Genomic DNA, 52747 nt, shown 5'->3' on the forward strand with positions numbered 1-52747 from the left:
GGGGGCGGGTACCCGCCCCCGCTCCGGCCAAACGCCCCACCCACCGGGAGGCGGAAAAGCCGGAGGGCAGCCGGCCGGTCGCGTCGGTAGCATCCGCGCATGGGACCCGTCACCACCCACCCCGGCGCCTGCCCGCTGGACTGCCCGGACACCTGCGTCTGGCAGCTCACCGTCGAGGACGGCCGGGCGGTCGCGTTGCGCGGCGACCGCGACCACCCGTTCACCCGGGGCGCGCTCTGCGGCAAGGTGAACCGCTACCTGGACGCGGTCAACGGACCGGACCGGCTCACCACGCCCTGGGTCCGCACCGGCCCGAAGGGCGCGGGCCGGGTCGCGTACCGGCCGGCGAGCTGGGACGAGGCCGTCGACCGGGTGGCCACCGGGCTGCGCGCGAGCATCGAACTCCACGGCCCGGAGTCGGTGCTGCCCTACTACTTCGCCGGCACCATGGGCCTGGTCCAGGGCTGGACCATGGGGCCCCGGCTCTTCGCCCACCTGGGCGCGTCCCGGCTGGACACCACCATCTGCACGGCGGCGGCGCGGGCCGCGCTGCGCTCGCTCTACGGCGCCTCGGTCGGCTTCGAGCCGGAGTCGATCGTCGAGGCGGGACTGATCGTGCTCTGGGGCGCCAACCCGCTCGTCACCAACCTGCACCTGTGGCCGTTCGTGCAGCAGGCCCGCGAGCGCGGCGCGTACGTGGTGACGATCGACCCGCTGCGTACCGACACGGCGGCCCGCAGCGACGAGCACGTCGCGCCGCTGCCGGGCACCGACGCGGCGCTCGCGCTCGGGCTGATGCGGCACGTCCGCGACGCCGGGGCGGCCGACGAGGCGTGGCTGGCCGCGCACACCACCGGCTGGCCGGGGCTGGCCGCCCGGCTCGACGACTGGCCGGTGGAGCGGGCCGCCGCCGAGTGCGGCCTGCCCGCGGAGACCATCCGCCGGCTCGGCGAGCGGATCGCCACCACCCGGCCCACCGCGATCCGGGTCGGGCTGGGCCTGCAACGGCACCACGGCGCCGGGCAGGCGATCCGGGCCATCTGCGCGCTGCCGCTGGTCACCGGCGACTTCCGGTACCCCGGCGGCGGGGCCCTGGTGACCACCAGCGGCCACCACCCGGTCGACAACGGCCCGGTGATCCGGCCGGCCGGCATGCCCGCCCCGGCGGCCCGGTCGCTGAACATGAGCCGCCTGGCCGCCGTGCTCGCCGGGGAGGCGGACCCGCCGGTCACCTCGCTCGTGGTGTTCGACGCCAACCCGGTGGCGACCGCCCCGGACCAGGCCCGGCTGCTGGCCGGGCTGCGCCGCGCCGACCTGTTCACCGTCGTGCTGGAGCAGCGCTGGACCGACACCTGCGACTACGCCGACGTGGTGCTCCCGGCGACCATGCAGCCCGAGCACCTGGACCTCCAGACGTCCTACGGGCACCACTACACGACGCTGAACCTGCCGGTGACCCGCGCGCCCGGCGAGGCGCTGCCGAACACCGAGATCTTCCGGCGGATCGCCGCCGCGCTCGGGATCGACCACCCGGCGTTCCGGGACAGCGACGAGGACCTGGCCCGGCAGTTGCTGGCCGGCGCCCCGATCACGTACGAGGAGCTGCGCGAGCGCACGTACGCCCGGCTCACCGGCGTGCCGGTGGGTTCCGCGCCGTACGCCGAGGGCGGCTTCCCCACGGCGGACGGGCGGGCCCGGCTGCACGACCCGGCGCTGGCCGCGCTCGGGGTGGACCCGCTGCCCGGGTACACGCCGCCGGCCGAGGCGGCCGATCCGGAGCTGGCCCGCCGGTTCCCGCTGACGCTGCTCACCCCGGCCAACCGCTACCTGATGAACTCCACGTTCGCCTCGCTGCCGTGGCACACCCGCCGCGCCGGCCCGCCCCGGGTGCACCTGCATCCGGCCGACGCGGCGGCGCGCGGGCTCGCCGACGGCGACGCGGTCCGCGTGCACAACGACCGGGGCGCGTTCCTCGCCGCGGTGGCCGTCGACGAGGCGACCCGCCCGGGCCTGGCGTTCACGTACAAGGCGTACTGGGCGCGGCGCAGTCCCGGCCGGTCCACCGTCAACGCGGTCACCGCAGTCCGCGACACCGACCTGGGCGAGGCGCCGACGTTCCACGACTGCCGGGTGGAGGTCGAGCCGGTGCCGGCCGCGCTGCTGACCGCCGAGCCGCCCGCCGACGAGGTCGCCGAGCCCGTCGCGGCCGGGTGATTCGGGACCTCCGGCCCCCTCACCTGGTCTTTGCGCCCCTGCTCCGGCCCTGCTCCGCCGCCTAGCGTCGGAGGCGGACAACAGGGAGGTTCGCCATGCGTACGTGGCAGGTGCAGGACGTGATGACCAGGGACGTGGCGTCGGTACGGGAGGGCACGGCGTACCGGGAGATCGTCGACGTGCTGACCGGACGGCACGTCACGGCGGCGCCGGTGGTGGACGAGACCCGCCGGGTGCTCGGCGTGGTCTCCGAGGCGGACCTGATGTACAAGGTGGAGTTCCTGGGCCGGCCCCAGGAGCGGCGGATCCTGCCGGACCGCCACCGCCGCGAGGCGCGGGCGAAGGCCGGCGCAACGCTCGCCGCCGACCTGATGACCGCTCCCCCGGTCACCGTCGCGCCGGATGCGACGATCGTCGAGGCGGCCCGGCTGATGGACGCGCGCGGCGTGAAGCGGCTGCCGGTGGTCGACGACCTCGGCCGGCTGGTCGGCATCGTCACCCGGGGTGACCTGCTCAAGGTGCACCTGCGCCCGGACGCCGGCATCCGGCGCGACGTGGTCGAGGAGGTGCTGTGGCGCAGCCTCGGCGTCCCCGGCGACGTGGTGGACGTGACTGTGGACCGGGGCGTGGTGACGCTCACCGGCCAGGTGGAACGCCGGTCCACCGCGCAGCTCGCGGTACGGCTGACCCGGCAGGTCAGCGGCGTGGTCGAGGTGGTCGACGCGCTCGGCTACGCGATCGACGACGCGCCGATGGCGGCGTTGCGCATCGGCGGCGGCACCCCGGCCGGCATCGCCTGAGCCCGGACGTACCGGTGGCGTCGGCCCGTGCCGGCGCCACCGGTGTCACTCCTGGGCGAGCGCGTCCAGCACCAGCGCGGCGGTCCAGCTGAACGCCGGTGAGCCGAGACCGGCGCCGGTGTCCGGGTGGAAGTACTCGTGGCAGCCGGCCCGGTCGACCAGGTCGAGCAGCGACTCGCGCAGCCCGGCGGCCAGGTCGGCGCGGCGGTGCGTCCGCAGGCCCTGCCAGAGCAGCCAGCCCGTGTTGATCCAGCTCGGGCCGCGCCAGTAGCGCAGCGGCTCGAAGTCCGGCGCGGTGCGGTCGTACGTGGGCAGTGGCCGGTCCATCCGGGCGGCCAGCCCGAAGCGCGGCGAGCACGCCTCGGCCAGCAGCGCGGCCACCTGGGCGGCGGGCAGCTCGGGCAGCGCGAGCGGCATCAACCCGAGCACGGTCCGGGCCGGCACGAGCCGGTCGGCGCGGACGTCGCGGGGGCGGAACGTGCCGGTGACCGGATCCCAGAGCCGGGTGACGAGCGCCTCGGTAATGCGGGCGCCCCGGTCGCGGTGCGGTCCCGGGTCGGCGCCGATGACTGTGGCGATGCGCGCGAGCGCGTACTCGGAGACGCCGAGCGCGGCGTTGACGAGGGGGCACTCCACCAGGAACGGGTGCCTCCCGAGCAGTCCCTCGTCCCGGTAGCGGCCGGCCCGGTAGCTCTCCACCAGCGCGACGTAGCGCGCGTAGTCCAGGTCGGTGGGGCGCTGCGAGGCGTCGGCGTGCGCGGTGTCGTGCCGGCGGTACGCGCGCATCACCGACTCGTCGGCGGGCACCCCGGCCAGTGGCGCGTCCCAGGCGGGGCTGTTGTCCAGCCCGGACTCCCACGGGTGCACGATCGACGCCAGCCCGCCCCCACCGGCGTCGCGCCGCCCGGTCAGGTAGCGCTGCTGCGCGACCAGCCTCGGGTAGAGCCGCCGCAGCGCGGCCACCGACGCCTCACCGGGCGCGCGGCGGTGCACCAGCCAGGCGGCCGGGGCGTGCACCGGCGGCTGGACGATCCCGGACGTGGGCCGGGCCGGCGCCCCGTCGGCGCGCGCCGAGTCCCAGAACTGCGGGCCGGGGAAGTACGGCCCGACGCGCGAGGCCGGGTTGAACACGATGTGCGGCACCCGCCCGTCGACCCACTGCGCGGCGAACAGCGTGCGCAGCTCCCGCCAGGCCCGGTCGGGACGGACGTGGGCCAGGCCGATCGCGATGAACGCCGAGTCCCAGCTCCACTGGTGCGGGTAGAGCGTGCGCGACGGCACGGTGTGGTCGTGTTCCCAGTTGGCGTCCAGGGTGGCCAGCGCGAGGCGGCGCAGCCGGGCGTGCCGGTCGGCGTCGGCGCGTACCCCGGTGGTCAGCGTCATGCGGCGGCCCGCCGGGGACGGGCCTGGGCCAGCGCGGTTGCGGCCTGGCGCAGCGCGGCGACCGGCTCGCCGCGCAGCCGGCACTCCAGCGCCAGCCAGCCGGTGTAGCCGATCGCGTCGAGCGTGGCCAGCAGCGCACCCCAGTCCAGGTGCCCGGCGCCGGGCTGGTGCCGGTTGGAGTCGCTGACCTGCACGTGCCCGAGGTACGGCGCGGCGGCGCGCAGCGCGGCGTGCGGGTCGTCCTCCTCGATGTTCATGTGGTACGTGTCGGCGGCCACCCGCAGCGCCGGTGACCCGACCGCGCGGCACAGCTCGACGGCCTGGTCGAGCCGGTTGACCATGTGGTCCTCGTACCGGTTGAGCGGCTCCAGGAACACGGTGACCCCCTCGGCGCGGGCGTGCCCGGCCAGCTCGCCCAGGGCGTCGACGAGCACCCGCCGGTCGCCGTCGGCCGAGCGTGGTGGTTCGAACGGGGGCAGCCGGCGGGAGAACATGCCCCAGGCGGCGGGCGTCATCGCGCCGACGCCGCCCAGCTCGGCGATCACCGAGAGCTGGGAGCGCAGGTTGTCCACCGCGTCTCGGGAGCGGCCCGGGTCGAAGTCGCCGACGAAGTGGTCCATCTCGACGCAGACGGTCGGCATGACCACGCCGGCGGCGCGGGCGCGGCGCAGCTCCGGCAGCCGCCGGGCCAGCGCGAGATCACCGCGTCCGCGCAGCTCGATGCCCTGGTAGCCGAGGGAGACGGCGAGGGCGTACTTCCGGGTCAGGTCGGTGCCGGGAAGCAGTTGCTCCTGGCAGGCAAGCGGAATGTCCATCAGAACCTCAGCACCACTTGGAGGACGTCACCGTCACCGCGGTCGAGCAACGCCAGGGCGTCGGCCACCGCGCCCGCGTCGACGACGTGGCTCACCAGCGGCAGCGGGTCGACGCTGCCCTCGGCCACCAGGTCCATGAAGGTGTGTGCGATCCGCGTCCCGGACCACCGGCCGGCCGTGCCGGGTGCCGGGTCCGGCCCGGAGACCTGGGCGGCCACGAGCTGGATCCGGTTGTGGTGGAACTCCTCGCCGAGTTCCAGCCCGTGGGCGTACCCCTGGTAGAAGCCGGCGGCGACGACGCGGCCGGCGTGCGCGGTGGCGCGGATCGCCTCGTGCAGCGCCGGGTACGACCCGGACAGCTCCAGGCAGACGTCGGCGCCCCGGCCGTCGGTGGCGGCCCGCAGCGCGGCGGCGGGCGACTCGGCGGCGACGTCGACCACCCGGCGGGCGCCGAGCCGAGTGGCGTACGCGAGCCGGCCCGGCATCCGGTCGACGGCGACCACGCGGGCGCCGGAGAGCGCGGCCAGGCGCGTGCCGAGCAGCCCGATCACGCCCTGCCCGAAGACGCCCACCCAGTCGCCCAGGTGCAGGTCACCGGCGAGCACGGCGGTCAGCGCGATGGCGCCGGGCCGGGCGAACACGGCGGCGAGCGGGTCGAGGCCCGGTGGCAGCGGATGCGCCGCCGTCGCGGGGAGCACCGCCTCGGCGCGGTGCCCCCAGATGCCCCAGACGAGCTGGCCGGGCCGCCGCCCGGCCACGTCTGGGGCGACCTCGACGATCTCGCCGACCTCCTCGTATCCGAAACCCACCACCGGGTACGCGGGCGTGGCCTGGCGGGGCACGAACATGCGGGCACCGGCGTCCCAGTCCTTGCGCAGGCGCGGGTTGCTGCCCCGGTAGAGCGTCAGTTCGGTGCCGGCGGAGATGCCCGAGTAGCGGGTGCGGACGCGGATCTGGCCCGGACCGAGCCGGTCCGTGGGGCAGGGCTCCAGGCGTACGTGCCGGGGCCCGGCCAGAGAGACAACCCAGTTGCTCATGGCGTCGCTCCGAGGGAAGTGCCGACCCCGATTCTAACCTAAAAAATGGGCATATGTGATTAGATCGATGAATCGATGGGTATTAGCGGCAGGCCGTGCTCTTTCGAGAGGAGTGCCACCGATGTCATCACCCTCCACGCGGCGGCTCGCAATCAGCCTGATCCTGGCACTGGCCGGGACCGGCATGGCCGCATGCAGCGACGACGGGCAGAAATCCGACAGTTCCCAGATCACCGTCTGGAGCCTGGAAGACGTGGCGGACCGCGTCGCCGCCACCAAGGCGATCATCGCCGACTACACCGCCAAGACCGGCGTCAAGGTCAACCTGGTCACCGTCAACGAGGACCAGTTCCCGTCCCTGATCGCCTCCAGCGCCGCCGCCGGCGACCTGCCCGACGTGGTCGGCTCGGTCTCCCTGGCCGGGGTGCGCACGCTGTCCAGCAACGAACTGGTCGACGCCGACGCCAACGCCGCCGTCGTCGACCGGCTCGGCCGGGACACGTTCACACCCCGCGCGCTGGAACTCACCGGCGACGGCGGCAAGCAGCTCGCCGTACCGAGCGACGGGTGGGGCCAGCTGCTCGTCTACCGCAAGGACCTGTTCGCCGCCGCCGGCCTGCCGGCGCCCGACACGTACGAGAAGATCGCCGCCGCGGCGGCCAAGCTGAACACCGGCGGCGTCGCCGGCATCACCGCGGCCACCTCCCCCGGCGACGTGTTCACCCAGCAGACGTTCGAGCACCTGGCGCTGGCGAACAACTGCCGGCTCACCGACGACTCCGGCAAGGTCACGCTCGACTCCCCCGAGTGCGTCGAGGCGTTCCGCTTCTACGGCGACCTGATGCGCAACAACTCGGTCAAGGGCGCCCAGGACGTCGACACCACCCGGGCCACCTACTTCGCCGGCAAGGCGGCCATGCTGATCTGGTCACCGTTCATCCTGGACGAGCTGGCCGGGCTGCGCGCCGACGCCCGGCCGACCTGCCCGCAGTGCCAGTCCGACCCGGCCTGGCTCGCGAAGAACAGCGGGTTCGTCACCGCGATCAAGGGCCCGAACGGCACCGAACCGGCCCAGTACGGCGAGGTCAGCTCCTGGGCCGTGCTCGACGGCGCGGCCGACCCGGCGAAGTCGTTCGTGGAGTACACGCTCTCCGACGGCTACCCGCGCTGGTTCGGCATGTCCCCCGAGGGGCGTTTCCCGGTGCGCACGGGCACGCCGGAGGACAAGCAGAAGTTCCGGACCGCCTGGAACACCAGCCCGGCCGGGGTGGACACCAAGAAGCCGCTGTCCGAGGTCTACGGCGAGGACGTGCTCGCCACCCTGCGGCGCAGCCCCGACACGTTCCAGCGCTGGGGCCTGACCGAGAACCAGGGCAAGCTCGTCGGCGCCATCCTCGGTGAGCTGCCCGTACCCAAGGCGCTCGCCGACGTCGTCGGCGGCAGGTCCGACGCCCGCGCCGCCGCCGAACGCGCCCGCAAGGACGTCGAGGCGATAGCCAAGGGCGTCAATTGACCACCACCGCGCCGGAGGCCGGCCGCTCCCCCGCACCGGAGCGACCCCGCCGACCCGGCCGACGCCCGCTGACGCTGCGCCGCCGCGAGTCCCGCGCCGGGCTCGCGCTGGTCACCCCGACCCTGCTCGTCGTGGTCGCGGTGATCGGCATACCCATCGTCTGGACGGTGGTGCTGGCCTTCCAGCGGGTACGCCTGGCGACACTGCGCAAGACCGGCCTGTTCGGCGAGCTGACCCTGGACAACATCGACCGGGTGCTGCACACGCCCGGGTTCGCCGACACGCTCTGGACCACTGTGCTCTACAGCGTCGGCGGCACCGCCGGCTCGATCGTGGTGGGCCTCGCGGCGGCGCTCGCGGTACGCGGGCCGTTCCGGGGCCGCACGCTGGTCCGCGCGTCGATGCTGCTGCCGTACGTGGCGCCGGTGGTCGCCATGACGTTCGTCTGGCAGGTCATGCTCGACCCGCAGCTCGGCATCGTCAACGACTGGGGGCGGCGCTTCCTCGGCTGGGATCAGCCGGTGCCGTTCCTGTCCCAGGAGTCCACCGCGCTGTGGACGGTGATCGCGTTCGAGGCGTGGCGCTACTTCCCGTTCGCGTTCCTGTTCCTGCTGGCCCGGCTCCAGGCGGTGCCCGGTGAGCTGGAGGAGGCCGCCCGGGTCGACGGGGCGACACCCACGCAGCGGTTCCGGCACATCCTGCTGCCGCAGCTCATGCCGGTGATCGCGCTGATCGGGGTACTGCGGTTCATCATGACGTTCAACAAGTTCGACGACGTCTACCTGCTCACCGGCGGCGCGGCCGGCACCGAGGTGGTGAGCGTGCGGGTCTACCAGTTCCTCACCGCCCGTACCGACATCGGCGCGGCCGCCGCCCAGGCGGTCGTCCTGGCCGTGGTGCTGCTCGTGTTCGTGGCGATCTACCTGCGCTTCTTCGGCGCGCGACGGGAGGCGTGATGGACCGGGACCGGATCGAGACGGTCAGCCTGCGCTGGCTGCGCCGGCTGGTGATCGCCGGGTTCCTGGTGGTCACGCTGCTGCCGTTCTGGTACATGCTGGTGCTGTCGGTACGCCCGATCGAACGCCTGCTGCTCGACCCCGGCTCGCTCTGGGTGCCGTTCGGCGAGCTGACCGTCGCCACGTACGCCGAGGTCCTCAAGTCCGTCTCGGACGGCGGCCAGGGCTTCCTCACGTTCATCCGCAACAGCGGCCTGGTGGCGCTGGCCGCCACCGCGCTCACCCTGGTGGTCGCCATTCCCGGCGCGTACGCGGTGTCCCGCCTGCGGTTCTTCGGCCGCCGGCAGGTCAGCGCGCTGTTCCTGGCGGTCTACCTGTTCCCGTCGATCGTCATCGCGATCCCGCTGTTCGTGGTCTTCACCCGGGCCGGGCTGCGCGGGTCGCTGACCGGCCTGGTGCTCGTCTACATCTCGCAGACGCTGCCGGTGTCGGTCTACATGCTGAAGAACTACTTCGAGACGATTCCGGTCAGTCTGGAGGAGTCGGCGGCGATCGACGGCGCGGGCCGCCTCGGCATCATCCGCCGGGTCAGCCTGCCACTGGCCGCGCCGTCGGTGATGGCCGTCGCGCTGTACGACTTCATGATCGCCTGGAACGAGTACCTGTTCGCGCTGCTGTTCCTGGTCGACCGGCCGGACCGGTGGACGGTGTCGCTGGGGCTGTCCCTGCTCGCCGACGGCGTCGAGGTGCCCAAGACCGTGCTGATGGCCGGCTCGGTCATCCTCACGCTGCCGATCGTGGTGCTGTTCTTCGCCGGGGAACGCCTGCTCACCGAGGGACTCACCAGCGGAGCCGAGAAGGGGTGAGCGTCCGTGCCAGGATGATCGGGTGCGAGCATCACGGGAGGACCGGGCCGGTGCGCGGGCGGCCCGGCTGCTCACCGAGGCGCTCGCCCCGACCGTCCTGGTCACGGCGCTGCCGCTGATCGCCGCCGCCCGGGTCAGCCACTCGATCGGCCAGTTCCTGCTCTGGGGCGGCATCGCGCTGACGTTCTGCGCCGTCATCCCGATCGGCGTGCTCGTGCACGGCGTACGCCGGGGACGGCTCACCGACCGGCACGTCGGCGACCGCACCCAGCGGGCCCGGCCGCTGTCGATCGGGCTGGCCTCGGTGGCGGCCGGGTTGCTGCTGCTGGCTGCGGTACGCGCACCCGCCGAACTGTTCGCCGTGATCGTGGTGGTCTTCGTGGTCGGCGCGGCCTGCGCGCTGGTGAACCACTGGTGGAAGCTGAGCATCCACGCCGCGGTGGCCGCCGCCACCGTCGCCGTGCTGGTCCCGCTGGCCGGCCCGGCCGCGAACGTCGGCTGGGCGCTCGTCGCGGCGGTCGGCTGGTCCCGGGTACGCCTGGGCGACCACACCTGGCCGCAGGTGCTGGCCGGTGTCGCGCTGGGCGGGCCGCTCGCCGCCGGCACGTTCCTGGCGCTCGCCTGACCCGCTGACGCAAGATCAGCTACGGTGGCCTCATGGGCAAGCCGACCCGCTGGGTGACCGACACGAAGCCCGGCCACTCGCAGTGGTACGTGGACCGCTTCCGTCAGCTCGCCGCCGAGGGCGCCGACCTGGCCGGTGAGGCGCGGCTGCTCGACGCGCTCGTACCGCCCGGCGCGCGCGTCCTGGACGCCGGCTGCGGCACCGGCCGGGTCGCCGCCGCGCTCGCCGCACGCGGGCACGACGTCGTGGGCGTGGACGCCGACCCGACGCTGGTCGAGGCGGCCCGCGCCGACCACCCCGGCCCCCGCTTCCTGGTCGCCGACCTGGCCGAGCTGGACCTGGCCGCCCAGGGTGAGGCGGAGCCGTTCGACGCCGCGGTGCTGGCCGGCAACGTGATGGTCTTCGTCGCGCCCGGCACCGAACGCGACGTGCTGGGCCGCGTCGCCGCGCACGTACGCCCGGACGGGCTGGTGGTGGTCGGCTTCGGCACCGACCGCGGCTACCCGGTGGCCGACCTGGACGCCGACGCGATCGCCGCCGGGCTGCGCCCCGAGCACCGCTTCGCCACCTGGGACCTGCGGCCCTGGCGGGACGACGCCGACTTCGCGGTGACGGTGCTGCGCCGCCCCGCCGGCTGACCGCCGTCCTTCTCGGCCCGGTGCGGCCCACGCCCGGTGCGTTCGAGCCCGGTGCGTTCGAGCCGGCCGCCCGGCGCTCAGGCGGGTGCGGCGACAGTGCGGGCGGCCTCCGGGTCGAGCGGGCTGCCGGCCGGCAGCAGGTCCACCAGGCCCGCCGGCAGACGCGCCGGGCGCACGTCCGCGTACCCGAGCATGCCCGGCACGTCGGCGCCGGTCAGCGCGTACCGCCGGCCCAGGTCGGTGACCACGCAGATCGCGCCGCCAGTCGCGCCCGGCGCGGGCACCGCCTCCACCAGCGCGCCGCGCCCCGGCTCGACCACCACCTCGTCGGCGAGCCCGGCCCGGCCGCCCGGTGTGCGTGCGGCGGCGGACTGGTCCGGCGCGGCGACGCCGAGGCGGAGCTCGCGGACACCGGTGTCGTCGCCGGCCCGCGCGCAGAGCGCTCCCTCCGCGGCGGCCAGCCGGGGCGGTACGGCGGGCGGCGCGGTCGGCCCGCCGGGCACCAGACCGGGCAGCTTCGGCAGCGCGGCGAACCGGCCGAGCGTGATCGGTTCCGGATCCCGCTGGCCGGTGCGGGCCAGCAGCAACGCGGCCTGCAACTCGGTGATCGCCGCCAGCCCGCCGCGCTGGGCCACCGCGTACTGCCGTCCGCCACCGGAGTTGCGCACCAGGTAGACGTCGCCCACGCTCGCGCCGGTGACCCGCTCGGACGGCTCGCCGAGGTCGGCCACCGGCGGCGGGGCCAGGTCGGCGCCGGCCGGGAGCGTGTTCAGCAGCGCAGCCGCCACCGGCACCGCCCGTTCCCGGGTGGCGGCGAGCGCGGCGAGCACCCGGTCGGTGTCGCGCAGCAGGTAGCGCCGGTCGTGCCAGAGCAGGTGCAGGCCGCCGTCCGGATGCCGGGCGAGCAGGCCCTGATCGCCGAGCGCCCGGCCGCCGGTGGCCTCCCGCCCGATCAGCAGCACCGAGCGGGCCTCGCCGCGCCCCGCCGCCGGCCGACCGGTCTCCGCGCGCCCGGCCTCGTCGCCCTCCACGGAACAGAGCGTCCAGGCGTCGCGGACGAGCCGGTTCGACGCGGGCAGCGAGTCCGGCGCGTCGGCGATGCCGAGCGGCAGGCCGCGCGGCACCCCGTCGATGGCGCGGCGGCCGACCAGCACCGTCTTCGGCCGTTCCGCCCCGATGATCAGCAGGGCGGAGGCGTAGTTGAGGACGGGGTGCAGCCTGTCGTCGCGGTAGACGAACCGCGCACCCGACTCCTTCTCCACGATCACCGCGCCGGTCTCGCGCCACGAGTCACCGCCGCCGGTGAACAGACCGTAGAGCGCGACGCCGCCGAGCGCGATCGCCGCGACCAGGACGCTCGCCAGACCCGCTCCGGCCAGCCGGCGGAACGGCGACTGCGGCGGGTCCGTCTCCCGCATGACGAGCGCGGCGACCGCCCGCTGGACGGTGAACTGGTACGAGTGCAGCTGGTCCTGCCGCGACGCCATCTGATCCCTTCCCGCCGGGATGGTCGGCGCACAGGATAAGCGCTCCGTCGATGCCCCGGCGACCCTGCGTGTCCCTCACCAACCCTTCGTCGTCGCCCCGCTCCGCCAGTACGCCGAGGTGGCCGCATCCCACCGCCCCGGACCCCACCACCTCCCCGATCTGAAGTCGATCAAGCACGGGGGTGAGCTCCCGCGCCGGGCCCAGTTCGCCTGAGGGGCCGATACAAGGCCCGCCCACGCCAGGCCCGGCGCAAGTACGCCGAAGTGGCTGCATCACACCGGCCCGGACCCGACCACATCCCCGAACTGGAGTCGATCACGCCACGAGGTGTACATCCGGCCCCACTTCGCCCGAACACCGACACGGCGCGCCCGCGCCACACCCCAGCGCAAGCACGCCGAGGTGGCTGCATCACACCCACCCGGACCCGGCCACCTCCCCGTAGTGCAGTCGATCTAGGTACGGCACAGGCAGCCCAGCCATCAGCCAAGGCCCGAGCCCTGCATAGCCCTTCACAGGCACCGCACCCAGTGGGACAGCGGCGTTCGCCACGCCGAAGCACTCACCCGCCACACCACCTCCCCGAAGTGGCCGCATCACACCGGCCCGGACCCGGCTACCTCCCCGAAGTGGAGTCGATCAAGACATGGGCTGGAAGCCCGCCCCGCTCGAAGCACCTGCCCGCCGACTCCCCGAGGTGGCTGCAGTACATCCCCCACCCGGACCACACCACCTCCCTGAACTGGAGTTGATCGAGGCGGCCGGACCCGTCAAGGGTGGAGTTGCATCGAGGCGCGCCGACCGGAGCACCCACGCGGAATGGATACCCCCGGGGGTGTGTTACACATGCCGGAACCCGAAACAACGGAGGTACTGATGGCCAGCGTGGCGTTGACCACCACCGACTTCGCAGAGACCGTCAACCGGGACGGCATCGTCCTGGTCGACTTCTGGGCCGGCTGGTGCGGCCCCTGCCGGGCGTTCGCGCCGGTCTACGAGAAGTCCAGCGAGCAGCACCCGGACATCGTCTTCGGCAAGGTCGACACCGAGGCCGAGCCGGCCCTGGCGGCCGCGGCCCAGATCCGGTCGATCCCGACACTGATGGCGTTCCGGGACGGCGTGCTGGTGTTCGCCCAGCCGGGCGCCCTGCCGACGGCCGGACTGGAGGAGCTGATCCGGGCCGTGCGTGACCTCGACATGGACGAGGTCCGGGCCAAGACCGCCTGACGGGTGGCGGCACGGGTACCCCCTGGGGTATCTTCGAGAGCAGGAGGTGGGACGTGAAGCTTCGACCTGAGATGACCGGCGACGCGCTGACCCGGCTCAAGCGGGCCCGGGGGCAGCTCAACGCCGTCATCGAGATGATGGAGAACGGCGAGGACTGCCGCGCCGCGCTGACCCAGCTCGCCGCGGTCTCCAAGGCCATCGACCGGGCCGGGTTCAAGATCATCGCCTCCGGCATGCGCTACTGCGACGCCGCCCGCCAGGCCGGCGAGGAGCCGGAGATGACCGAGGAGGAGCTGGAGAAGCTCTTCCTGTCACTGGCCTGACGGCGCCCGCCTGACCGGCTGAATCCCGCCCGGGTCGCGTGACCGCGACGCGGGTGGGTAAGCACCTGCCTGGAGATCCCAGGCCGCAGACTGTCCCGCACATACCCCCCGGGGTATATAGGCAACGAGAGGAACCGGCATGACCCTCGACGTGTCCGTCATCGCGACCTCCTCGCTCGGCGACCGCAGCTACCTCGCCTCCGACGGCCGGGTGGCGATCGTGGTCGACCCGCAGCGCGACATCGACCGCATCCTCTACCTGGCCGGCACCGAGGGCGTACGCATCACCCACGTGGTCGAGACGCACATCCACAACGACTACGTCTCCGGCGGCCTGGAACTGGCCCGGATCACCGGCGCGCAGTACCTGGTGGCCGCCGCCGACACGGTCGAGTTCGACCGGACCCCGGTGTCCGACGGCGACACCGTGCCGGTGTCGGACACGATGCGGCTGCGGGTGATCGGCACCCCGGGTCACACGTTCCACCACCTGTCGTACGCGCTCGACGAGGCCACCGACGGCGGCTGGACGCCGGCCGGTGTGTTCACCGGCGGCTCGCTGCTGTTCGGCACCACCGGCCGCACCGACCTGCTCGGCCAGCAGTACGCGCACGAGCTGGCGCACCACCAGCACGCCTCGGCGCGCAAGCTGGCCGACCTGCTGCCCGACGGCGCGCAGGTGTGGCCCACGCACGGCTTCGGCAGCTTCTGCTCGGCCAGCCAGGCCGACGCCCCCGAGTCGACGATCGGCCGGGAGAAGGAGGCCAACCCGGTGCTGCGGCTGGCCGCCGACCGGTTCGTCACCGAGACGCTGGCCGGGCTGGACGCCTACCCGGCGTACTACGCCCACATGGGCGTCGCCAACGCCGCCGGTCCCGCCCCGGTCGACCTCACGCCGGTGGCCCGCGCCGACGCCGACGAGCTGCGCCGCCGTATCGCCGCCGGCGAGTGGGTGGTCGACCTGCGCCACCGCAAGGCGTACGCGGCCTCGCACCTGGCCGGCACCGTCAGCCTCGGCCTGGACGGGCCGATGTCGACGTGGCTCGGCTGGCTGATCGACTGGGGTGTGCCGATCACGTTCCTGGCGCAGACCCCGGAGCAGGTCGCCGACGCCCAGCGGGAACTGGTCCGCATCGGCATCGACCGCCCGGCCGCCCAGGCCACCGGCGAGCCCGAGCAGTGGACCGCCGACCCGTCGCAGCTGCGTGAGCTGCCCGTGGCCGACTTCGACGCGCTCGCCGCCGCGCAGGCCGGGAACACCCCGGCCGGGCTGCCCGAGCCCCAGGTCGTCCTCGACGTGCGGATGACGAACGAGTGGAAGGCCGGGCACATCGACGGCGCGGTGCACGTGCCGCTGCCGGACGTGCCGAAGCGGTTCGCCGACATCCCCGCCGGAACGGTCTGGGTGCACTGCGGCTCCGGCTACCGGGCCACCGCCGCCGCGTCCCTGCTCGCCAACGCCGGCCGTGATGTGGTGCTGATCGACGACTCGTACGGCCGGGCCGAGACGGCCGGCGTACGCATGGCGCCCACCGCCTGACCTCTCCCCCAGCGCCCGGCCGGCGTGTCCCCACGCCGGCCGGCGCTGGACCCTGCCCGAAAACACCCGCTGAAGGAGACCGAAGCATGACCACGACCACCCCCACCACCATCGACGCGGCGACCCTGCGCGAGCTGATCGCCGCCGGCCGTACGCCCCGGATGCTCGACGTGCGCACCCCCGGCGAGTTCGAGGCGGCGCACATCCCCGGCGCGTACAACGTGCCGCTGGACCTGCTCCGGGAGCACCGCGCGGAGCTGCGCGGCCACCTGGACGAGGACGTGGTGCTGATCTGCCGCTCCGGCGTCCGGGCGAGCCAGGCCGGTCAGGCGCTCGGCACCGTCGGGCTGCCCAACGTGAAGGTGCTCGACGGCGGCATGCTGGCCTGGCAGGCCACGAACGCCCCGGTCAACCAGGGCCGGCCGCGCTGGGACCTGGAGCGCCAGGTACGCCTCGTCGCCGGGTCGATCGTGCTCGCCGCCGTCGTCGGTTCGGTGTTCGTCCCCGGCCTGAAGTGGGTCGCCGCGTTCATCGGCGCGGGCCTCACGTTCGCCGCGCTCACCAACACCTGCGCCATGGGCATGCTGCTGAGCAAGCTGCCGTACAACCGCGGCGCGAGCTGCGACCTGGACACGATCGTGGGGCAGTTGCGCGACGGGAGCCGCAGGTGACGACGCTGGCGCTGACGCTGGCCGGCGCGGTGCTGATCGGCGTGACGCTGGGCCTGCTCGGCGGCGGCGGGTCGATCCTCGCCGTGCCGCTGCTGGTCTACGTCGCCGACCTGCCCGCCAAGGAGGCGATCGCCACCTCGCTGCTCGTCGTCGGCGTGACCAGCGCCGTCGCCGTGCTGCCGCACGGCCGGGCGAACCGGGTCCGCTGGCGCACCGGGCTCGTCTTCGGCGTGGCCGGCATGACCGGCGCGTACGCGGGCGGGCGGCTGGCCGAGTTCGTCCCGGCGGACGTCCTGCTCACCGGGTTCGCCCTGATGATGCTCGCCACCGCGGTCGCGATGCTCCGGGGCCGCCGGTCCACCGAGGGCCGGCCGGCGCCGTGCGAGCTGCCGGTGCTGCGGGTGATCGTCGACGGTGTGGTGGTCGGCCTGGTCACCGGTCTGGTCGGCGCGGGCGGCGGCTTCCTGGTCGTACCCGCTCTGGCCCTGCTGGGCGGGTTGCCGATGCCGGTCGCGGTCGGCACCTCGCTGGTGGTCATCGCGATGAAGTCGTTCGCCGGTCTGGCCGGCTACCTGTCCAGCGTGCAGATCCACTGGGGGCTGGCCGCCGGGGTCACCGCCGCCGCCGTCGTCGGCAGCCTGCTCGGTGGCCGGCTCGCCGGGCGGATCCCGGCCGACCTGCTGCGCCGGGGGTTCGGCTGGTTCGTCGTGGTGATGGGCGTGTTCGTGCTCGCGCAGCAGTTGCCGCCGGTCTGGGGACTCGCCGTGGGAGCGCTTGCCGTGGCCGGTACGGTCACCTTGGCGGTGTGGGGCCGCCGAAGGAGGGAACACAGTGGACAGCAGCGCCTGGGACAGCCGGTACGCCGACACGCCCGGACTGGTGTGGAGCGCTGAGCCCAACCGTTTCGTGGTCGAGTCGGTCGCGGGGCTGACTCCCGGGTCAGCGTTGGACATCGCCGCCGGCGAGGGCCGCAACGCGGTCTGGCTGGCCGGTCAGGGCTGGCGGGTGAACGCGGTGGACTTCTCCGCGGTGGCCGTGGACCGAGGGCGGGAGATGGCGGCCGCGCGGGGCGTGACGGTCGACTGGCGGGTGGCGGACGTGACCGCGTACCGGCCGGTGCCGAACAGCTACGACCTGGTGCTGATCAGCTACCTGCACCTGACCGCGCCGGAGTTCGCCGGGGTGCTCGCCGCGGCGAAGTCCGCGTTGCGCCCCGGCGGCACGCTCGTGGTGGTGGGCCACGATCTGGCCAACCTCTCCGGCGGCATCGGCGGCCCGCAGGACCCGGACGTGCTGCTCACGCCGGAGTCGGTGGTCGACGGGCTGGCCGGGCTGCGTGTGCAGCGGGCCGAGACGGCCCGCCGGCCGGTGCCGGCCACCGACGGCGGCACCGTCGACGCGCTGGACACCGTCGTGGTGGCCACCCGCCCCGCCGACTGACCGCCGTCCGCCGCCGTTCCGCCGGGCCGGGCCGGGACCGGCCGGTAGCATCCGGGGACGGATCGGCGGAGAGGACACCGGGTGGGCGCGCGTTTCGAGGAACTGGCCTGGCGTGAGACGCCGATCGGCGAGATCAGCCTGCGGCGGCGCCGTGACCCGGCGCTGGACGCCGAGGTGTACGAGGTGAAGCTCGACGACGAGTACCTCATGTCCAGCGCCTTCCCGGTCGCGGAGATCGAACTGGCGCGGCTCGGGCTGGCCCCGCTGACCGGGGACGCGCTGGACGTGGTGGTCGGCGGGCTCGGCCTCGGCTACACCGCGCGTACCGCGCTGGAGGATCCGCGGGTGCGGTCGCTGGTGGTGGTCGAGGCGATCGAGGACGTGATCGATTGGCACCGCCGGGACCTGCTGCCGTTCGCCGCCGGTCTGGCCACCGATCCGCGTACCCGGTTCGTCCGGGCGGACTTCTTCGCCGCGGTCGCCGGCGGCGGCCTCGACCCCGACGAGCCCGGGCGCCGCTTCCACGCGGTGCTGCTGGACGTGGACCACTCCCCCCGCCAGGTGCTGCACCCCAGCCACGCCCCGTTCTACACGGTCGACGGGCTGCGCCGGCTGGCCGCGCTGCTGCACCCGGAGGGCGTCTTCGCGCTGTGGTCGAACGACCCGCCCGACACGGCGTTCCAGCGCACGCTGACCGAGGTGTTCCCGACCTCGGTGGCGCACGTCGTCCGGTTCCCGAACCCGTTGCAGGGCCGGGAGGCGGCGAACACCGTGTACGTGGCCCGGCACTGATCCACCCGGCGGCGCATGCCCGCACGAGCAGCGGGAAAGCGCACGGCCCACCGTACGACGGGAGGCTGGGACATGCGCGCGTTGCTCTGGGTGGTCGGCGTGGTCGCCGGTGTGCTCATCCTGCTCGGGCTGCTGCTGGAGGCGGTCCGCTGGCTCGTCATCATCGGCGTGATCGCGCTCGCCGCGGTGATCATCTTCGGAATCGTGAAGGGCCGGCGGGTGGTGCACCAGCATTCGACCCGCCGACGCTGACCTGCGGAGAGTGTGACCCACCCGGCAACCTACGTAAGCGTAGGTTACCGGGCGGTCAAGTTAGGCTGGGGGCGTCATCCGCGCGACGAGGAGTAACGGCGATGGACGCGACCGCCCAGCGACCCTGGACCCGCAGCTATGCACCCGGCGTGCCGGCCGAGATCGCCGAGCCGGACGGCTCACTCGTCGACCTGCTCACCGAGGCGGCCGGACGGTTCGGTCCCCGGGTCGCGCTCGACTTCTACGGCGCCACCACCACGTTCACCGAGCTGGCCGACCAGGTGGCCCGCGCCGCCGAGGCGCTGCGCCGGCTCGGCGTCGGCCCGGGTGACCGGGTGGCTCTGGTGCTGCCGAACTGCCCGCAGCACGTGGTCGCGTTCTACGCCGTGCTGCGCCTCGGCGCGGTGGTCGTCGAGCACAACCCGCTCTACACCGCCGACGAGCTGGACCGGCAGCTCACCGACCACGGTGCGACGGTCGCGATCGCGTGGGACAAGGTCGCGCCGCTGGTGGCGGGACGCGGCGCCGTGCGTACCGTGGTGGCGGTCGACCTGACCGCGGCGCTGCCGCGGCTCAAGCGGTGGGCGCTGCGGGTGCCGCTGCCGAAGGTCCGCGCCGCCCGGGCCGCGATGACCGCCCCCGCGCCCGGCGCCCTGGCCTGGTCGGACCTGGTCGCCGCCGCCGGGCCGCTGCCCGCCGGCCATCCCGCGCCGGAGGCCGGGGACGTGGCGCTGCTCCAGTACACCGGTGGCACCACCGGCGAGCCCAAGGGCGCCGTGCTGACGCACCGCAACCTGCGCGCCAACGCCGCGCAGGGCCGGGCCTGGGTCCCGGGCCTGCGCGACGGCGCGGAGACGGTGTACGCGGTGCTGCCGCTGTTCCACGCCTACGGGCTGACGCTCTGCCTCACCTTCGCCGTGAGCATCGGGGCCACGCTGGTGCTGTTCCCCCGCTTCGACGCCGACCAGGTGCTCGACGCGGTCCGCCGCCGCCCGCCGACGTTCCTGCCGGCGGTGCCGCCGGTCTACGCGAAGCTGGCCACCGTCGCCCGCGAACGCGGCGTCGACCTCACCTCCATCCGGTACGCGCTGTCCGGCGCGATGTCGCTGCCACCGGCCACTGTGGAGCTGTGGGAGCAGGTGACCGGCGGCCTGCTGGTCGAGGGGTACGGGATGACCGAGACGTCCCCGATCACAGTGGGCAACCCGGTCGCGCCGACCCGCCGCCCCGGCACCGTGGGCGTGCCGTTCCCCTCCACCGACGTGCGCATCGTCGACCCGGAGGACCCGAGCCGCGACCGCGCGCCCGGCGAGGCCGGCGAGCTGCTGGTGCGCGGCCCGCAGGTGTTCTCCGGCTACTGGCACCGGCCCGAGGAGACCGCCAAGGTGCTGCTGCCGGGCGGCTGGATGCGTACCGGCGACATCGTCACCATGGACGCCGACGGCTTCGTGACGGTGGTCGACCGGATCAAGGAGCTGATCATCACCGGCGGCTTCAACGTCTACCCGTCCGAGGTGGAGGAGGCGCTGCGCCGCGTCCCCGGCGTACGTGAGGCCGCCGCCGTGGGGATGCCCACCGACGACGGTGAGGAGGTCGTCGCCGCGGTGGTGGTCGACCCGGCGGTGGCCGGCACGCCGGAGGCGATCCGGACCTCGTGCCGCACGCACCTGGCCGGCTACAAGGTGCCGCGCCGGGTCGTGATCGTCGACGAGCTGCCGTACTCCCAGATCGGGAAGATCCTGCGCCGCGAGGTCCGCGAACGGCTGCTCGCCGCCCGCTGACGGGGCTGCCCGTTTGCCGCCCTGGCGGCAGGGGTAGACGGGCATCCATGGTGGACTCACGGGGCAAGTCAGTCGGTCGTTACGTCATGCGTCTGGTCGGGGGTGTGGCCGTCATCTTCGGTCTGCTCGGCATCTTCGGCACGCTCGCCGAGGGCAACCTGTTCGGAATCGTGTTCAGCCTCATTCTCATCGGCGGCGGGGTGTTCCTGCTCAAGCGCTCCGGCCCGGACCGGCGGACGGACTCCGCGCCGCGCGCCGCCCGCTGACGGCACCCGGCGCCACGCCGGCCCGCGCGCTGCGCCGGACGTGTCGGTGCGCCGGACGTGTCGGTGCCGGCGCCTACGCTGTGGCGATGGTCGACAGACGTCAGGTCATGGCCTTCCGCGTGCGCGCCCAGCAGCTCGACCGGGCCGAGGGTTCGCTGGCCGGCACCGCCGTGCTCGACATCGGCGTGCAGGACACCGGCCCCGACGGCGGCCGGTGGGCGCTCGCCGCGCGCGGTGTCGACGTGGCTCCGCTGACCGGCGACGACCTGGTCCTGCTCTGGACCGTACGCGGCGCCCCGCACCTCTACCGCCGTGCCGACGTGGGCGCGGTGGCCGCCGCGGTCGAGCCGTTCTCCGACGCCGACGCGGGCAAGCGCATCTACGACGCGGCGAAGCCGTTGAAGGCGGCCGGAATCGGCATCGTCGCCGCGCTCGACGAGGTGGCCGCGCGGATGCGGGAGATCGTCCGCACCCCGACGGTCAAGGGTGAGGTCTCCGGGCGGCTCGCCGAGGTGATGCCGGAGCCCTACCTGCGGTTCTGCCGGCCGTGCGACACGACCCACCTCTACGAGATGCCGTTCCGGCTGGCCGCCGTGCGCGCCGGCCTGGAGCTGCGGCTCGACACGTCGCCGCCGATCCTGGAACGCATCCCCCGATTCCGTCCGGCCGACGCCCCCGGCGACCGGTTCGACCTCGTCCGCGCCTACCTGCGGCTGCTCGGCCCGGCCACCCCGAAGCACGTGGCCGACTACCTCGACGCCTCGGTCAAGGAGGTCAAGGCCCGCTGGCCGCGCGACACGGTCGAGGTGAGCGTCGACGGCGAGACGCGCTGGCTGCTCGCCGCCGACGAGGCCGCGCTGGCGTCGGCCGAGACCACGACGACGCGCCTGCTCGGCCCGTTCGACCTGTTCCTCCAGGCGAAGGACCGGGCGACGCTGGTGCCGGACGCGACCCGCGTCAAGGAGCTGTGGCCGGTGCTGGGCCGCCCCGGCGCGGTGCTGGCCGACGGGGAGCTGGCCGGCACGTGGCGGCCCCGCAAGTCCGGCCGGACCTTCACCGTCGCCGTTCAGCAGTGGCGCAAGCTCACCGGCAGCGCACGCGACGCGGTGGTGGCGGAGGCCGAGCGCCTCGCCGCGTACCGGGGCGTGCCGCTGGCCGGCGTAGACTTCGCCGCCTGACGGGGACGTCGGACCCGCCGGGCGATGGCATCATGATCGCGTGATCGTCTGGGTCAACGGTGCGTTCGGTGTCGGCAAGACGACCACCGCGCGGCTGCTCACGAGCGCGCTGCCGGACGCGCGGCTGTTCGACCCGGAGTTCCTCGGCTCGATGCTCACCGCGTTCGTCGCCTCCCCCACCGGAGACTTCCAGGACCTGCCGCTGTGGCGTCACCTCGTCGTGCAGACGGTCACCGGGCTGGACCGGCACCACGCGGGCGTCTGGATCGTGCCGATGAGCCTGCTCGACCCGGCGTACCGCGCGGAGATCCTCGGCGGCATCCGCGCCGCAGGCGTCGACGTCCGGGAAGTCGTGCTCACGCTCCCCGAGGACCGGTTGCGGGCCCGCATCGACGCCGACCAGGTGGAGGTCGGCGCGCGCGCCTGGCGGCACGACCACGTCGACCGCGCACTGGCCACGTTCGCGTCGGCGACCGACGCCCGTCTGATCGACGCCTCCGCCCCGCCCGAGCAGGTGGCCGACGCCGTCGCCGCGCACGTGCGCGCCGAAACTCGCTGTCGGGCTTCCGGGCACGGTGGTAGACAGCCGGGGTGACCGAACCCCTGACGTTTACCGATCGACTGCGGCTGATCGACGACCGGGCGGCCGCGTTCCGGGACGCGGTCGCCGCCGCGCCGGACCTCGACGCGCCGGTGCCGACCTGCCCCGAGTGGACGCTGTTCGACCTGGCCCGGCACATCGGCGAGGGACGCCGCTCGTGGGCGGCCACAGTCGCGGCCGGACCGGAGGCGTCCGGACGGGCAGCGCCGGACGGGCCGGGCGCGCCCCGGGAGCGCACGGCGCTGCGGGACTGGCTGGCCGAGTCCACCGAGCGGTTGCTGGTCGCGCTGCGCGACGCCGGACCCGATCGGGGCTGCTGGACGTGGTGGGACACGTCGCAGTCGCCGCAGAACTGCGGCGCCGTCGCCCGGCACCAACTCCAGGAGGTCGCGGTACACACCTATGACGCGCAGCTCACCGTGGGCGCACCGCAGCCGGTGCCGGTCGAGGTGGCCCTCGACGGCGTGGAGGACTTCCTGTCCACCTGCTGCGCGACCACTGTGCCGTGGCCGTACGAGCCTGCCGTCCTCGACTACCACGTCACCGAGGGCGGATGGTGGCGCGTGCGGCTCTCCCCCGCCGGCGTACGGGTCACCCGCCTGCCTGCCGGAGCCGATGCGGGCCCGGCCGACACCGTCGCCAGTTCCAGCGCCGGTGATCTGGTCCTGGCCTTCTACGGCCGGATTCCGCTGGACGCGCTCAGCATCGAGGGCGACCGTCGCGTGCTCGACCGGATCGCGGCGTGGGACCCGGACGCGTAGCCCGGCGGCCCGAGCGTGGAAGGATGATCCGTATGCCGGATCGCGCGTTGAGCTTCGGAGCGGCCGCCCAGGCGTACGAGCGGTTCCGGCCCGGCTATCCCGAGGAACTGGCCGATCTGGTGCTGGCGTACGCGGGCCGGCCCGTCCGGAGCGCCCTGGAGATCGGTGCCGGGACCGGCAAGGCCACCCGGCTGTTCGCCCGGCGCGGCATCGCGGTCACCGCCACCGACCCGGACGCCGCGATGCTCGCCGAGCTGCGCCGGCACGTGCCTGCGGACGTCCGGGTCCGGCAGGCCGCGTTCGAGCAGTTGCGCGCCGGCGGGCGGCACGACCTGGTGTACGCGGCGGCGGCGCTGCACTGGACCGACCCGGACCGCCGGTGGGAGCGGGTCGCCGGGCTGCTCACGCCCGGTGGCGTGTTCGCCTCGTTCGGCGGCCCGCTGCGGCTGGCCGACCCGGCGCTGCGCGACGCGGTTGCCACGGCCCGCGCCGAGTTTCTCGCCGACGACGAGATCCCGTCGCCGGACGGCACGCCGCCGGCGGTCGGCATGCAGTGGCCCGGCACCGAGCTGCGCGCGTCCGAGTGGTTCGCCGACGTGCGCCAGTCGGAGATCGAGCGGCGGATCACGATCAGCGCCGACGACTACGTCGGTCTCCTGTCGACCGTCTCGGCCTATCTCGAACTGCCCCCGAACGTACGCGAGCAGGTGTTCCGCCGCGTCCGGGACGTCCTACCCGGCATTGTCGAGGTCACCGCCGACGTCACGGTCCACCTGGCGCGGCGGACGTCGCAGCCCTGATCATCCGGCCCACGAGGGCCGCCAGACCGGACCGGTCAGCGCCGGGAGGCCCGCGAAGTGGCGGATCACCGGCCGCAGCCCCGGGTGCGGGCCGGTCCGGGGCAGCATGAGGTTGATCGGGTACGCGAGCACCGGACCCGCGATCGGGATGCGGCGCAGGTCGTGGCCGCCGGGCCAGAGGTAGCGGTCCCGCGCGCCGACGAGCGTCGCCGCGTCCGCCGAGTCCGCGAGCGTGTCGAGGAGCACCTCGGTGCCGAAGTTCGGCCCGGTCGCGTCCACCCACAGGTCGAAGGCGTCGGCGAGCTGCTCGTAGAACTCGCCCCACTCGCTGCCCGGCACGATGCCCGGCACCCGGAGCCGGTGTCCGCGCAGCTGGGAGGGCGTGAGCGTGCGCGCGAACGCGAGCGGATGCCGGGGCCCGGCGAGCAGTTGCAGCGGCGAGTCGAAGGCGCGGACCATCCGTACCTCGGGCGGCAACGCGGCCGGGTCGGTGACGGTGCGGAACGCGGCGTCCACGTCGCCGGCCCGGACCGCGGCGGCGACCTGCCGTGGGTCGTCGACCCGCAGCGTCACCACGTCCAGGTCGACGCCCGGGTGCGAGCGCCAGTAGTCGTGCAGCAGGACGGCCTGCGCGCTGCGCAGGCCGAGCACGTCGATGCGCGGCGCCCGCGCGCCGGGCCGGACCGCGGCGACCGCGCGGTCCGCGCCCGCGACGACGCCCCGGGCGTGCGGGAGGAACGCCCGGCCGTCGTGTGTCAGCTCGACCCCCCGGGGTGTACGGGTGAACAGGCGCACTCCCAGCTCCCGCTCCAGCGCGGCGATCCGCTTCGACACGGCCTGCTGGGTGACGCCCAGCTCGTCGGCGGCGTGCCGGAACTGCCCGAGTTCGGCCGCCCGCACGAACGACCGCACCGCCTCGCTGTCCACCGGCCCACAGTAGGCGGGTCCAGCCGATGGTTGTGGCGCGCCGGGCGGCGGTTGTTTGCTGCGGCACCCGCGTGGCCGGTCTGATGCGCGGGGCATCGGCGACGGGGGCGGGCGTGCGGAGACGGGGATCGGATTTCGGGTGGCTGTGGTCGGCCTACGCGGTGAGCACGTACGGCACCTGGCTGGCGTTCGGCGCGTTTCCGCTGATCGCGGTGCGGGTGCTGGATTCGTCGGCGTTCGCGGTGTCGCTCCTGGAGGCGGCCGGGCTCGCCGTGGCGGCGGTGCTGGCGGTCCCGCTGGGCCCGTGGGTGGCGTACCGGTCCAAGCTGCCGGTGATGGTCGCGACGGATCTGGTCCGGTTCGCGGCGCTGGCGAGCGTGCCGGCCGCGTACGCGCTCGGGGTGTTGTCCTACGGCCAGTTGCTCGTCGTCGCGGTGGTCTGCGGGACGGCCGGCATCACGTTCACCGCCGCGTCCGGGGCGTACCTGAAGAGCCTGGTCCACGGTGACGGGCTGCTGGCGGCGAACGGGCGGTTCGAGGCGACGAGCTGGGCCGCGACGGCGGCCGCGCCGCCGCTCGGGGGCGCGCTCGTCGGGCTGCTCGGCCCGGTCGTCACCATCACCGCCGACGCCGTGAGCCACCTGCTGTCGGCGCTCGCGGTACGGCGGATCCGGGCCGGCGACACGGCGGCGCCCCGCGTCCCGGCGGGCGGCTCGCGGGCCGCCGGCCTGGGCGCGGGCTGGCGGTTCGTGCGCCGCGACCCGGTGCTGTGGCGGCTGTTCCTCAACTCGGTGCTGGTCGGCGGCCTGATCATGGCGACCGCGCCGTTGCTGGCGGTGCTCCTGCTGGGTGAGTACCGGGTGGCGGCCTGGCAGTACGGGCTGGTCTTCGGCGTCTCCGCGCTCGGCGGCGTGCTCGGCGCACGCCTGAGCCCGCGCCTGGTGCGGCGGTACGGGCGGCAGCGGGTGATGACGGTGTCCGGCTGGCTGCGGTCGATCGTTCCGCTCGGTCTCGCGTTCACCCACCCCGGGACCACCGGACTGCTGACCGTGATCGCCGTCGAGTCGGTGCTCATCACGTGCATGGGCGTGTTCAACCCGATCTACGCGACCGAGCGCCTGCGCCGGACCCCGCAGGCGCACACCGCGCAGGTCCTGACCGCGTGGAGCGTCACCGGCCGGCTCACCCAGGCCGCGTTGATGACCGTGTGGGGCGTCCTCGCCACCGTCGTCGGCCCGCTCGCCGCGATCACCGTGTCCGGGGTGCTGCTGCTCGCCACGCCGCTGCTGCTGCCGGCGCGCCGGCACACACGCGACCCGGAGCCCGCACGCCCGGCCGCTGCGGTCTCCTGAACCCGGCGGCCGGACGGTCAGGCCGACAGGTAGGCGGTCAGCCGGTCGGCGAGCGGGCCGGGGCGACTGAGCGCCACCGAATGGCCGCCGTCGATCTCGTCCGGAACCACGCCGAGCCGGTCGGCGGCCACCCGGCGTTGGAAGTCGGCGGGGAAGAACTGGTCGTCGCGGCCGATGAGCACCCTCGTCGGCACGGCCGGCCAGGTGGCCAGCGGCCACGGCTCGTCCCACTCCGCGCTGACCTGCTCCCGGCCGTGCGACGGCGCCTCGGCGACGATCCCGGCCGGCACGCCGTTGTAGAACTGCTGCTCCTCGCTGACCCCTTCCGGCTCGCGGTAGCCGGTGTTGCCCCACCACTCCCCCGGCTTCTCACCGGGCCGCGGGATCATCGGGGTGAGCAGGACCAGCAGCCGCACCGGCAGCCGGTCGGCGACCAGCGGTGCGGTGAACGCGCCGTACGAGTGCCCGACCACCACGAGGTCGTCGCGGTCGCCGGCGGCGTCGACCACCGTCCGGCGGAACTCGGCGAACCCCGCCGAACGGTCCCCGATCGGCAGTTCCGGCACCACCGTGTCGTGACCCCGGGCGGCCAGCTCGGGGACCAGCAGATGCCAGTCCCACGCGCTGCCCCCGCCACCGTGGATGAGCACGAACGTCGTCATGCCCGGACCCTCCCACACCGGTACGACATGCCGTGGCCGTCAGTGCGGATACGCCCGCGGGACCCGGGTGGCCCGCAGCTCGTCGCGGAACGCCTCGATGCGGGTGACGACCTGACGCCGCCCGATCGTGTTCTCGATCCGGTCGAGGTAGAGGCAGCGGGCGGCGAGCCGGGGCAGGTCGACGGAGAAGTAGATCGCCATGAGGGGGTTCACGAACAGGTCGCCGTGGCCGGTGCGCCGACTGAACCGTACGTCTCCGCACGCGCCGCCGGTGGCGGCGGCGATCTGCCCCTGGACGATGCTCGGCCGGTGCGGGGTGGCGGCCTGGGCCTGCGCGACCGCCTCCCGGTAGAGCACCGCCTCCCGGCTGGAGCCCGGAATGGACAAGGCACCGAGGTAGCCGCCCTCCCGGTCGAGCGCGGCCAGGTTCTCCAGCACCTCGACGTGGTTGACGCCGTCGTGCGCGTCGATGCCGAACCCGAGGCTGCTCACCAACCGGATCGGCACGTCCAGCCCGGCCACGGCGGCCAGGCTGGTGATGTCCTCCACCGGGGTGCCCAGGCCGCTCTCGTCGCCGCGCAGCAGGATGTCGGTGCCGCCGTCGACGAGCACGATCGCGTCGAGGTCGAGCCGGTCGACCAGGTGCCGGTACGCCTCGCGCAGCGGCTGCACGCCCAGCGGCGGGAAGGCGTACACGGTCGGCGGCAGGTCCCGGCCCGCCAGCCAGCGGGCCAGGTGCGCCTCCGGGAAGTACCAGTCGGGGCTGAGGGTGTCCGGCCGGATCGCCGCGACGTGCTCGTCCACCCACACCTGCCGGTCGAGCAGTTCCAGCTCCGAGAAGGAGAGGCTGGCCAGGTGCACCCGCTTGCCGGCCTGCCACAGTGCCAGCGCCAGCGGCAGGCCGGCGTACACGTCGAAGCCGCCACCGGCGCCGGCGATCAGGACGTCGCGCGCCGGGGCCAGGGCGGCGAACAACGGCGGAACGGCCAAGGCGTACGCGGCGGTGTCGGTCACCAGATGATGATCTCCGGTCGCGTGGCGGACCGCTGCCCGTGGCCGCCCGGTCGAGGCGCGGCCCGGGCCCGGAATCCGCTCGTTCAGACCGGGCGGCCGAAGGTGACCGCCTCCCGGACGAGCCGTGGCGCCTTCTCCGCCAGTTGCGCGTCCGGTCGCGCGCCGAGCGCGTCGTTCACTGTGGAGAAGGCCAGCCGGAACGCGATGAGCGTGGTCGCCTCGAAGATTTCCCGGTCGCTCAGGCCGGCGTCGCGCAGGCGCTGCGTGTCGGCCTCGATGGTGGCGTTCGGGTCCGTCACGACCCGGCGGGACCAGTCGGCGAGCGCCGTCTCCCGCTCGGACAGGTCCGCCTCGGTGCCGCGCAGCACCGCCGCGGCGGTCGTCTCGTCGCTCATCCCGGCCAGCCGCGCGCCCCAGGCCAGCGCGCAGTACGAGTCGCCCCGGGCGGCGGCCGTGGCGGCGACCAGCACCGCGACCTCCCGCGAGGACAGCGTGGACTCGGACAGCAACTCGGTGCGCGTGTTCTGGAACGACATCAGCACGTCCGGGCGCCAGCACCAGACGCGGGTGAGGTTGTTGACGTAGCCGTCGGCGGCGAGGTCGTCCTCGTACGCGGCTTTCGCCGCCGGGCTCTGCGGCGGTTCGGGGAGGAAGGCGGGATTCATGCGGGCAGTCTGCGCCACCCGGGCGCCCCCCACTGGCTGATCAACGACAGTACGATCCGCTGATGATCCGGGCGGTCTTCTTCGACGTGGGCGGGACGATCCTCGACGAGACGCGCGAGTTCGCGACCTGGGCGGACTGGCTGGGCGTTCCACGGCACACGTTCTCCGCCGTCTTCGGCGCGGTGATCGCCCGTGGCCTGGACTACCAGGAGGTGTTCCGGGCCTTCCGGCCCGGCTTCGATCTCACCGCCGAACTCGCGCGCCGGGTCGCGGCCGGCGACCCGGAGTCGTTCGGCGCCGACGATCTCTACCCGGACGCGCGGGCGTGCCTGGCCGCCCTGCGGGAGCAGGGACTGCGCGTCGGCCTGGCCGGCAACCAGCCGGAGCACGCCGAGGCGACGCTGCGGGCACTGGACCTGCCGGTGGACGTGATCGGCACGTCGGCGGCCTGGGGCGTGGCGAAACCGGCGCCGGAGTTCTTCGCCCGGGTCGTCCGCGAGGGCGGCGGCGACGCGTCGGCGATCCTGTACGTCGGTGACCGGCCGGACAACGACGCCGCCCCGGCGATGGCCGCCGGCATGGCGGCGTGCCTGATCCGGCGCGGCCCGTGGGGCCACATCCTCGACATGCCGGACGTGGCCGGCCGGTGCCTGTTCCGCATCGACTCGCTGGACGAGCTGCCGGACCTGGTCGCGCGGCACAACGGCGCGGGCGGCTAGCTAGCCGAACACGGAGACCCGGGTGCGGTGGTGGCGCGGCGACTCGATCTCGTCGACCACCGCGACCGCCAGATCGGCGTACGACAGGTGCGCCGACTCCGGGACCTGCTCGCCGCCGAGCCGGTACCGGCCGGTGCGAGCGCCGTCCACGTCCAGCGCGGCGGGCGGGGTGAGCACGAGCCAGTCGACTGTGGTCTCCGCCGCGTGGAGCCGGTCCAGGCCGGCGGCGTGGCTGAGCGCGAACGGCCGCAGCGCGGCGGGCAGGACGGCCGGGTCGTCGTAGAGAGGCCGGCCGTGCGCGTCGGTGAGCGTGGCGAACAGGCCGATCGCCACGAGCCGCGGCACACCTGAGCGGGCCAGGCCGTGCAGGAGCGCGTCGGCCGCCCGGACGAAGAACTCCGGATCGGGGCCGGCCGCGGCGAGCGCCTCCGGCCCGGAGGCCGGGCTGACCGCGTGGACGACGGCGTCGTGCCCGTACCCGATCGAGGCGACCGCCTCCGGGTCGGTGACGTCGCCGCGTACCGCCGCGGTGAGGTCGGGATGGCGGGCGGGGTCGCGGACGACGGCTGTGACGCGGTGGCCACGGCGGTGGGCCTCGGCGGTGACGGCGCGGCCGGCCCGGCCGCCCGCGCCGAAGACGGCGATGCTGGTCATGGCGCGACGCTAGAGCGCCGGGTGCCGGTTACCGCAACGGTACCGGCGTTACGCTCGGGCGGTGACGCCGCTCGATCCGGACATGTTCGATCCCGCCTGTCCGTCGCGGACGATGCCGTTTCAGATCGGCGACAAGTGGACCGCGATGGTGGTGCTGTGCCTGGAGCACGGGCCGCGCCGGTTCACCGAGCTGCGGGTGCCGCTGCGCACGATCACGCCGAAGGTGCTGGCCGAGACGTTGCGGGCGATGGAACGCGACGGGCTGGTCACACGCACGGCCTACGACGAGAACCCGCCGCGCGTGGAGTACGCGCTGACGCCGCTGGGCCGCAGTCTGCTGACGCTCGTCGCGGCGGCCCGGTCGTGGAGCGAGCGGCACCTGGACGAGTTGCTGGCCGCCCGCCGGTCGCACGAGCGGCAGGCTGGCGCGGATGTCGTACCCCCGGCATAGCCTGCGGGTCATGGGAACCGCCGAGTTGGACGAGCTGATCGTGCCCGACGCGGACGCGCTACGCGAGTGGCTGTCCGCCAACCACGACACGTCGCCGGGTGTCTGGCTGGCGCTGGGCCGCAAGGGCGGCACGATCACCACGCTGACCTGGCAGCAGGCGGTCGACGAGGCACTGTGCTTCGGCTGGATCGACGGGCAGGGCCGCAAGCGCGACCACGAGAGCTCCTGGATCCGGTACACCCCGCGCCGGGCGCGCAGCTCCTGGTCGCAGCGCAACGTCGCGCACGTGGCCCGGCTGGAGTCGGAGGGGCGGATGACGCCCGCGGGCCGGGCCGCGGTGGAGGCGGCGAAGGCGGACGGCCGGTGGGCGGCGGCCTACGCGCCCCCGTCGGAGGCCGAGGTGCCCGCCGACCTGCTCGCCGCCATCGCTGCCGAGCCTGCCGCCCAGGCCATGTTCGACGTCCTGACCAGCGCCAACAGGTTCTCGCTCATTCACCGGCTCAACGCGGTCAAGCGCGCCGAGACCCGGCAGCGCAAGATCGGGGAGTTCGTCGCCATGCTGGCCCGGCACGAGACGATCCACCCGCAGAAGGCGAAGCCGCCGACCGCGCCGTGACGTCAGGTCGTGCGGCAGCTCCAGGTCGGCGGCTTCCCGGCTCACGAGTTGTCCCGCACGAACGCGCGCATGAGCGCGGCGCACTCGGCCGCGTGGGTCTCCAGCAGCAGGTGGCCGCCGTCGTAGATGTGCGCGTCCATCCGGTCCAGCGCGCGGTGGTACGCGAGCACCTCGTCCACGTCGAAGTACGCGTCGTGCCGGCCCCACAGCACGAGCGCCGGCGGCTGGTGGGCGCTGTGGTACGCGGCGATCTCGCCGAACCGGGCGACGTGGTTCGCGTAGTCGGTGAACAGCGCGAACTGCGCCTCGACGTTGCCGGGCCGGGTCATCCGCGCCCAGTCCAGGTGCCACGCCTCGGGCGCCTGCAACCGGCGTACGTGGCCGGGCAGCCCGGCGAGGTACTGGTCCCGGGTGCCGGCGAAGGTCAGCCAGTCCGGCAGCGCGGCGCGGGTGGCCTCGCCCGGGTCCGCCCAGTACGCCCGCGCGGTGTCCCACTGCGCGCCGAGCCCGTCGGCGTGCGCGTTGCCGCTCTGCACGACGAGGCCGCGGATCCGTTCCGGGGCGCGGGTGGCCAGGTGGTATCCGACCGGCGCGCCGAAGTCGTGCAGGTAGACGAAGAAGCGGTCCACGTCGAGCCGGCCGAGGAGCCGCTCGACCGTCCACGACAGGTTCTCGAACGTGTAGTCGTACTCGTCGACGGTGGGCGACGAGGACATCCCGAAGCCGGGCAGGTCGGGCGCGAGCACGTACGCGACCTCGGCGAGCGCGGGCATGACCTCGCGGAACGTGTGCGACGAGCTGGGAAATCCGTGCAGCAGCAGCACCGCCGGGTCGCCGGGGCGTCCCGCCTCGCGGAGGAACACCTCCAGGCCGTCGACGTCGGCGTGCCGGTGGCGGATCTTCTGACTGGCGCGCATCACCTCATCCTGGCGGCCCGGGCGTGCCCGTACGGCCGATTCCGGCAGTCGCGACGACCGACGGGGGGTGGCCTGGGCGTACGCTCGAACGAGCCGGCGGTGGGAGGTCGTTCGCGATGATCCCGGTGCTGATCCTGTTCGGGGTTCTCCTCGGGCGCTGGTGGCGGTCGTCGCTCGCCGCCGCGGCGCTGGGCTGGCCGGCCGTGCTGGTCGCGACCGACGTGATGGACGTCGGCGCCGGACTGCTCGGCGCGGCAGTGCTCGCCGTCGTCAACACCGGCGCCGGCGTGCTGCTCCATCAGGGAGTGCGCCTGGCCCTCCGGCGGCTACGGGCGTCCTGAGTCGGGCCGGTTCGCTACCCGGTGCCGCCGGTGTTGCGGATCATCTGCCGGAGCACCTTGAGCGTGGTGACGTAGTCCGCGTCGTCGACGCCCTCGTGGATCCGGGCGCGGATCGCCGGCGCGTGCTGCTTGAGGCGGTTCCGGGCGGCCTCCCCCGCCTCGGTGATCCGCAGCCGGCCGTCCGCGTCGCGGCTGAGCCAGCCGCGTTCCCGCAGCACCTCCGCCTCGGCGTCCAGGTCGTCCTCGGCCCGCAGATACGAGGCCATCGCCTGCCGCAGTTCGGGGACGGTCAGCCCGCCGCCGCCGGGCAGCAGGTCGTTCGGGGACAGGTTGCGCAGGAGCCAGAACTGGGGCTGGGTGAAGCCGTGCTCGGCCTGCCGGGCGCGGGTGAAGGCGATCAGCGACTCGTACGCCACGCCCGTCCAGTAGGCGGCCGGCTGGCCCGCGAGTTCGGCGTCGGACAGGTGCGGCGTCGTCATGGTGGTCTACCTCCGGCAGTGGTCGGTGAGCACGACGCTAGGACCTCAACCGCGCTTGAGATCAAGCCTCGCGGGGCACCGCGTGGCCGCCGACGCAGGCATGATGGGGCGCATGCGGGTAGCGATGGCGACCGACGCGGGGCATCCCGGCCGCGCCAATGAGGATCTCGCCGGCGCCGTCCCTTGCGGCATGGTCCTGGTCGACGGCGCCGGTGGCATCTCCGGCGCGGACGAGGTCTGCCACCACGGCATCGCCTGGTACGCGACCCGGCTCGGCGGCGCGCTGCTCGGGGCGCTGGCCGAGGATCGGAGCCTGCGCGACGTGCTGGCCGAGGGCATCGAGCGGGTCACCGACCAGCACCGCGACACCTGCGACGTCACCCACCCGATCAGCCCGTTCGCCGCAGTGGCGATGCTCCGGTTCTCCGGCGGGACCGTCGAGCACCTGGTCCTCGGCGACGCCGTCGCGGTGGTCGGCCGGGCCGTGGGCGAGCCCGTCGTCGCCCACGATCCGCGGGAGGTGGTGATCGCCCGGTCCTTCGAGGAGCGGCTGAGGGACGTGCCCGAGGGCGGCGACGAGTACCGGCGGCTGTTCATGGAGTTGCGGGCCCGGCGGAACAGCCTCGGCGGGTTCTGGGTCGCCAAGGACGACCCCCGGGTGGTGGACGAGGCCGTCACCGGCGAGTGCCCGGCCGACGACGTACGCACGGCGGCGCTGCTCAGCAACGGCGCGAGCCGCCTCGTGGACACGTTCGGCCTGACCGACTGGCCGGGGCTGCTGCGCCTGCTGGAGACCGACGGCCCCGCCGAGGTGGTCCGCCGGGTGCGCGAGGCGGAGGCACGCGAGGGCGTGGCCACCGACGACGCGACGATCGTCTGCCGCACCTGACCGGCACGACAATCCGGTTGTGCTCGTGTTGACTGCGACGATGGACCGTCAACGGCTGAGCAGCATCGCGCACTCGCACCACCCGATCGCGGCCCCGCTCTCCGGCGTCAACGTCAACCGGCTGCTGCGCCGGGCCGGTCGCCGGCCGGCGGCCCGGATCCTCGACCTGGGCTGCGGCGAGGCCGCCTGGGCGTTGCAGGCACTCGCGCACCACCCGGACGGGCACGCCGACGGCGTGGACCTCAACCCGCACGCGCTCGAACGCGCCACTGAGGCCGCCGCCGTGCGGGGCCTCACCGACCGGCTCACGCTGCACGAGCGCGACGCCCGGTCGTACGTGCCGGACGGCGACTACGACCTGGTGCTCTGCGTCGGGTCGACGCACGCGTTCGGCGGGTTCGGCGGCACGCTGGAGCTGGCCGGCCGGCACGTGAACGCCGACGGCGTCCTGATGGTCGGTGAGGGATTCTGGCAGGTGCCGCCGACGCCGGAGGCACTGGCGGCGCTGGACGCGAAGCCGGAGGACCACACCGACCTCGCCGGCCTGGTCGCGGCCGGCGAGCAGGCCGGCTGGACCCCGGTGTACGCGCACGTCAGCGACGCCGCCGAGTGGGACGACTACGAGTGGTCGTGGACCGGTTCGCTGACCGAGTGGGCGCTGGACAACCCGGGTCACCCGGATGCCGCCGGCGCGCTGGCCGCCGCCCGGGAGCACCGCGACCAGTGGCTGCGCGGATACCGCGGCGTGCTGGGGTTCGTGACGCTGGTGCTGCGCCGGATCTGACCGGCCGTCCCCTTCACGAGCCGGTCGGCATCAGGAGCCCAGGTAGCGCAGGATCGCCAGGACGCGGCGGCTGTAGCCGGTCACGTGGGACAGGTCGAGCTTGTCGAAGATGGTGTTGACGTGCTTCTCGACAGCGCTCTGCGACACGTGCAGGCGTCCGGCGATCGCGGCGTTGGTGTGCCCCTGCGCCATGTGGTGCAACACGTCGCGTTCCCGGGGGGTGAGGCGGCCCAGCGGGTCGCTGTGGCTCGTGGCGGACATGAGTTGCCGGACGACCTCGGGGTCGAGCGCCGTGGCGCCGGCGGCGACGCGGTCGAGCGCGTCGAGGAACTCCTCGACCTGGGCGACGCGGTCCTTGAGGACGTAGCCGACGCCTTCGGACCGGTCCGCGAGCAGCTTCGCGGCGTAGCGCTTCTCGACGTACTGGGACAGGACCAGCACGGCGACGTGCGGCCAGCGGCGGCGGATCTCCAGCGCGGCCCGCAGTCCGTCGTCGGTGTTGGTGGGCGGCATCCGGACGTCGGTGACGACGGCGTCGGGGCGGTGCTCGTCGACGGCGGCGACGAGCTGGTCGGCGTCCGCGGCGGCGGCCACCACCTGGTGTCCCTCGTCGGCCAGGAGGCGGATCAGCCCTTCGCGGAGCAGGGTGGAGTCTTCAGCGAGGACTATGCGCACGGCAGCTCCGCTCGGATCGTGGTGGGTCCACCGGGTGGGCTGTGCACGTCGAACCGGCCGTCCAGCGCGATTACCCGGCGGGCGAGCCCCTGCAGGCCGCTGCCGTGCGGGTCGGCGCCGCCGATGCCGTCGTCGTGCACACGCATCCCGATCGTCGTGTCCCGCGCCTCGATCTCGATCGCGACGAGCGTGGCACGGGCGTGTTTGGTGGCGTTGGTGAGGGCCTCGCAGGCGACGAAGTAGAGCACGGTCTCGACCGGCCGTGCGGGCCGGACCGGCACATCGTAGATGATCTTGACGGGTGTCGCCGACCGCTGTGCCACCATGGTCAGCACCTCGTCGAGGGTGGTGTGGTCGAGTGCGGACGGATAGACCCGCCAGGCCACCTCCCGCAGCTCGTCGACGGCACGCTGGGCATCCTCGTGCGCCTGCGTGAGAAGGGCGCGTGCCTTGTCGGGGTCGCGGCTGCGGCGCGCCCGCCCGAGCAGCATGCCGAGGGCGACGAGGTGTTGTTGCAACCCGTCGTGCAGGTCGCGCTCGATGCGCTGACGCTCGGCGTCGACAGCGGCGATGACGCCGGCCCGGCTGACCGCGAGTTCGCTGATCCGCCGCTGCAACGCCTCGCGCGTGTGGGATTCGAGCAGGCGGTGGGCCAGCCGGCGGTCCAGCGTGCCCACACCGGCCATCGCCTGGAGGTTCACCGCGAGCAGCGCGGCCCCGATCAGCACCTGGAGCAGGAACCCGGCGACGGTCATGGTGCCCGCCACGAAGGAGCGCACCACGATCGCGGCGAGCACCACGCCGACCACGAGCAGCCCGGCGGTGAGCGCGCCGAGCGCCGCCGGCAGGAGCCGGGCGGCCAGGTAGCCGACGACCCGGGCTCCGCTCGCCCGCACCGGTGGTGGCACTTCCTCCGAGGCGACGACCGCCAGGCGTCGCCGCTCCCACTCCGCGACGCGCCGGGCGTACCGGACGGTGGTGGCGCCGACTCGGCGACGGACCGCCGGCGCCGGCGAGACCGCGACCACGGCGAGCGCGGCGAGGAGCAGGAACAGCGCCTCGGCCGCGGCGGTCAGGACTCCGACGGCCACGGCCGCCACCGGCCGGCCTCGCCGGGCCACGGCGAGAAGGCGCGACCGCCGACCGCGGACCGTGTGCTCCGGCATCGGGGCCTCCCGTCGTGGCTCGTGTCGTCCCGGGTCGATGGCGGGCGGCCGGGCGCGTGTCCGGCCGCCTGCCAACCTAGCCACCGGTCACCGGCCGTCGTCCGGCCGGCGCGGGGTTCCGTACAGCGTGCCGCGTACGGCGTGCTCGGTCGCCGGTCGCGGACGGCGCGCCCTGATCAGCCGGGACACGACGAAGTACGAGACGGCGAGCGCGCACACCACGATGACGACCCGCTGGAACGTCCCGGCGTACGGCTCGACGACGTGCCAGTTCTCCCCGAGCAGATAGCCGGACATCACGAACACGGTGTTCCAGATCAGGCTGCCCAACGTGGTGTAGAGCAGGAACGTGGGGACCGGCATGCGTTCCACACCGGCCGGGATGGAGATGAGGCTACGGAAGATCGGGATCATGCGGCCCAGGAAGACCGTCTTCACCCCGTGCCGGGCGAACCACGTCTCCGTCCGGTCGATGTCGCTCACCTGGATCAACGGCAGCCGTACCGCGATCGCGCGGACCCGGTCGCGTCCGAGCGCGGCGCCGACGCAGTACAACGCCAGCGCGCCCACCACCGAACCGATGGTGGTCCAGATGATCGCGGCGAACAGGTTCATCCGGCCCTGACTGGCGGTGAACCCCGCCAACGGCAGGATCACCTCGCTCGGGATGGGCGGGAACAGGTTCTCCAGCGCCACCGCCAGGCCGGCGCCCGGAGCGCCGAGCCGCTCCATCAGATCGGTCACCAACCCGGCCGGCCCACCCTGCGGCGGATCGGATTCCTCGGCCAGCCGGCCGGCTACGTGCCACAAACGGATCATGCCGATGACGCTATGAAGCCGCGGTGTTCCGGACCATGAGGTCGACCGCCGACCTGAGCGGGCCGGCCGCAGCCGCCGGGGTGCGGAAAACCGCACCCCGGCCGGCCACCGGTAACGTGGAGCGCACGTCTTCGCGGGGCAGCGCTCCCGCCGTCCCGAACACGAGTCCGGTGGGTGGTCCTCGGTGCCGATGCAGATCCGTTTCGCCGTACCGGCCGACCCCGCCTATCCGGCCCGCGTGGCCGCCGCGCTGGCCGCCGCCCGGCTGCGCCGGTTCGGCTACATCGGCGCGGCCCTCGCCGCGATCGGGGTGATCGGGTGGATCGCCTCGCAGGCGTCGGAGCGGGGTGACCGTTTCGCGTCGCTGTGGACCGCCTTCATCGTGGCCGGCGTGCTGTCGATGCTGTACGCGCCGTGGGTGCGGTGGCGGGCCCGGCGCCGCTCCGGCGGCTACGCCGTCGAGGGCGGCTACGACATCGACGACCGCAACATCATGATGCGCAGCGGCTCGGAGTCCGGCGGCATCGCCTGGGACGGCGTCACGCGGGTCACCGAGACCCCGGACTTCTGGATCGTGTACGTGGGACGGATGCCGGCCACCGTGATCCCCCGGTGGCTGATGTCCGCCGAGGACGCCGGGACGCTGCGCGCCTTCATGGCCGGACGGCATCTGCTCGACGACCGTTGACGATGTATTGATTGACTGTATATGTTGCCGCGGTGAGTGAGATGCGCGAGGCGACGTTCCTGATCCTGACCGCGCTGGCCGACGAGCCGCGCCACGGCTACGGGATCATCCAGGAGGTCGCCGGCCTGTCCGGCGGTCGCGTCAACCTGCTGCCGGGCACGCTCTACGCCGCCCTGGACCGGCTGGTCGCGCAGGGCCTCGTCGAACTCAGCCACGAAGAGGTGGTCGACGGCAGGCTGCGCCGGTACTACCGGCTGCGCGCCGACGGGCAGGCCGAACTGGCACGCCAGACCGAGCGGCTGCGGCAGCTCGCGTCCGCCGCCGAGACCCGGCTGCGCGCCCTGCGGCCCCGCACCGCCTGACCCCCACCGTCGCGGCCCCGTAGGGAGACGCCCATGCACCGCTGGCTGCTGCTGGCCTACCCCCGTGACTACCGCCGCGCGCGCGGGGCCGAGATCCTGGAGACGGTACGAGACGTCGGCGCGGCCCACCGGCGTACCCGGGTGGCGGCGAATCTCGTACGCCACGGTCTGCGCGCCCGGCTGGGACGGCCGGCGAGCCGTACCGTCGTGGCCTGGGCGTCGGTCTTCGCGGTGGTCTGCGGGTTGTTCGCCGCGTCGTTCGGCACCTGGCTCGCCTGGCTCGGCTCCCGTCCGCTCGACCACCGGGACCTGGCCGCCGTGGTGGGACAGCTCTACCCGGACCGGCAGGCCGGCCACCTCGACCAGGACGATCCGCCCGCCGTGTTCCTCGTCTACGGGCACCCGCTCGGCGAGGATCTCCTGTCCGAGCTGCTGCTCGGCGACGGCGGCGAGTACGCGCTGGCGGAGCTGACCGCGTCGTTCGACCAGACGCCGGCCGGCGGCCTCACCGACCTGCGGAAACGCCTGGACGCCGCCGGGTGGAAGCGCCACGAGCCCTTCTACGCCGACGCCTACGACTGCGTCCCCGACACTCCGCGATGCGACCCGGCGTCCATCCCCTCGGACATCACCGTGTACGCCGAACGCGGCGACCACATCCTCGCCGTGGAACTCACCGCCGACGGCTCGACGAACGTCACCCTCAGTCGCGCCACCCCCGGCACCGCCTACCCCGCCGGGATGCTCGGCTTCGTGCTGGGCCTGGCCGGCGGCTGGGTCCTGTTCGGCTGGGCCAGCCGGCGCGCCGAGGGACGGCGCCCGCTGGTGCAGGGGCCCGCGAAGGTCCTGTACGGCGTCGCGATGGTGTTCTGGGTCGCGCCGATCCTGCTCGGTGCGCCGCTGATGCTGACGCACCACCTGGACGAGCCGCATCCGCGCTGGCACGTGCCGTGGGAGTGGCTCGGCCAGCCTGCCCTGTCGCTGCCGTTCCTGGTCGGCACGGTCCTGCTGCTGCTCGTGCTGGGCCTGGCGGCGCTGCCGCACCGGCGCCCGGCGGCCCGTACGCTCGCCGGGGCGTCGGACCCGGGACCGGCGCTCTAGCGGCGCGCCGGGTCAGCTCGCCGGGCATCGCGTGCCGGGGGCGGGCACCGTCAGGTCGACGAGGTACCTGTCCACCACCGCTTCCGTGCAGGCGGTGCGCTGGTAGGTGCCGTGGCCCCAGCCCTCGTAGGTGACCAGACGCCCGTGCCGGCCCAACTGCCGGGCGACGTTCTCCGCCCAGGCGTAGCCGGTGCGCGGATCGTGCCGCGCGTTGAGCAGCAGCAGCGGCGTGCGGGTGTGCACGTTCAGCGCGCGCGGCGGGTTGCGGACCGGGGACGGCCAGCCCAGGCAGGTCTGCACGGCCAGCAGACCGGCGCCGTACCGGACGTCCGGGGCGACTGCCACGGCGTCCCGGACCAGGCCGGCGTAGTCGGTGTGGTCGCGCACCCGCGCCGGCCAGTCCGCGCAGAACGCCGCGACCGAGAGCGGGAGGTTCACCTCCGGCGGCGGCGTGCCGGCGTCCATGTCCCGCACGGTCACGGCCAGTTGCGGCCAGCGCGGGCCGGCGAGCAGGCCGAGTGCCACGGCGGTGACGTCGAAGGCGGTACGGGGGGCGTACCCGCCACGGTCCGCGCGGGCCAGCACCCGCGCCCACACCGACCGCACGTCCCGTTCGTGGAGCACACAGTCCGCCGACCTGTCGCACCAGGACACGAACTCGTCGAACGAGTCCTGCAACGCGGCGGCCTGTGTCCGCACGAAGGACCGCACGTCGAGACTGTGGTCGAACACGCCTTCCAGCACGACGGCCCGCACGTGGCCGGGGTACCGCTCGGCGTACTGCTGGCCCAGCAGCGTGCCGTACGAGCTGCCGTGGAAGGACAGCCGCCGCTCCCCCAGCGCCCGCCGCAACGCGTCGAGATCGCGAACGGTGCTGAGCGTGTCGGCGTGGTCGAACACCGGGCTGGTCGGGCGGCACCTGCTCCACAGGGCCCTGTTGTAGGCCACTGCGGCGTCGAAGTCGGCCTGGCCGGTCAGCGGGACGGGCGGCTTGCGCAGCGCCGGATCCGGCGTGCAGACGGGCGCGGCGGTGCGGGCCACGGTGCGCGGGTCGAAGCTGACCAGGTCGAACCGGTCCAGCAACTCGCCGCTGAACCGGTCGCCCTTGCGGATGCGCTCCACCCCCGAGTCGCCGGGGCCGCCCGGCCCGAAGACCAGCGTGCCCACCCGCCGCTCCGGCGTTCGCGCGAGCCGGCGTGCCACGGCGAGTTCGAACGTCGGGCCGTTCGGCCGGGTCCAGTCCACCGGCACGCGGAGCCGGGCGCATCGCACGCGCTCGTCCGGCGGGACGTTCGGCAGGTCGTCGGCGCACTCGCCCCAGACGAGCCGCTGCGGCGGACCGTCGGCGCGCGCCGCGCCGGGCAGTCCCACCAGGACGGTGAGCGCGGCCAGAGCGACGGCCACGGTGCGTCGGAACACGGCACCTCCCAGTGTGTGGATGCTCGTCGATTCTTCAGCGGCGCCCCACCCGAGTCCTATACGGAAACGCCCCGATATGCCCCTCGGGCCTTCTCCCCGACTCCGCCCTGAGGGCTGTCTGAAGGGGACGAGTTCGCGTCCGGGGCAGTCGGGCGCTCGGAGGGGCTTCGGGTCTGGTCCTAGCGGTCTAGCATCGGGCGATGACGTCGTCCCTGGACCGCCTGCCGAAGATCAGCGCACCGGCCACGAGAGCGCTGACCGCCGCCGGCTACACCACGCTGCGCCGGCTCGCCGGCGTGCCGCGAGCGGAGCTGGCCCGCCTGCACGGCATGGGGCCGAAGGCGCTGGACGTCATCGAGGCCGCCCTCGACGAGCACGACCTGCGGCTGAGCTGACGAGGTGATCGCGATGCCGCTCGGCAGGCTCCACCACCTGATCGTCGACTGCCCGGATCCGATGACCGAGGCACGGTTCTGGAGCGCGGTCCTCGGCGACCCGATCACGTACGCGGACGACGACTTCGCCGTCGTGTCGACCAGTACGGCGGCGTCCGGGCTGGCGTTCCAGCGCGCCTCCGGGCTGACGCCGCCGACGTGGCCGGATCCGGCGGTGCCGCAGCAGATGCACCTGGACGTGATGGTCGACGACCAGGACGCGGCGGGTGCGGCGGTGCTCGCGCTGGGCGCGCGGCGGTTGCCGGGCGACCACGTGTACGCCGACCCCGCGGGCCACCCGTTCTGCCTGATCCGGCGCCCCACCTGGGCGTCGCCGGTCGGCGGGCCGAGGTGAATCCCGCTCTGACCGGCCACCGTCACGGCGTCTCCTGGTAGGAGATGAACTCCAGCAGGCTTCCGTCCGGGTCGCGGAAGTAGACGCTGGTCCCGGCGCCACCGGCACCGACCCGCCGGACCGGTCCCGTCTCCACCTCGACGCCGTGCCGTCGCAGGTGCGCCACCGCCTCCTCGATCCGCCCCGCCCAGACGAAGCAGATGTCGCTGTTGCCCGGGCGGACCGGGACGCGTGCGACGTTGCCGCCGAGGTCGAGCCCCGGCCCGTGCACGCTCAACTGCTGGGGGCCGATCCGGAAGGCGACGCGGTCGCCGCCGACGCCGATCACCTCGGCGCCGACGACGTCGCGATAGAAGTCGGTGGCGACCCGCCAGTCGGACACGGCGATGACGACGTGGTCCAGTCCGGTCACGGGCGCCATGTGCCCCACCCTAACGGCGGGCCCTGCCGGGGTCCGGTGCTTGCGCGCCGCTACCGCAGGTGCCGGGCGAAGAACCGGCTCGCGGGTTCCCCCTCGAAATGCGGAACGCCCGTGTGCCCACCCATGTTGGCGTGCAGCGTCTTCTCGGTGGAGCCGAAGGCGTCGAACAGGTCCAGTGCCATCTGCCGGTCGTTGCCCTCGTCGTCCCACTGCAGCAGGACGTGCAGCGGAATGGTGACCCGCCGCGCTTCCTCGATGATGGTGCGCGGCACGAAGCTCCCGGCGAACAGGAGCGCGGCCACGATGCGCGGTTCGACCAGCGCCAGCCGTACGCCGATCGAGATCACCCCGCCGGCGTACCCGACCGGGCCTCCGACCTCGGGCAGCGCGAGGAGGGCGTCCAGCGCGGCCCGGCACTCCGGGACCGCCTTCTCGACCAGCGGCAGGACGAGCCGGTCGACGATCTCGTCGGCGACCGGCTCACCGGCCGCCAGGGCTCGGCGCAGGTCGGCGCGGGCCTGCTCGGCGGCGGCGGACGCGGGGCGGTCGCCGCTTCCGGGAAGCTCGATGGCGGCCGCGGCGAAGCCCTGCGCGACGCAGCCCTCCGCACGGGCCACCAGGCGGGGATACATCCGGCGCAGTCCGCCGGGGTGACCGAGCAGGATCAGCGGGGCCGGCTCGGACGCGGATGCGGGGGTCCACAGGAGGCCGGGGATCTCGCCGAGGATGAACGTGCGCTCGCGGACGCCGTCGGCGAGGCGCTGTTCGGAGGTGAATCGCATTGTCGTGCCTTTCGGGAGTGCGACGGCGCTCCCGGACGACCTATCGCCCGGCCGTGACCCCCGAGGGGAGCACCCATGTCGTTACTGCGGTCACGGGTACCACCTCCCTCGTCCTCCGGCACGGCCACCGGAAAGCTAACAGCGCTCGCCGGAGCTGCCAACCGGTTTATCGCGGTTCACCGCTGCGTGATCCACGCCGGACCGTCAGCCGCGCTCGAAGCCGGCGAAGACGACCGCGAGCGTGCGGGCTTGCAGGTGCTCGTCCCATCCACCGTGCAGGGCGCCCTGGCACATGCCGGTGAGCAGCGCCATCACCTCGGGTAGCCGTACCGAGCCGGCGACGGCTCCGGCGGCCTGGGCCTGGTCGAGCAGCCTGCCCACCGCCTCCTCCAGGTGGCCTACCGCGTCCGGGAGGCGGATGTCCACCCCGGATCCGGCGAGCAGGTCGACTGCGGTCTTCTTCGCAGCGGCCTGCGCCACCGTGTGCCGGAAGAACCCGAAGAGGTCGTGTCTTCCCGCCTCCTCGGCGAGCTGCACGAGCAGTCGCTTCATGAGCGCGACGAGCAGGTCTTCCTTGGTGGGGAAATGACGGAAGACCGTGCCGATGGCGACGCCGGCCCGGCGGGCCACCTCCTCGGTGGAGGCGCGTGTGCCGGACTCGGCGAAGACCGCCTCGGCGGCGTCCAGGATGCGTGCCCGGTTGCGCTGCGCGTCGGCGCGCAGGGGCGGACCCTCTATCAAAATGAGCCTCCACTCACTATTCTCGATCGCAAGTCGAGTCATCACTCATTATTCTGGAGGCCGGCATGACACCGCAGGAGATCTTCGACAGCATGTGCGCCCGGTGGCTGGCGAACCTCCCCACCTTCGACGGGGATTCCCTGGCCGACGACGTGGTGATCGAGACGCCCTTCGCCGCGCCCGGCCATCCGACGCGCACCGAGGGAAAGCAGACCGTTCTCCAGTTCACGCAAGCGGGCCGGGCGCTGTTCCCGGTGCGGTTCGACGACTGCCGAGGCGTGGTCGTCCACGAGACCGCCGATCCCGAGGTGATCGTGGTCGAGTACGAACTCGTCGGCACGCACACGACGACCGGCGTGACCGCCTCCGCGCCGTTCATCGGGGTGTTGCGCACGCGGGACGGCAAGCTGGCCCACTGGCGCGAATACCAGCACACCCTCGTCATCGCTCAGGCCGCCGGCCAGGCTTGAACCTGCGTCACCACGGAGCGCCGCGCACCGCCCGGCTCAGCTGCTCGCTGTCGGCGACGGGGCGAACGGCCACGGCTGCGGACCGAACAACGCCGTACACGCCGTGAGGAGCCCACGCTGCGCCTCGGCCATGCGCGCGTCGACCGGACCGGTGTCCTCGTTCGGGTCGTTCCGGATGAACATGTCTCCGGATTCCTTCGTCACCACCGCCAGTCGCTCGCCGGCCTCCCGGACGCCCGGGTCGGTCGCCCTACGGGCGCGCAGGGCGATCGGCGAGTTCGACGTGAAGCGGACGTCCTGCTGCTCGATCACCCGGGCCACCATGTTGCACGCCCCGGTCGCGACCTTGTCCGCGGGCGCGGTCGAGCCGGCCTGCGGAGCGGCCGACGCCGCCGCGGCGGAGGAGGGCGACGACGACGGAGCGGCGGACGACGACGGAGCGGGCTCCGCTGGTGCGCACGCGGAGACGAACAGCAGGGACAGTGCGGCGAGTTCACGTTTCACCGCACGAGGCTAGCGATCATGGTGGGCGTGGCTGCCGTCCGGGTGCCACGCCCACCCCGTCATCGCGTCGACGTCGGACCGGTCACCGGCCCGCCGCGCGGAGCATCGCCTCCGTCTCGGGGTCGGGCATGATCTCCCGGACCTCCTGGGCGCAGCGGCACGAGACGGCGATCTTGGCGGCCCACTTCAGCGCCTCGTCGCGTGAGGACACGTCGAGGACCACGAACCCGCCGATGACCTCCTTGGTCTCCGGGAACGGCCCGTCGGTGACCACCCCGTCCGTACCCACGATGCTCGCCTGCTGGCGTTCGAGCCCGGTGCCGTACACGAACACGCCCGCGTTCACGGCCTCCTGGATGACCGCGTGCGCGTCCTTGCCCACCTGGGGGATCTCCTCGGCGGGGATGTGGTCCATCGCGCCGTCGTTGAACGAGATCAGGTACCGCGGCATGCCATGACTCCCTTGTCCGGGCGGCCCGGTGCGGCCGCCTCTCACCCGTACTACGAACGAGCCGCCCCGGATCCGACAGGCGGAAGCCCGCGTCGGTGCACGCCGTCGTCAAGGCACGCGACGGCCGGTGCCGGCAGGTGAGCGTGGCCCGCTGCCCGTCACCGCACGTCCTCCTCCGGGATGGGCACGGCGGTGCCGGTCACCGCGATTCCGGCGCCCGGTCCGGCGGGGATGCCGACGGTGAGCAGGCTCGGTCGGCGCATGTCCTCGCCCTGCCGCACGGTGACCGTCGCGGGCGGCTGCACCAGGCCCAGCTCGCGCAGGTAACCGCCGAACGCGGCGGCCGCCGCCCCGGTCGCGGCGTCCTCGACCACGCCGCCGGGCGGGAACGGGTTGCGCGCGTGGAACACCAGCGGAGACTCCTGGTGCACCAGGTCGATCGTCGTCCAGTCCCGCTCGGCCATCAGCGCGCTCAGCGCGGCCATGTCGTAGTCCAGGTCCGCCAGGCGCTTGCGGGTCGCGGCGGCCACGATCGGATGCCAGGCCCCGGCGTACGCGACACGCGGCGGCAGCGTCGCGTCGAGATCGTCCGGCGACCAGCGCAACGCGGCGAGCAGCGCCGCCAGGTCGCCGGCGCTCAGGGGTACGGTGCGCGGCGCGACGCTGGTCAGCGTGGCGGTCGTGGTGCCGTCGGCCTGCACGGTCGTGGCGACCTCGACCAGTCCGGCGCGGGTGTCCAGGTGCAGCACGCCGGGGCCGTGCCGCTGCGCGTAGGCGACCGCCGAGGCGATCGTCGCGTGGCCGCAGAACGGCACCTCCGCCTTCGGGCTGAAGTAGCGCACCGTGAACCGCCCGGCCCCGCCCGCGGGTACGAGGTACGCCGTCTCGGAGTAGCCGACCTCGGCCGCCACCTGCTGCATCTCCGCGTCGCCCGCCCCGGTCGCGTCCAGGACGACACCGGCCGGATTGCCACCGGCGGGGTCGGCGGTGAACGCCGCGTATCGGAGAACGTCCATGATCACGATCCTAGGCCAGCGGCCCCGTCCTCGGCTGTCCCGAACCGGGCGACGAGGAAGTCGAGTCGCTCCTCCTGCCCGCCCGCCGGGACACGGCCGCTGCGGGACAGCACCGTGATGCCGTGCAGCGCGCTCCAGAGAACCTCCGCGGACAGCTCCCGCCGCTCGTCTGCGGGGTCGAAGCAGCTGACGAACTCGTCGAAGCAGGCTCGCAGCGGCGGCGGGGTCTCCGCGCTGGCGAACCGCAGTTCGGTGGGCAGGACGAACATGGCGTCGTACAGGGCCGGCCGCTCGGCCGCGAAGTCCAGGTAGGCGCGGCAGACGGCGCGCAGGGACCGCCCGGGATCGGGCGCGGCCTGCCGTGCGCGGCTCAGGTGGGTGGCGAGTTCGGTGAACCCGTCCAGGGCGACCGCGGCGACGATGGCGTCCTTGCCGTCGAAGTGGCTGTAGAGCACGGGCTGGCTGTACTCGACCCGGTCCGCCAGCCGCCTGGTGGTGACCGCCTCCCAGCCCTCGGTCTCGGCCAGCTCGCGCGCGGTGGCGACGATCAATCGATGACGCTGCGCCCGTTCACGTTCGCGGCGCTCGCTGATTGCGGACATGACCCGATCCTAGCAGCGCTAGACATCCTGTCGTCAGCAACCTATCGTCGCTCTCACCGCTAGCGCCGCTAGCCGCCCACCGCCGTCACCGAGGGGGACACCACCCATGCTCACCACAGTCGCCACAGTGCTCGCCGGGCTGATCGGCGCGGGCTGCGTCCTCATGGGAGTGCTCGCCTTCCGGGCGCCGCAGGGCGCCGCCGGCTTCGGCATCCCCGACACGCCGACCGAGGACCCGACCTTCCGGGCCTGGCTGACCGTCAAGGCCGTACGCGACATCGCCTCGGGCGTCTTCATCCTCATCCTGGTAGCCGGCGCGACACCCCATCTGCTGGGCTGGTTCATGCTCGCCGCCACCGGCATACCCGTCGGAGACGCGCTGATCGTGCGCCGCAGCAACGGCCCCGCGACCGCCGTCTACGGCGTCCACGGCGCCACCGCCCTGGTGATGCTGGTGATCAGCGCCCTGCTGCTCGCCGCCTGACCGGCCACACGGAACGGAGAATCCGATCATGCGCAACTTCGAGATCACTTCCATCGGTACGGTCCGCAACGACCGGACGGACATCCAGCACAGCGACAACTGGGGTGCCGTCCGCAGCACGATCGTCGTCGACGAGCGCTTCGGCGAGGCGTGCCTCCAGGGCCTGGATGAGTTCTCCCACGTGGAGGTCTTCTTCGTCTTCGACCGGTTCCCGGACGGCGGCGACTTCCGGGAACCCCGCCCCTACCGCGGCCGGGCCGACCTGCCGCCGATGGGCGTGTTCGCCGGTCGCGGTCCGCGCCGGCCGAACCGCATCGGCGTGACCTGCTGCCGGATCGAGTCCGTCGACGGCCGCGAGCTGACGGTGGTGGGCCTCGACGCGGTGTCGGGCACGCCCGTCGTCGACCTGAAGCCGGTGCTGAAGGAGTTCGTCCCCGCCGACGTCCGCCAGCCGGAATGGGTCGACGACATGATGTCCGAGTACTTCCAGCCGTAGCGTCGGCGCGGCGCGCGTACAGGCGCTCACCGCAGGAGCCTCTCGGTGAGGTCCATCAACCGCTCGGCGTCGTGGGGGTCGAGGGTCGGGAAATCGGGCGGAAGCCGCTTCCCCCGGTCGACGGCGGTCACCGGCGCGGTCGGCGGCGCGTCCAGGAACCGGTGAATCGGCGCCACCGCGTCCGCGACGGGCCGGGCGGCGACCGCCGCCGCCACCGCGAGCAGCCCTCGTACCACGAACGGGAGCGCGCTACGGTCACCGCTCCTGGTGAACCCGGGATGGTAGAGCACGTATCGGGCGCGGCTACCGGACCGCTGGGCGAAGCCCACACCGAGCAGGTCGTTTGCCCGGCCGGCCTGCAACTGCGCGGCGACGGCCGAGTAGCCCGCCGTCATCTGCGGATCGGCCCATCTCACCCCGCCTTTCGTGACCCCGACACCGGCGACGTTCACGATCACCGGCGCGGTCGCCCGGTCCAGGGCCGGACGCAGACCGAAACTGAGCAGGTAGCGACTGACGTAGTAGAGCGCGAACGTGCGCTCCAGTCCCTCCACCGTCACGACGCGACGCGGCGCCACCGCATTGGCGAACAGCGCCAACGCGTCCACGACCCGGTGCTCGCCGAGGATGTGCTCGACGGCCTGCCGCGTCTCGGCCATGCTGGACAGATCGACGGGACGGAAGGCGATCAGGCCGCCGGCCATCGCCTCGCCACGTTCACGGTTGCGGCCGAGCACCAGGACGCGGTCGCCACGTTCGGCCCGCCCCAGGGCGAACGCACGTCCCATGCCGTTCGTGCCGCCACTGACCACCACGACGCCCACGTCGCCCCCTTATCGTCTTGCTCATCGGCCTGCCTCATCCTGGGCAGCAGGTCGGCGGAGGCGGAAGAAGGCACTTTCATGTCCACAGGTGACACCGATGTGAGCGCCTCGCTGCACGATCACCGGCTGCCGATGCCGGTTCCGGCCGGCGAGTACGACCGCTGCCCGGTCACCGACCTGCTGCGGCGGACGAGCGACAAGTGGACGCTGCTGCTGCTCACCCTGCTCGGCCGGCATCCGCACCGGTTCAACGAGTTGCACCGGGCCGTCGAGGGCATCAGCCCGCGCATGCTCACCCGGACACTGCGCGCGCTGGAGAGCGACGGCCTGGTCGAACGTGAGGTCTTCCCGACGGTGCCGCCGAGCGTCGAGTACCGGCTGACGCCACTCGGTGTCAGCCTTCTGGATCCGCTCTCCGCGCTGGCCGACTGGGCGGTCGCCCACCACGCCGAGATCGTCGCGGCACGTCAGCGGTCCGCCTGAGAAACGCTGCGCTCATCCGCCCGCACGAGGGCACCCGCGACACCGGTCCGGCGTTCGCCGGCCGGGTGGCGGGCGTCGATCTGGAATGCTCAGTCCATGCCGTCCTTTCCGCCCACGTTCTCCGCCGAGGTCGTCGCGCAGCCGATCCAGGCCCAGTTCGAGGTGTTCCTCGACGAGCACCGCGACGCGCTCGACCGCTGTCTGGACGGGCTGACCGAGGAGCAGGCGCGCCGATCGCTGGTGGCCTCCCGGACCACGCTGCTGGGTCTGGTGAAGCACGCGACCTTCGTCGAGAAGGTCTGGTTCGACGAGGCCGTCACGGGCCGGTCGCGTGCCGAGATCGGCATCCCCGAGCGGTCCGAGGACTCGTTCCTCCTCGACGACGGCGACACGATCGCCGGCGTCCGGCGGGCATACCGCGACGCCCGCGACGCGTCACGCCGGGCGAGCTCCACGCGGGGTCTGGACGACCTCCTCACCGGGCACCGGCGGGGCCCGCTTCCGCTGCGCTGGGTGTACCTCCACGTCCTGCGCGAACTCGCCCAGCACTGCGGGCACGCGGACATCCTGCGGGAGCAGATCCTCGACGGATAGCGGGCAGCCGGCGGTGGCCCGCCGTCGAGACGGCCGGCGTCACGCGCCGGCGCCCGCGTCGGGGTCACCGGTCGACGATTCGGGGGCACGCATCCGCCACGCGTCGGTGACCAGTTCCGTCAGACGCTCGACGCCGACGTGCGCCAGCCGCAGCATGACCAGGGGTGACCCGTCGTACGCGGGCGTGGTGAAGAACAGGTCGGGCTCGCCGAGGAGCAACGCCTGCTTCTCCGCCTCGTCGCCCACGTACAGCACGGCGATGTCGGTGCGGATACGTCGCGGCCGACCGGGCGTGCGCTCGGGATACGACCAGACGAACCCCTTGCCGGCGACCCGGAAGTCGAAGCCGTCACTGTCGATCTCGACCACGTGCGGCAGCGACAGCGCCACCCGGCGGACGTCGTCCGCGTCAGCCACGACGGCCACCCCGGTACACCGCCCTCCGCACCGGAACAGCCTAGCTGCCGCCTCCGACAGGTGCGGCCCGTCCCCGGTGAGGCGAGTGGGGACGGGCCGCGGCCAGTACGCCGGGAAGGGAGCCGATCAGATGGTGAATCCGCCGTCGACGTTCACCGTCGCGCCCGTGACGTAACGCCCGTCCGGGCCGGCCAGGAACGCCACGGCGGCGGCCACGTCGGCCGGCTGCGCGTAGTGGCCGAGCGCGGTGAACCCGTTGATCGTGTCCGCGTCCGGGCCGTCGGCCGGGTTCAGCTCGGTGTCCGTGGCACCGGGGTTCACCAGGTTCACCGTGATCGCTCGACCGCCGAGTTCGCGCCCGAGCGCCTTGGTCAGACCGATCAGGGCGGTCTTGCTCATCGCGTAGAGCGAGAAGCCCGGGAAGACCGCCCGCTCGGCCGTGTTGCTGCCGATGTTGACGATCCGCCCGCCCGCCGACATGTGGCGCACCGCGGCCTGCGAGGCGACGAACGGCGCCCGGACGTTCACCGCGACTGTCTGCTCGAACTCGTCGAGACTCAACTGCTCCAGCGGCCCGAGCAGGAACGCGCCCGCGTTGTTGACCAGGATGTCCAACCGGCCCAGCTCACCGGCGGTCCGGTCCACCGCCGCGATGACCGCTGCCGGATCGGCGCTGTCGGCCCGCACGGCGATCGCCCGCCGTCCCACAGCCTTGATCTGTTCCACCACGTCGTCGGCGCGACGCTGGTTCTGCTGGAACGTCAGCGCCAGATCGGCGCCGTCCTCGGCCAGGCGCAGGGCCACCGCCGCGCCGATGCCACGGCCACCACCGGTGACCAGAGCTACCTTGCCGTCGAGTGCGTTGTGCATGGTGGAAAGCCTGGTCGACAACGGGCCGGCTGTCCGGCGGGGATCGGACGCCGCGTTCGTGACACCGCACGGACGCCGCGAGTGGCCGGTGACCGCGTGCGGTGGCTCAGTCCGTCCGGTCCTGCGTGACGGTGCTGCGCACGGGAGTGCTCGACCACAGCGCCCGCAGTGGCGGGTAGTGCCGCAGCTCCCATTCGGCTTCGCCGATCGCGCGGTCCCGTCCGGGGCCGGGCCGGCGGAAATCGAAGCCGGTGTCCTGCGCGTGAGCCGGTCGAGGTCGGCGAGTGCGGGTGCGTCCGGGAACACCAGGTCCAGCCTCACCTGCCAGTACTCCGGCTGGTACCAGTCCGTCTCGCTCCGGTTCTCGCGCACGTCGACGGCGAGACGCGCGCCACGAAGCGCTACCGGTCGAGGTCCGGTCAGGCTCGGTCTCGCAGCCGCGCGGGCGCGCCCCCGTACAGCCGGACACGGTGGTCGACGTCGCGGTCCGGCTCGCCGTACCCGAAAGGCGCCCCCGTGCCGTGACCCACGTGCACGAGCCATTCCTCGTAGTACCAGCTCGGGCTGCACGCGCATCCGGTGAACCGGAAGTTGGCCCGGTAGCGGCCGACCTGTCCCGGTGCGAGCGTGAACAGCCGCGCCGACCCCGGCGCCCGCGGATACGCCGCCGATCCGGGCAGCCGGTCCACGACGACCGACGCCCGATCGTGCCCGAGCCACAGTCCGACCTCGCGGGCCGGCGCGACGCCTCCGGCGCGTACCCCTTCCCGGTGTTCGTAGCCGGCCTCCTGGTCGGCGAGCACGTCGTGGACGACCACCTCGGCGTCCGGAAGCGGCCGGGGCGGCGGCATCGCCCGGACGAGGCCGCGGCGGGCGTTCGCCGCGGGCGCGCCGCGGGCGGCGGCGGTCCACCGGACGCGGACCCGCTGAATGAGGATCACCGCCCAGGTGTACCCGTAGCGCGCGGCGGCGGCCAGCCGATAAGGCTCCCGAGCCCGCCGCGCGAGCGGGGCACCGTCCGCTCCGGACGCCGCTACGATTCGGCGATGGCCGACGCGGACCGCGCAGAGCAGCGACGGGAGGAACCGGTGTCCGGTTGGACTCGGGTGTCCGTCAGTTACTGCCAGTACGACGTGTCCGCAGTGCCGGGAGAGACGGGCATGCCCGTCTACACCCTCGGTGACGGGCTCCTGCACGTCGGTGGGCCGTACCAGTTCACCGGCTTCTGTGGCCTCCACACCGGTGGGATCGAGGTGCGTGCGCGTGTCCTGCCCGGCCCGCCGACCGAGGTCGAGGCCGGGTGGGACGCGATCAGTGAGGCGACCCTGTGGAGTCCCTTCGGTGAGATGTCGGTCGTCGGGCTCATGGGCAGTCCCCCGGACGCGCTCACCGGCCTCGCCGTCCCCCGCGGGCTGGTCCGGGTGCGGGTACACGCCCGCAACCGGCTGCACGAGACGGTACGCACCGACCAGGACCCGCCCGAGCAGCACGAGCTGCACATCTGGGCGGTGACCGAGGAGACGCGACGGCGCACCGTACTGGCCGGTCCGGATGACCGCGGTTGGGAGCAGAAACCGGCGAAGGCTGCCGAGTGGGCCCTGCTGTCCCTGGTCGCGGACGACGAGGACGACGAGGGCCTGGACCGGGTGACTGTGGTCCGTCACCGGCCCGCGCCCGTCGAGGTCCTCGCGACGGTGCTGCCGGCCGGCGACCTGGCGATCCGGCTGGAGCACGTCGACGACGAGAATCTGCGGTGGACGTGGACGACCGCCGACAGGCCCGTCTCCCCTGAACCGGTAGTCACGCTGCCGGACGGCGAGCCGAGTACGGTCCGGCTGACCTCCGGCCCGGACGGCTTCACGCTGCGCCACGAGGGAGTGCCGGGCCGGCACGCCTTCGCTCTCGGCGTGATCTGGGACCACCTGCTCGACAGCCCGGGGTCGTACCCGTGGGCCGAGACGCCGCATCGCCCGCCCTCCCCATCCTGATCGCCCCCGGCCTGGACCTTTCTGCGGCACAGGGCACCGGCCGCCGCCCCGTGCCGGCGGTGGACGGCGCAGCAAGGTCGGCCTGCCGCGGTGGCCCGGGCCTCGGTCGTCGAACCTCAGCCCGGGCGCCTCGGCGCGGCTCAGTCCA

The 52747-nt window shown here is 73.7% G+C and carries 66 protein-coding genes (1 of these 66 cut by a window edge); 39 read left to right on the plus strand and 27 right to left on the minus strand.

Features of this window, described 5'->3' with window-relative positions; translation table 11 throughout:
* The first annotated feature begins 99 nt into the window (after positions 1-99).
* Together EAD96_RS09125 and EAD96_RS09130 are read left to right on the plus strand one after the other, a co-directional pair.
* The gene (locus tag EAD96_RS09125) at positions 100-2214 is read left to right on the plus strand and encodes a molybdopterin-dependent oxidoreductase (RefSeq protein WP_121683949.1); all 2115 of its coding nucleotides are present in this window, start codon (positions 100-102) and stop codon (positions 2212-2214) included.
* Between the two features lie 95 nt (positions 2215-2309).
* Complete coding sequence (locus tag EAD96_RS09130) at positions 2310-3014, plus strand: CBS domain-containing protein (protein ID WP_120570211.1); 705 nt, start codon at positions 2310-2312, stop codon at positions 3012-3014.
* A gap of 45 nt (positions 3015-3059) precedes the next feature.
* On the opposite strand, the gene EAD96_RS09135 is transcribed toward EAD96_RS09130, so the two are convergent.
* The 3 genes from EAD96_RS09135 to EAD96_RS09145 are packed head-to-tail and all read right to left on the minus strand — an operon-like array spanning position 3060 to position 6249.
* A complete protein-coding gene (locus EAD96_RS09135) occupies positions 3060-4397 on the minus strand; it encodes a hypothetical protein (protein WP_121683950.1) in 1338 nt (445 codons plus the stop codon).
* Positions 4394-5212, minus strand: a complete 819-nt coding sequence (locus tag EAD96_RS09140; RefSeq protein ID WP_121683951.1) for a sugar phosphate isomerase/epimerase family protein — start codon at positions 5210-5212, stop codon at positions 4394-4396. Before EAD96_RS09140 ends, EAD96_RS09135 begins: the two co-directional genes overlap by 4 nt.
* Positions 5212-6249, minus strand: a complete 1038-nt coding sequence (locus EAD96_RS09145) for a zinc-binding dehydrogenase (RefSeq protein WP_121683952.1) — start codon at positions 6247-6249, stop codon at positions 5212-5214. Before EAD96_RS09145 ends, EAD96_RS09140 begins: the two co-directional genes overlap by 1 nt.
* 121 nt (positions 6250-6370) lie before the next feature.
* Here EAD96_RS09145 and EAD96_RS09150 point away from each other — a divergent pair, with 121 nt between their 5' ends.
* From EAD96_RS09150 to EAD96_RS09170, 5 genes are read left to right on the plus strand one after another with little or no spacing between them, the layout of a single operon-like run.
* Positions 6371-7762, plus strand: a complete 1392-nt coding sequence (locus tag EAD96_RS09150) for an ABC transporter substrate-binding protein (protein ID WP_121683953.1) — start codon at positions 6371-6373, stop codon at positions 7760-7762.
* Complete coding sequence (locus tag EAD96_RS09155) at positions 7759-8718, plus strand: carbohydrate ABC transporter permease (protein WP_047891261.1); 960 nt, start codon at positions 7759-7761, stop codon at positions 8716-8718. The genes EAD96_RS09150 and EAD96_RS09155 overlap by 4 nt, the downstream gene beginning before the upstream one ends.
* Positions 8718-9584: a carbohydrate ABC transporter permease gene (locus tag EAD96_RS09160; protein WP_121683954.1), complete on the plus strand. Its 867-nt coding sequence runs from the start codon at positions 8718-8720 to the stop codon at positions 9582-9584. The genes EAD96_RS09155 and EAD96_RS09160 overlap by 1 nt, the downstream gene beginning before the upstream one ends.
* A 22-nt stretch (positions 9585-9606) precedes the next feature.
* Complete coding sequence (locus tag EAD96_RS09165) at positions 9607-10209, plus strand: phosphatase PAP2 family protein (RefSeq protein ID WP_121683955.1); 603 nt, start codon at positions 9607-9609, stop codon at positions 10207-10209.
* A gap of 32 nt (positions 10210-10241) precedes the next feature.
* On the plus strand, positions 10242-10847 hold the full coding sequence (locus tag EAD96_RS09170) for a bifunctional 2-polyprenyl-6-hydroxyphenol methylase/3-demethylubiquinol 3-O-methyltransferase UbiG (protein WP_121683956.1): 606 nt from the start codon (positions 10242-10244) through the stop codon (positions 10845-10847).
* Positions 10848-10924: 77 nt separating this feature from the next.
* On the opposite strand, the gene eccB is transcribed toward EAD96_RS09170, so the two are convergent.
* Complete coding sequence (gene eccB / locus EAD96_RS09175) at positions 10925-12334, minus strand: type VII secretion protein EccB (protein WP_121683957.1); 1410 nt, start codon at positions 12332-12334, stop codon at positions 10925-10927.
* Positions 12335-13211: 877 nt separating this feature from the next.
* Between eccB and trxA the strand changes: the two genes are divergently transcribed.
* The 14 genes from trxA (at position 13212) to EAD96_RS09250 (ending at position 23967) form a co-directional block, all read left to right on the plus strand.
* On the plus strand, positions 13212-13562 hold the full coding sequence (trxA, locus tag EAD96_RS09185) for a thioredoxin (protein ID WP_120570220.1): 351 nt from the start codon (positions 13212-13214) through the stop codon (positions 13560-13562).
* 53 nt (positions 13563-13615) lie between these two features.
* Positions 13616-13885, plus strand: a complete 270-nt coding sequence (locus EAD96_RS09190; protein ID WP_120570221.1) for a metal-sensitive transcriptional regulator — start codon at positions 13616-13618, stop codon at positions 13883-13885.
* 139 nt (positions 13886-14024) lie between these two features.
* Positions 14025-15425, plus strand: coding sequence for an MBL fold metallo-hydrolase (locus EAD96_RS09195; protein WP_121683959.1), 1401 nt, complete (start codon positions 14025-14027; stop codon positions 15423-15425).
* A gap of 86 nt (positions 15426-15511) precedes the next feature.
* Positions 15512-16096: a rhodanese-like domain-containing protein gene (locus tag EAD96_RS09200; RefSeq protein WP_120570223.1), complete on the plus strand. Its 585-nt coding sequence runs from the start codon at positions 15512-15514 to the stop codon at positions 16094-16096.
* Positions 16093-16989 carry a sulfite exporter TauE/SafE family protein gene (locus EAD96_RS09205; RefSeq protein WP_121683960.1) on the plus strand — a complete coding sequence of 299 codons (897 nt, stop codon included), beginning with the start codon at positions 16093-16095 and terminating at the stop codon, positions 16987-16989. The genes EAD96_RS09200 and EAD96_RS09205 overlap by 4 nt, the downstream gene beginning before the upstream one ends.
* Entirely contained in the window at positions 16928-17536 is a 609-nt protein-coding gene (locus EAD96_RS09210; RefSeq protein ID WP_120570225.1) for a bifunctional 2-polyprenyl-6-hydroxyphenol methylase/3-demethylubiquinol 3-O-methyltransferase UbiG, read from the plus strand. Before EAD96_RS09205 ends, EAD96_RS09210 begins: the two co-directional genes overlap by 62 nt.
* An 81-nt stretch (positions 17537-17617) precedes the next feature.
* Positions 17618-18328 (plus strand): spermidine synthase, encoded by a 711-nt coding sequence (locus EAD96_RS09215; RefSeq protein WP_091427232.1) that lies wholly within the window; start codon positions 17618-17620, stop codon positions 18326-18328.
* A gap of 72 nt (positions 18329-18400) precedes the next feature.
* Complete coding sequence (locus tag EAD96_RS09220; protein WP_018787202.1) at positions 18401-18580, plus strand: hypothetical protein; 180 nt, start codon at positions 18401-18403, stop codon at positions 18578-18580.
* 101 nt (positions 18581-18681) lie between these two features.
* The gene (locus EAD96_RS09225) at positions 18682-20361 is read left to right on the plus strand and encodes a long-chain-fatty-acid--CoA ligase (RefSeq protein ID WP_121683961.1); all 1680 of its coding nucleotides are present in this window, start codon (positions 18682-18684) and stop codon (positions 20359-20361) included.
* 47 nt (positions 20362-20408) lie between these two features.
* Complete coding sequence (locus EAD96_RS09230) at positions 20409-20627, plus strand: hypothetical protein (RefSeq protein WP_013477083.1); 219 nt, start codon at positions 20409-20411, stop codon at positions 20625-20627.
* A gap of 86 nt (positions 20628-20713) precedes the next feature.
* Positions 20714-21805, plus strand: a complete 1092-nt coding sequence (locus EAD96_RS09235) for a winged helix DNA-binding domain-containing protein (RefSeq protein WP_121684017.1) — start codon at positions 20714-20716, stop codon at positions 21803-21805.
* Between the two features lie 40 nt (positions 21806-21845).
* Positions 21846-22400, plus strand: coding sequence for an AAA family ATPase (locus tag EAD96_RS09240; protein ID WP_121683962.1), 555 nt, complete (start codon positions 21846-21848; stop codon positions 22398-22400).
* Positions 22397-23167: a maleylpyruvate isomerase N-terminal domain-containing protein gene (locus tag EAD96_RS09245; RefSeq protein WP_121683963.1), complete on the plus strand. Its 771-nt coding sequence runs from the start codon at positions 22397-22399 to the stop codon at positions 23165-23167. Before EAD96_RS09240 ends, EAD96_RS09245 begins: the two co-directional genes overlap by 4 nt.
* 32 nt (positions 23168-23199) lie before the next feature.
* Positions 23200-23967, plus strand: a complete 768-nt coding sequence (locus tag EAD96_RS09250) for a trans-aconitate 2-methyltransferase (protein WP_121683964.1) — start codon at positions 23200-23202, stop codon at positions 23965-23967.
* Here EAD96_RS09250 and EAD96_RS09255 read toward each other — a convergent pair whose 3' ends face one another.
* Positions 23968-24894 (minus strand): LysR family transcriptional regulator, encoded by a 927-nt coding sequence (locus EAD96_RS09255; protein ID WP_233585580.1) that lies wholly within the window; start codon positions 24892-24894, stop codon positions 23968-23970. It abuts the gene before it with no gap.
* Positions 24895-24977: 83 nt separating this feature from the next.
* On the opposite strand from EAD96_RS09255, the gene EAD96_RS09260 reads away from it, so the two are divergent.
* Positions 24978-26246 (plus strand): MFS transporter, encoded by a 1269-nt coding sequence (locus EAD96_RS09260; protein ID WP_305034159.1) that lies wholly within the window; start codon positions 24978-24980, stop codon positions 26244-26246.
* A 17-nt stretch (positions 26247-26263) separates the two neighbouring features.
* Here EAD96_RS09260 and EAD96_RS09265 read toward each other — a convergent pair whose 3' ends face one another.
* The 3 genes from EAD96_RS09265 to EAD96_RS09275 all read right to left on the minus strand — a co-directional run bounded on the left by EAD96_RS09265 (position 26264) and on the right by EAD96_RS09275 (position 28587).
* Positions 26264-26908 carry an alpha/beta fold hydrolase gene (locus EAD96_RS09265; RefSeq protein WP_121683966.1) on the minus strand — a complete coding sequence of 215 codons (645 nt, stop codon included), beginning with the start codon at positions 26906-26908 and terminating at the stop codon, positions 26264-26266.
* Positions 26909-26947: 39 nt separating this feature from the next.
* Complete coding sequence (locus tag EAD96_RS09270) at positions 26948-27922, minus strand: DUF1152 domain-containing protein (RefSeq protein WP_121683967.1); 975 nt, start codon at positions 27920-27922, stop codon at positions 26948-26950.
* Positions 27923-28005: 83 nt separating this feature from the next.
* On the minus strand, positions 28006-28587 hold the full coding sequence (locus EAD96_RS09275; protein WP_233585584.1) for a carboxymuconolactone decarboxylase family protein: 582 nt from the start codon (positions 28585-28587) through the stop codon (positions 28006-28008).
* Positions 28588-28649: 62 nt separating this feature from the next.
* On the opposite strand from EAD96_RS09275, the gene EAD96_RS09280 reads away from it, so the two are divergent.
* Positions 28650-29306, plus strand: coding sequence for an HAD family hydrolase (locus tag EAD96_RS09280; protein WP_121683968.1), 657 nt, complete (start codon positions 28650-28652; stop codon positions 29304-29306).
* Here EAD96_RS09280 and EAD96_RS09285 read toward each other — a convergent pair whose 3' ends face one another.
* Positions 29307-29960, minus strand: coding sequence for an NAD(P)-dependent oxidoreductase (locus tag EAD96_RS09285; RefSeq protein ID WP_121683969.1), 654 nt, complete (start codon positions 29958-29960; stop codon positions 29307-29309).
* A 61-nt stretch (positions 29961-30021) separates the two neighbouring features.
* Between EAD96_RS09285 and EAD96_RS09290 the strand changes: the two genes are divergently transcribed.
* Both EAD96_RS09290 and EAD96_RS09295 read left to right on the plus strand, forming a co-directional pair.
* Complete coding sequence (locus tag EAD96_RS09290) at positions 30022-30411, plus strand: helix-turn-helix domain-containing protein (RefSeq protein WP_233585586.1); 390 nt, start codon at positions 30022-30024, stop codon at positions 30409-30411.
* Positions 30412-30421: 10 nt separating this feature from the next.
* Positions 30422-31027: a YdeI family protein gene (locus EAD96_RS09295; RefSeq protein WP_121683970.1), complete on the plus strand. Its 606-nt coding sequence runs from the start codon at positions 30422-30424 to the stop codon at positions 31025-31027.
* Between the two features lie 41 nt (positions 31028-31068).
* Here EAD96_RS09295 and EAD96_RS09300 read toward each other — a convergent pair whose 3' ends face one another.
* Positions 31069-31944, minus strand: coding sequence for an alpha/beta fold hydrolase (locus tag EAD96_RS09300; protein ID WP_121683971.1), 876 nt, complete (start codon positions 31942-31944; stop codon positions 31069-31071).
* Between the two features lie 116 nt (positions 31945-32060).
* On the opposite strand from EAD96_RS09300, the gene EAD96_RS09305 reads away from it, so the two are divergent.
* Positions 32061-32285 (plus strand): hypothetical protein, encoded by a 225-nt coding sequence (locus EAD96_RS09305; protein WP_121683972.1) that lies wholly within the window; start codon positions 32061-32063, stop codon positions 32283-32285.
* Between the two features lie 14 nt (positions 32286-32299).
* Here EAD96_RS09305 and EAD96_RS09310 read toward each other — a convergent pair whose 3' ends face one another.
* Positions 32300-32764: a MarR family winged helix-turn-helix transcriptional regulator gene (locus EAD96_RS09310; protein WP_121683973.1), complete on the minus strand. Its 465-nt coding sequence runs from the start codon at positions 32762-32764 to the stop codon at positions 32300-32302.
* A 112-nt stretch (positions 32765-32876) separates the two neighbouring features.
* On the opposite strand from EAD96_RS09310, the gene EAD96_RS09315 reads away from it, so the two are divergent.
* Positions 32877-33653 carry a hypothetical protein gene (locus EAD96_RS09315; protein WP_233585592.1) on the plus strand — a complete coding sequence of 259 codons (777 nt, stop codon included), beginning with the start codon at positions 32877-32879 and terminating at the stop codon, positions 33651-33653.
* 40 nt (positions 33654-33693) lie between these two features.
* Positions 33694-34437, plus strand: a complete 744-nt coding sequence (locus EAD96_RS09320) for a cyclopropane-fatty-acyl-phospholipid synthase family protein (RefSeq protein ID WP_121683975.1) — start codon at positions 33694-33696, stop codon at positions 34435-34437.
* 30 nt (positions 34438-34467) lie between these two features.
* Here EAD96_RS09320 and EAD96_RS09325 read toward each other — a convergent pair whose 3' ends face one another.
* The 3 genes from EAD96_RS09325 to EAD96_RS09335 all read right to left on the minus strand — a co-directional run bounded on the left by EAD96_RS09325 (position 34468) and on the right by EAD96_RS09335 (position 37097).
* Entirely contained in the window at positions 34468-35112 is a 645-nt protein-coding gene (locus EAD96_RS09325) for a response regulator transcription factor (RefSeq protein ID WP_120570239.1), read from the minus strand.
* On the minus strand, positions 35103-36203 hold the full coding sequence (locus EAD96_RS09330; protein WP_233585594.1) for a sensor histidine kinase: 1101 nt from the start codon (positions 36201-36203) through the stop codon (positions 35103-35105). Before EAD96_RS09330 ends, EAD96_RS09325 begins: the two co-directional genes overlap by 10 nt.
* Positions 36204-36365: 162 nt before the next feature.
* On the minus strand, positions 36366-37097 hold the full coding sequence (locus EAD96_RS09335; protein ID WP_121683977.1) for a DedA family protein: 732 nt from the start codon (positions 37095-37097) through the stop codon (positions 36366-36368).
* Positions 37098-37287: 190 nt separating this feature from the next.
* Between EAD96_RS09335 and EAD96_RS09340 the strand changes: the two genes are divergently transcribed.
* Genes EAD96_RS09340 through EAD96_RS09350 form a run of 3 tightly spaced genes read left to right on the plus strand, consistent with a single transcriptional unit; the run spans position 37288 to position 39248 of the window.
* Complete coding sequence (locus EAD96_RS09340) at positions 37288-37785, plus strand: YcxB family protein (RefSeq protein WP_121683978.1); 498 nt, start codon at positions 37288-37290, stop codon at positions 37783-37785.
* Positions 37786-37826: 41 nt separating this feature from the next.
* Positions 37827-38147, plus strand: coding sequence for a PadR family transcriptional regulator (locus EAD96_RS09345; protein ID WP_120573821.1), 321 nt, complete (start codon positions 37827-37829; stop codon positions 38145-38147).
* Positions 38148-38180: 33 nt separating this feature from the next.
* Positions 38181-39248, plus strand: coding sequence for a hypothetical protein (locus EAD96_RS09350; protein WP_121683979.1), 1068 nt, complete (start codon positions 38181-38183; stop codon positions 39246-39248).
* Between the two features lie 12 nt (positions 39249-39260).
* Here the strand turns inward: EAD96_RS09350 and EAD96_RS09355 are convergent, their stop codons facing one another.
* Positions 39261-40667 (minus strand): alpha/beta hydrolase, encoded by a 1407-nt coding sequence (locus EAD96_RS09355; RefSeq protein WP_121683980.1) that lies wholly within the window; start codon positions 40665-40667, stop codon positions 39261-39263.
* A gap of 200 nt (positions 40668-40867) precedes the next feature.
* Between EAD96_RS09355 and EAD96_RS09360 the strand changes: the two genes are divergently transcribed.
* Complete coding sequence (locus tag EAD96_RS09360; protein ID WP_091427275.1) at positions 40868-41062, plus strand: DNA-binding protein; 195 nt, start codon at positions 40868-40870, stop codon at positions 41060-41062.
* Positions 41063-41075: 13 nt separating this feature from the next.
* Positions 41076-41456, plus strand: a complete 381-nt coding sequence (locus EAD96_RS09365; protein ID WP_199733109.1) for a VOC family protein — start codon at positions 41076-41078, stop codon at positions 41454-41456.
* 22 nt (positions 41457-41478) lie between these two features.
* Here EAD96_RS09365 and EAD96_RS09370 read toward each other — a convergent pair whose 3' ends face one another.
* The 3 genes from EAD96_RS09370 to EAD96_RS09380 all read right to left on the minus strand — a co-directional run bounded on the left by EAD96_RS09370 (position 41479) and on the right by EAD96_RS09380 (position 43400).
* Complete coding sequence (locus tag EAD96_RS09370; RefSeq protein WP_121683982.1) at positions 41479-41877, minus strand: VOC family protein; 399 nt, start codon at positions 41875-41877, stop codon at positions 41479-41481.
* A gap of 50 nt (positions 41878-41927) precedes the next feature.
* Complete coding sequence (locus EAD96_RS09375) at positions 41928-42659, minus strand: alpha/beta hydrolase (protein WP_121683983.1); 732 nt, start codon at positions 42657-42659, stop codon at positions 41928-41930.
* Between the two features lie 204 nt (positions 42660-42863).
* Positions 42864-43400: a TetR/AcrR family transcriptional regulator gene (locus tag EAD96_RS09380; RefSeq protein WP_233585596.1), complete on the minus strand. Its 537-nt coding sequence runs from the start codon at positions 43398-43400 to the stop codon at positions 42864-42866.
* Between the two features lie 65 nt (positions 43401-43465).
* On the opposite strand from EAD96_RS09380, the gene EAD96_RS09385 reads away from it, so the two are divergent.
* Positions 43466-43870 carry a nuclear transport factor 2 family protein gene (locus tag EAD96_RS09385; protein WP_121683985.1) on the plus strand — a complete coding sequence of 135 codons (405 nt, stop codon included), beginning with the start codon at positions 43466-43468 and terminating at the stop codon, positions 43868-43870.
* Between the two features lie 36 nt (positions 43871-43906).
* Here EAD96_RS09385 and EAD96_RS09390 read toward each other — a convergent pair whose 3' ends face one another.
* From EAD96_RS09390 to EAD96_RS09405, 4 genes are all read right to left on the minus strand, one after another.
* A complete protein-coding gene (locus EAD96_RS09390; RefSeq protein ID WP_121683986.1) occupies positions 43907-44374 on the minus strand; it encodes a hypothetical protein in 468 nt (155 codons plus the stop codon).
* Between the two features lie 82 nt (positions 44375-44456).
* Positions 44457-44825, minus strand: coding sequence for a YciI family protein (locus EAD96_RS09395; protein ID WP_091427285.1), 369 nt, complete (start codon positions 44823-44825; stop codon positions 44457-44459).
* Between the two features lie 158 nt (positions 44826-44983).
* Positions 44984-45841 carry a PhzF family phenazine biosynthesis protein gene (locus tag EAD96_RS09400; protein WP_121683987.1) on the minus strand — a complete coding sequence of 286 codons (858 nt, stop codon included), beginning with the start codon at positions 45839-45841 and terminating at the stop codon, positions 44984-44986.
* Positions 45842-45843: 2 nt separating this feature from the next.
* Positions 45844-46443, minus strand: a complete 600-nt coding sequence (locus EAD96_RS09405) for a TetR/AcrR family transcriptional regulator (protein ID WP_121683988.1) — start codon at positions 46441-46443, stop codon at positions 45844-45846.
* A gap of 106 nt (positions 46444-46549) precedes the next feature.
* Between EAD96_RS09405 and EAD96_RS09410 the strand changes: the two genes are divergently transcribed.
* Complete coding sequence (locus tag EAD96_RS09410; RefSeq protein ID WP_120570251.1) at positions 46550-46927, plus strand: DUF4267 domain-containing protein; 378 nt, start codon at positions 46550-46552, stop codon at positions 46925-46927.
* Between the two features lie 28 nt (positions 46928-46955).
* The gene (locus EAD96_RS09415; protein ID WP_121683989.1) at positions 46956-47423 is read left to right on the plus strand and encodes an SAM-dependent methyltransferase; all 468 of its coding nucleotides are present in this window, start codon (positions 46956-46958) and stop codon (positions 47421-47423) included.
* 26 nt (positions 47424-47449) lie between these two features.
* Here the strand turns inward: EAD96_RS09415 and EAD96_RS09420 are convergent, their stop codons facing one another.
* Positions 47450-48247 (minus strand): SDR family NAD(P)-dependent oxidoreductase, encoded by a 798-nt coding sequence (locus tag EAD96_RS09420; protein ID WP_233585598.1) that lies wholly within the window; start codon positions 48245-48247, stop codon positions 47450-47452.
* A gap of 78 nt (positions 48248-48325) precedes the next feature.
* On the opposite strand from EAD96_RS09420, the gene EAD96_RS09425 reads away from it, so the two are divergent.
* Complete coding sequence (locus EAD96_RS09425) at positions 48326-48730, plus strand: helix-turn-helix domain-containing protein (RefSeq protein ID WP_121683990.1); 405 nt, start codon at positions 48326-48328, stop codon at positions 48728-48730.
* 96 nt (positions 48731-48826) lie between these two features.
* Entirely contained in the window at positions 48827-49324 is a 498-nt protein-coding gene (locus EAD96_RS09430) for a DinB family protein (protein WP_121683991.1), read from the plus strand.
* A gap of 39 nt (positions 49325-49363) precedes the next feature.
* Here EAD96_RS09430 and EAD96_RS09435 read toward each other — a convergent pair whose 3' ends face one another.
* The 3 genes from EAD96_RS09435 to EAD96_RS09445 form a co-directional block, all read right to left on the minus strand.
* On the minus strand, positions 49364-49741 hold the full coding sequence (locus tag EAD96_RS09435; protein ID WP_199733110.1) for an MmcQ/YjbR family DNA-binding protein: 378 nt from the start codon (positions 49739-49741) through the stop codon (positions 49364-49366).
* A gap of 126 nt (positions 49742-49867) precedes the next feature.
* Complete coding sequence (locus tag EAD96_RS09440; RefSeq protein WP_121683993.1) at positions 49868-50611, minus strand: SDR family NAD(P)-dependent oxidoreductase; 744 nt, start codon at positions 50609-50611, stop codon at positions 49868-49870.
* A gap of 419 nt (positions 50612-51030) precedes the next feature.
* The gene (locus EAD96_RS09445) at positions 51031-51552 is read right to left on the minus strand and encodes a hypothetical protein (protein ID WP_233585599.1); all 522 of its coding nucleotides are present in this window, start codon (positions 51550-51552) and stop codon (positions 51031-51033) included.
* Between the two features lie 219 nt (positions 51553-51771).
* On the opposite strand from EAD96_RS09445, the gene EAD96_RS09450 reads away from it, so the two are divergent.
* A complete protein-coding gene (locus tag EAD96_RS09450; protein WP_121683994.1) occupies positions 51772-52599 on the plus strand; it encodes a hypothetical protein in 828 nt (275 codons plus the stop codon).
* A 140-nt stretch (positions 52600-52739) separates the two neighbouring features.
* On the opposite strand, the gene EAD96_RS09455 is transcribed toward EAD96_RS09450, so the two are convergent.
* On the minus strand, positions 52740-52747 hold the final stretch of the coding sequence (locus EAD96_RS09455; protein WP_121683995.1) for a GNAT family N-acetyltransferase. 745 nt of this gene lie beyond the right edge of the window; 8 of the gene's 753 nt are visible here — the last part of the coding sequence; the start codon falls outside the window, past its right edge — the gene reads right to left on this strand; it ends in the stop codon at positions 52740-52742.

The sequence above is a fragment of the Micromonospora sp. BL1 genome (assembly GCF_003667485.1).
Lineage (GTDB): Bacteria > Actinomycetota > Actinomycetes > Mycobacteriales > Micromonosporaceae > Micromonospora > Micromonospora tulbaghiae.

Bases quoted from the DNA above. Each gene is read 5' to 3' on its own strand.
- EAD96_RS09125 (WP_121683949.1), top strand. From the start codon at position 100: ATGGGACCCGTCACCACCCACCCCGGCGCCTGCCCGCTGGACTGCCCG.
- EAD96_RS09130 (WP_120570211.1), top strand. From the start codon at position 2,310: ATGCGTACGTGGCAGGTGCAGGACGTGATGACCAGGGACGTGGCGTCG.
- EAD96_RS09135 (WP_121683950.1), bottom strand. From the start codon at position 4,397: ATGACGCTGACCACCGGGGTACGCGCCGACGCCGACCGGCACGCCCGG.
- EAD96_RS09140 (WP_121683951.1), bottom strand. From the start codon at position 5,212: ATGGACATTCCGCTTGCCTGCCAGGAGCAACTGCTTCCCGGCACCGAC.
- EAD96_RS09145 (WP_121683952.1), bottom strand. From the start codon at position 6,249: ATGAGCAACTGGGTTGTCTCTCTGGCCGGGCCCCGGCACGTACGCCTG.
- EAD96_RS09150 (WP_121683953.1), top strand. From the start codon at position 6,371: ATGTCATCACCCTCCACGCGGCGGCTCGCAATCAGCCTGATCCTGGCA.
- EAD96_RS09160 (WP_121683954.1), top strand. From the start codon at position 8,718: ATGGACCGGGACCGGATCGAGACGGTCAGCCTGCGCTGGCTGCGCCGG.
- EAD96_RS09170 (WP_121683956.1), top strand. From the start codon at position 10,242: ATGGGCAAGCCGACCCGCTGGGTGACCGACACGAAGCCCGGCCACTCG.
- eccB (WP_121683957.1), bottom strand. From the start codon at position 12,334: ATGGCGTCGCGGCAGGACCAGCTGCACTCGTACCAGTTCACCGTCCAG.
- trxA (WP_120570220.1), top strand. From the start codon at position 13,212: ATGGCCAGCGTGGCGTTGACCACCACCGACTTCGCAGAGACCGTCAAC.
- EAD96_RS09195 (WP_121683959.1), top strand. From the start codon at position 14,025: ATGACCCTCGACGTGTCCGTCATCGCGACCTCCTCGCTCGGCGACCGC.
- EAD96_RS09200 (WP_120570223.1), top strand. From the start codon at position 15,512: ATGACCACGACCACCCCCACCACCATCGACGCGGCGACCCTGCGCGAG.
- EAD96_RS09220 (WP_018787202.1), top strand. From the start codon at position 18,401: ATGCGCGCGTTGCTCTGGGTGGTCGGCGTGGTCGCCGGTGTGCTCATC.
- EAD96_RS09225 (WP_121683961.1), top strand. From the start codon at position 18,682: ATGGACGCGACCGCCCAGCGACCCTGGACCCGCAGCTATGCACCCGGC.
- EAD96_RS09230 (WP_013477083.1), top strand. From the start codon at position 20,409: ATGGTGGACTCACGGGGCAAGTCAGTCGGTCGTTACGTCATGCGTCTG.
- EAD96_RS09235 (WP_121684017.1), top strand. From the start codon at position 20,714: ATGGTCGACAGACGTCAGGTCATGGCCTTCCGCGTGCGCGCCCAGCAG.
- EAD96_RS09250 (WP_121683964.1), top strand. From the start codon at position 23,200: ATGCCGGATCGCGCGTTGAGCTTCGGAGCGGCCGCCCAGGCGTACGAG.
- EAD96_RS09260 (WP_305034159.1), top strand. From the start codon at position 24,978: ATGCGCGGGGCATCGGCGACGGGGGCGGGCGTGCGGAGACGGGGATCG.
- EAD96_RS09265 (WP_121683966.1), bottom strand. From the start codon at position 26,908: ATGACGACGTTCGTGCTCATCCACGGTGGCGGGGGCAGCGCGTGGGAC.
- EAD96_RS09275 (WP_233585584.1), bottom strand. From the start codon at position 28,587: ATGAATCCCGCCTTCCTCCCCGAACCGCCGCAGAGCCCGGCGGCGAAA.
- EAD96_RS09280 (WP_121683968.1), top strand. From the start codon at position 28,650: ATGATCCGGGCGGTCTTCTTCGACGTGGGCGGGACGATCCTCGACGAG.
- EAD96_RS09285 (WP_121683969.1), bottom strand. From the start codon at position 29,960: ATGACCAGCATCGCCGTCTTCGGCGCGGGCGGCCGGGCCGGCCGCGCC.
- EAD96_RS09295 (WP_121683970.1), top strand. From the start codon at position 30,422: ATGGGAACCGCCGAGTTGGACGAGCTGATCGTGCCCGACGCGGACGCG.
- EAD96_RS09300 (WP_121683971.1), bottom strand. From the start codon at position 31,944: ATGCGCGCCAGTCAGAAGATCCGCCACCGGCACGCCGACGTCGACGGC.
- EAD96_RS09305 (WP_121683972.1), top strand. From the start codon at position 32,061: ATGATCCCGGTGCTGATCCTGTTCGGGGTTCTCCTCGGGCGCTGGTGG.
- EAD96_RS09310 (WP_121683973.1), bottom strand. From the start codon at position 32,764: ATGACGACGCCGCACCTGTCCGACGCCGAACTCGCGGGCCAGCCGGCC.
- EAD96_RS09315 (WP_233585592.1), top strand. From the start codon at position 32,877: ATGCGGGTAGCGATGGCGACCGACGCGGGGCATCCCGGCCGCGCCAAT.
- EAD96_RS09320 (WP_121683975.1), top strand. From the start codon at position 33,694: ATGGACCGTCAACGGCTGAGCAGCATCGCGCACTCGCACCACCCGATC.
- EAD96_RS09335 (WP_121683977.1), bottom strand. From the start codon at position 37,097: ATGATCCGTTTGTGGCACGTAGCCGGCCGGCTGGCCGAGGAATCCGAT.
- EAD96_RS09340 (WP_121683978.1), top strand. From the start codon at position 37,288: ATGCAGATCCGTTTCGCCGTACCGGCCGACCCCGCCTATCCGGCCCGC.
- EAD96_RS09345 (WP_120573821.1), top strand. From the start codon at position 37,827: ATGCGCGAGGCGACGTTCCTGATCCTGACCGCGCTGGCCGACGAGCCG.
- EAD96_RS09350 (WP_121683979.1), top strand. From the start codon at position 38,181: ATGCACCGCTGGCTGCTGCTGGCCTACCCCCGTGACTACCGCCGCGCG.
- EAD96_RS09360 (WP_091427275.1), top strand. From the start codon at position 40,868: ATGACGTCGTCCCTGGACCGCCTGCCGAAGATCAGCGCACCGGCCACG.
- EAD96_RS09365 (WP_199733109.1), top strand. From the start codon at position 41,076: ATGCCGCTCGGCAGGCTCCACCACCTGATCGTCGACTGCCCGGATCCG.
- EAD96_RS09370 (WP_121683982.1), bottom strand. From the start codon at position 41,877: ATGGCGCCCGTGACCGGACTGGACCACGTCGTCATCGCCGTGTCCGAC.
- EAD96_RS09375 (WP_121683983.1), bottom strand. From the start codon at position 42,659: ATGCGATTCACCTCCGAACAGCGCCTCGCCGACGGCGTCCGCGAGCGC.
- EAD96_RS09385 (WP_121683985.1), top strand. From the start codon at position 43,466: ATGACACCGCAGGAGATCTTCGACAGCATGTGCGCCCGGTGGCTGGCG.
- EAD96_RS09395 (WP_091427285.1), bottom strand. From the start codon at position 44,825: ATGCCGCGGTACCTGATCTCGTTCAACGACGGCGCGATGGACCACATC.
- EAD96_RS09400 (WP_121683987.1), bottom strand. From the start codon at position 45,841: ATGGACGTTCTCCGATACGCGGCGTTCACCGCCGACCCCGCCGGTGGC.
- EAD96_RS09405 (WP_121683988.1), bottom strand. From the start codon at position 46,443: ATGTCCGCAATCAGCGAGCGCCGCGAACGTGAACGGGCGCAGCGTCAT.
- EAD96_RS09410 (WP_120570251.1), top strand. From the start codon at position 46,550: ATGCTCACCACAGTCGCCACAGTGCTCGCCGGGCTGATCGGCGCGGGC.
- EAD96_RS09415 (WP_121683989.1), top strand. From the start codon at position 46,956: ATGCGCAACTTCGAGATCACTTCCATCGGTACGGTCCGCAACGACCGG.
- EAD96_RS09425 (WP_121683990.1), top strand. From the start codon at position 48,326: ATGTCCACAGGTGACACCGATGTGAGCGCCTCGCTGCACGATCACCGG.
- EAD96_RS09430 (WP_121683991.1), top strand. From the start codon at position 48,827: ATGCCGTCCTTTCCGCCCACGTTCTCCGCCGAGGTCGTCGCGCAGCCG.
- EAD96_RS09440 (WP_121683993.1), bottom strand. From the start codon at position 50,611: ATGCACAACGCACTCGACGGCAAGGTAGCTCTGGTCACCGGTGGTGGC.
- EAD96_RS09450 (WP_121683994.1), top strand. From the start codon at position 51,772: ATGCCCGTCTACACCCTCGGTGACGGGCTCCTGCACGTCGGTGGGCCG.